At 74.4% G+C, this 56,851-nt stretch carries 48 protein-coding genes and 1 pseudogene; 25 read left to right on the top strand and 24 right to left on the bottom strand.

The window, feature by feature from the left end:
* Positions 1-240: 240 nt before the first annotated feature.
* A complete protein-coding gene (locus ABZ945_RS26125) occupies positions 241-1,293 on the top strand; it encodes a hypothetical protein (protein WP_361274071.1) in 1,053 nt (350 codons plus the stop codon).
* A gap of 330 nt (positions 1,294-1,623) precedes the next feature.
* On the opposite strand, the gene ABZ945_RS26120 is transcribed toward ABZ945_RS26125, so the two are convergent.
* Together ABZ945_RS26120 and ABZ945_RS26115 are read right to left on the bottom strand one after the other, a co-directional pair.
* The gene (locus ABZ945_RS26120) at positions 1,624-2,664 is read right to left on the bottom strand and encodes a PHP domain-containing protein (protein WP_361274068.1); all 1,041 of its coding nucleotides are present in this window, start codon (positions 2,662-2,664) and stop codon (positions 1,624-1,626) included.
* A gap of 80 nt (positions 2,665-2,744) precedes the next feature.
* Positions 2,745-4,817 carry a SpoIIE family protein phosphatase gene (locus tag ABZ945_RS26115; RefSeq protein ID WP_361274065.1) on the bottom strand — a complete coding sequence of 691 codons (2,073 nt, stop codon included), beginning with the start codon at positions 4,815-4,817 and terminating at the stop codon, positions 2,745-2,747.
* Positions 4,818-4,954: 137 nt separating this feature from the next.
* On the opposite strand from ABZ945_RS26115, the gene ABZ945_RS26110 reads away from it, so the two are divergent.
* Together ABZ945_RS26110 and ABZ945_RS26105 are read left to right on the top strand one after the other, a co-directional pair.
* Positions 4,955-7,231 (top strand): SpoIIE family protein phosphatase, encoded by a 2,277-nt coding sequence (locus ABZ945_RS26110; RefSeq protein WP_361274062.1) that lies wholly within the window; start codon positions 4,955-4,957, stop codon positions 7,229-7,231.
* Between the two features lie 58 nt (positions 7,232-7,289).
* Entirely contained in the window at positions 7,290-7,493 is a 204-nt protein-coding gene (locus tag ABZ945_RS26105) for a hypothetical protein (protein WP_361274059.1), read from the top strand.
* 55 nt (positions 7,494-7,548) lie between these two features.
* Here ABZ945_RS26105 and ABZ945_RS26100 read toward each other — a convergent pair whose 3' ends face one another.
* Positions 7,549-8,586, bottom strand: a complete 1,038-nt coding sequence (locus ABZ945_RS26100) for an iron-containing redox enzyme family protein (protein WP_361274057.1) — start codon at positions 8,584-8,586, stop codon at positions 7,549-7,551.
* Positions 8,583-10,250, bottom strand: a complete 1,668-nt coding sequence (locus ABZ945_RS26095; protein ID WP_361274122.1) for an FAD-dependent oxidoreductase — start codon at positions 10,248-10,250, stop codon at positions 8,583-8,585. The genes ABZ945_RS26100 and ABZ945_RS26095 overlap by 4 nt, the downstream gene beginning before the upstream one ends.
* A gap of 139 nt (positions 10,251-10,389) precedes the next feature.
* Between ABZ945_RS26095 and ABZ945_RS26090 the strand changes: the two genes are divergently transcribed.
* From ABZ945_RS26090 to ABZ945_RS26065, 6 genes are all read left to right on the top strand, one after another.
* The gene (locus ABZ945_RS26090) at positions 10,390-11,043 is read left to right on the top strand and encodes a HemK2/MTQ2 family protein methyltransferase (RefSeq protein WP_361274054.1); all 654 of its coding nucleotides are present in this window, start codon (positions 10,390-10,392) and stop codon (positions 11,041-11,043) included.
* A complete protein-coding gene (locus tag ABZ945_RS26085) occupies positions 11,027-11,323 on the top strand; it encodes a CDGSH iron-sulfur domain-containing protein (RefSeq protein WP_361274051.1) in 297 nt (98 codons plus the stop codon). Before ABZ945_RS26090 ends, ABZ945_RS26085 begins: the two co-directional genes overlap by 17 nt.
* A 51-nt stretch (positions 11,324-11,374) precedes the next feature.
* Positions 11,375-11,623 carry a DUF6480 family protein gene (locus ABZ945_RS26080; protein ID WP_361274048.1) on the top strand — a complete coding sequence of 83 codons (249 nt, stop codon included), beginning with the start codon at positions 11,375-11,377 and terminating at the stop codon, positions 11,621-11,623.
* Between the two features lie 44 nt (positions 11,624-11,667).
* The gene (locus ABZ945_RS26075) at positions 11,668-12,084 is read left to right on the top strand and encodes a CBS domain-containing protein (protein WP_361274045.1); all 417 of its coding nucleotides are present in this window, start codon (positions 11,668-11,670) and stop codon (positions 12,082-12,084) included.
* A 119-nt stretch (positions 12,085-12,203) separates the two neighbouring features.
* Positions 12,204-13,082 carry an oxygenase MpaB family protein gene (locus ABZ945_RS26070; protein WP_361274042.1) on the top strand — a complete coding sequence of 293 codons (879 nt, stop codon included), beginning with the start codon at positions 12,204-12,206 and terminating at the stop codon, positions 13,080-13,082.
* 61 nt (positions 13,083-13,143) lie between these two features.
* Positions 13,144-14,814 carry an NAD(P)/FAD-dependent oxidoreductase gene (locus tag ABZ945_RS26065; protein WP_361274039.1) on the top strand — a complete coding sequence of 557 codons (1,671 nt, stop codon included), beginning with the start codon at positions 13,144-13,146 and terminating at the stop codon, positions 14,812-14,814.
* A 114-nt stretch (positions 14,815-14,928) separates the two neighbouring features.
* On the opposite strand, the gene ABZ945_RS26060 is transcribed toward ABZ945_RS26065, so the two are convergent.
* Positions 14,929-17,097 (bottom strand): discoidin domain-containing protein, encoded by a 2,169-nt coding sequence (locus ABZ945_RS26060; protein WP_361274037.1) that lies wholly within the window; start codon positions 17,095-17,097, stop codon positions 14,929-14,931.
* 267 nt (positions 17,098-17,364) lie between these two features.
* Between ABZ945_RS26060 and ABZ945_RS26055 the strand changes: the two genes are divergently transcribed.
* Complete coding sequence (locus ABZ945_RS26055) at positions 17,365-18,435, top strand: LacI family DNA-binding transcriptional regulator (protein WP_361274034.1); 1,071 nt, start codon at positions 17,365-17,367, stop codon at positions 18,433-18,435.
* Between the two features lie 116 nt (positions 18,436-18,551).
* On the opposite strand, the gene ABZ945_RS26050 is transcribed toward ABZ945_RS26055, so the two are convergent.
* The 3 genes from ABZ945_RS26050 to ABZ945_RS26040 form a co-directional block, all read right to left on the bottom strand.
* The gene (locus ABZ945_RS26050; protein WP_361274031.1) at positions 18,552-18,728 is read right to left on the bottom strand and encodes a hypothetical protein; all 177 of its coding nucleotides are present in this window, start codon (positions 18,726-18,728) and stop codon (positions 18,552-18,554) included.
* Positions 18,729-18,888: 160 nt separating this feature from the next.
* Positions 18,889-19,083 carry an antitoxin gene (locus tag ABZ945_RS26045; RefSeq protein WP_248634956.1) on the bottom strand — a complete coding sequence of 65 codons (195 nt, stop codon included), beginning with the start codon at positions 19,081-19,083 and terminating at the stop codon, positions 18,889-18,891.
* Between the two features lie 189 nt (positions 19,084-19,272).
* Entirely contained in the window at positions 19,273-21,084 is a 1,812-nt protein-coding gene (locus ABZ945_RS26040; RefSeq protein WP_361274028.1) for a serine hydrolase, read from the bottom strand.
* A gap of 203 nt (positions 21,085-21,287) precedes the next feature.
* Between ABZ945_RS26040 and ABZ945_RS26035 the strand changes: the two genes are divergently transcribed.
* Positions 21,288-22,502, top strand: a complete 1,215-nt coding sequence (locus ABZ945_RS26035) for an ionic transporter y4hA (RefSeq protein WP_361274026.1) — start codon at positions 21,288-21,290, stop codon at positions 22,500-22,502.
* Positions 22,503-22,635: 133 nt separating this feature from the next.
* On the top strand, positions 22,636-23,484 hold the full coding sequence (locus tag ABZ945_RS26030; RefSeq protein WP_361274024.1) for an alpha/beta hydrolase: 849 nt from the start codon (positions 22,636-22,638) through the stop codon (positions 23,482-23,484).
* 145 nt (positions 23,485-23,629) lie between these two features.
* Here ABZ945_RS26030 and ABZ945_RS26025 read toward each other — a convergent pair whose 3' ends face one another.
* On the bottom strand, positions 23,630-25,996 hold the full coding sequence (locus ABZ945_RS26025; RefSeq protein WP_361274022.1) for a penicillin acylase family protein: 2,367 nt from the start codon (positions 25,994-25,996) through the stop codon (positions 23,630-23,632).
* A gap of 423 nt (positions 25,997-26,419) precedes the next feature.
* Between ABZ945_RS26025 and ABZ945_RS26020 the strand changes: the two genes are divergently transcribed.
* Entirely contained in the window at positions 26,420-27,055 is a 636-nt protein-coding gene (locus ABZ945_RS26020) for a VanZ family protein (RefSeq protein ID WP_361274019.1), read from the top strand.
* A 133-nt stretch (positions 27,056-27,188) separates the two neighbouring features.
* Here ABZ945_RS26020 and ABZ945_RS26015 read toward each other — a convergent pair whose 3' ends face one another.
* Complete coding sequence (locus tag ABZ945_RS26015; protein WP_361274016.1) at positions 27,189-28,280, bottom strand: glutamate--cysteine ligase; 1,092 nt, start codon at positions 28,278-28,280, stop codon at positions 27,189-27,191.
* A gap of 230 nt (positions 28,281-28,510) precedes the next feature.
* Between ABZ945_RS26015 and ABZ945_RS26010 the strand changes: the two genes are divergently transcribed.
* Positions 28,511-29,356, top strand: a complete 846-nt coding sequence (locus ABZ945_RS26010; RefSeq protein WP_361274013.1) for a restriction endonuclease — start codon at positions 28,511-28,513, stop codon at positions 29,354-29,356.
* 104 nt (positions 29,357-29,460) lie between these two features.
* On the opposite strand, the gene paaK is transcribed toward ABZ945_RS26010, so the two are convergent.
* A complete protein-coding gene (gene paaK, locus ABZ945_RS26005; RefSeq protein WP_361274010.1) occupies positions 29,461-30,774 on the bottom strand; it encodes a phenylacetate--CoA ligase PaaK in 1,314 nt (437 codons plus the stop codon).
* 464 nt (positions 30,775-31,238) lie between these two features.
* Here paaK and ABZ945_RS26000 point away from each other — a divergent pair, with 464 nt between their 5' ends.
* The 3 genes from ABZ945_RS26000 to ABZ945_RS25990 all read left to right on the top strand — a co-directional run bounded on the left by ABZ945_RS26000 (position 31,239) and on the right by ABZ945_RS25990 (position 33,318).
* Positions 31,239-32,171: an SGNH/GDSL hydrolase family protein gene (locus tag ABZ945_RS26000; RefSeq protein ID WP_361274007.1), complete on the top strand. Its 933-nt coding sequence runs from the start codon at positions 31,239-31,241 to the stop codon at positions 32,169-32,171.
* A gap of 225 nt (positions 32,172-32,396) precedes the next feature.
* The gene (locus ABZ945_RS25995) at positions 32,397-32,897 is read left to right on the top strand and encodes a hypothetical protein (RefSeq protein ID WP_105871937.1); all 501 of its coding nucleotides are present in this window, start codon (positions 32,397-32,399) and stop codon (positions 32,895-32,897) included.
* 7 nt (positions 32,898-32,904) lie between these two features.
* On the top strand, positions 32,905-33,318 hold the full coding sequence (locus ABZ945_RS25990; protein WP_361274005.1) for an RNA-binding S4 domain-containing protein: 414 nt from the start codon (positions 32,905-32,907) through the stop codon (positions 33,316-33,318).
* Positions 33,319-33,403: 85 nt separating this feature from the next.
* On the opposite strand, the gene ABZ945_RS25985 is transcribed toward ABZ945_RS25990, so the two are convergent.
* Together ABZ945_RS25985 and ABZ945_RS25980 are read right to left on the bottom strand one after the other, a co-directional pair.
* Positions 33,404-35,623: a terpene synthase family protein gene (locus tag ABZ945_RS25985; protein WP_361274002.1), complete on the bottom strand. Its 2,220-nt coding sequence runs from the start codon at positions 35,621-35,623 to the stop codon at positions 33,404-33,406.
* Between the two features lie 312 nt (positions 35,624-35,935).
* Positions 35,936-37,681, bottom strand: a complete 1,746-nt coding sequence (locus ABZ945_RS25980) for a PP2C family protein-serine/threonine phosphatase (RefSeq protein WP_361274000.1) — start codon at positions 37,679-37,681, stop codon at positions 35,936-35,938.
* Positions 37,682-38,036: 355 nt separating this feature from the next.
* Between ABZ945_RS25980 and ABZ945_RS25975 the strand changes: the two genes are divergently transcribed.
* The gene (locus ABZ945_RS25975) at positions 38,037-38,396 is read left to right on the top strand and encodes a hypothetical protein (RefSeq protein WP_361273997.1); all 360 of its coding nucleotides are present in this window, start codon (positions 38,037-38,039) and stop codon (positions 38,394-38,396) included.
* A 42-nt stretch (positions 38,397-38,438) separates the two neighbouring features.
* On the opposite strand, the gene ABZ945_RS25970 is transcribed toward ABZ945_RS25975, so the two are convergent.
* Entirely contained in the window at positions 38,439-39,278 is an 840-nt protein-coding gene (locus ABZ945_RS25970; RefSeq protein WP_361273995.1) for an NAD(P)H-dependent oxidoreductase, read from the bottom strand.
* Between the two features lie 112 nt (positions 39,279-39,390).
* Between ABZ945_RS25970 and ABZ945_RS25965 the strand changes: the two genes are divergently transcribed.
* On the top strand, positions 39,391-40,386 hold the full coding sequence (locus ABZ945_RS25965) for a helix-turn-helix transcriptional regulator (protein ID WP_361273993.1): 996 nt from the start codon (positions 39,391-39,393) through the stop codon (positions 40,384-40,386).
* Between the two features lie 30 nt (positions 40,387-40,416).
* Here ABZ945_RS25965 and ABZ945_RS25960 read toward each other — a convergent pair whose 3' ends face one another.
* On the bottom strand, positions 40,417-41,535 hold the full coding sequence (locus ABZ945_RS25960; protein WP_361273990.1) for an aminoglycoside phosphotransferase family protein: 1,119 nt from the start codon (positions 41,533-41,535) through the stop codon (positions 40,417-40,419).
* Between the two features lie 238 nt (positions 41,536-41,773).
* Here ABZ945_RS25960 and ABZ945_RS25955 point away from each other — a divergent pair, with 238 nt between their 5' ends.
* The gene (locus ABZ945_RS25955) at positions 41,774-43,273 is read left to right on the top strand and encodes a hypothetical protein (RefSeq protein ID WP_361273987.1); all 1,500 of its coding nucleotides are present in this window, start codon (positions 41,774-41,776) and stop codon (positions 43,271-43,273) included.
* A gap of 22 nt (positions 43,274-43,295) precedes the next feature.
* On the opposite strand, the gene ABZ945_RS25950 is transcribed toward ABZ945_RS25955, so the two are convergent.
* Positions 43,296-44,801: a SpoIIE family protein phosphatase gene (locus tag ABZ945_RS25950; RefSeq protein WP_361273985.1), complete on the bottom strand. Its 1,506-nt coding sequence runs from the start codon at positions 44,799-44,801 to the stop codon at positions 43,296-43,298.
* Positions 44,802-45,000: 199 nt separating this feature from the next.
* Positions 45,001-45,795: an SDR family oxidoreductase gene (locus tag ABZ945_RS25945; RefSeq protein ID WP_361273982.1), complete on the bottom strand. Its 795-nt coding sequence runs from the start codon at positions 45,793-45,795 to the stop codon at positions 45,001-45,003.
* Between the two features lie 239 nt (positions 45,796-46,034).
* On the opposite strand from ABZ945_RS25945, the gene ABZ945_RS25940 reads away from it, so the two are divergent.
* Together ABZ945_RS25940 and ABZ945_RS25935 are read left to right on the top strand one after the other, a co-directional pair.
* Positions 46,035-47,060 carry an NAD-dependent epimerase/dehydratase family protein gene (locus ABZ945_RS25940; protein WP_361273979.1) on the top strand — a complete coding sequence of 342 codons (1,026 nt, stop codon included), beginning with the start codon at positions 46,035-46,037 and terminating at the stop codon, positions 47,058-47,060.
* 181 nt (positions 47,061-47,241) lie between these two features.
* Complete coding sequence (locus ABZ945_RS25935; RefSeq protein WP_361273976.1) at positions 47,242-48,171, top strand: hypothetical protein; 930 nt, start codon at positions 47,242-47,244, stop codon at positions 48,169-48,171.
* A gap of 15 nt (positions 48,172-48,186) precedes the next feature.
* Here the strand turns inward: ABZ945_RS25935 and ABZ945_RS25930 are convergent, their stop codons facing one another.
* The 5 genes from ABZ945_RS25930 to ABZ945_RS25910 all read right to left on the bottom strand — a co-directional run bounded on the left by ABZ945_RS25930 (position 48,187) and on the right by ABZ945_RS25910 (position 53,147).
* Positions 48,187-49,455 carry a cation:proton antiporter gene (locus ABZ945_RS25930; RefSeq protein ID WP_361273973.1) on the bottom strand — a complete coding sequence of 423 codons (1,269 nt, stop codon included), beginning with the start codon at positions 49,453-49,455 and terminating at the stop codon, positions 48,187-48,189.
* Positions 49,452-50,258 (bottom strand): VOC family protein, encoded by an 807-nt coding sequence (locus ABZ945_RS25925; protein ID WP_361273970.1) that lies wholly within the window; start codon positions 50,256-50,258, stop codon positions 49,452-49,454. Before ABZ945_RS25925 ends, ABZ945_RS25930 begins: the two co-directional genes overlap by 4 nt.
* Positions 50,259-50,448: 190 nt before the next feature.
* Positions 50,449-51,318, bottom strand: coding sequence for a YhjD/YihY/BrkB family envelope integrity protein (locus ABZ945_RS25920; RefSeq protein WP_361273967.1), 870 nt, complete (start codon positions 51,316-51,318; stop codon positions 50,449-50,451).
* Positions 51,319-51,494: 176 nt separating this feature from the next.
* A complete protein-coding gene (locus tag ABZ945_RS25915; protein WP_361273964.1) occupies positions 51,495-52,154 on the bottom strand; it encodes an HAD family acid phosphatase in 660 nt (219 codons plus the stop codon).
* A gap of 363 nt (positions 52,155-52,517) precedes the next feature.
* A complete protein-coding gene (locus ABZ945_RS25910) occupies positions 52,518-53,147 on the bottom strand; it encodes a TetR family transcriptional regulator (RefSeq protein ID WP_361274120.1) in 630 nt (209 codons plus the stop codon).
* A gap of 277 nt (positions 53,148-53,424) precedes the next feature.
* On the opposite strand from ABZ945_RS25910, the gene ABZ945_RS25905 reads away from it, so the two are divergent.
* Both ABZ945_RS25905 and ABZ945_RS25900 read left to right on the top strand, forming a co-directional pair.
* A complete protein-coding gene (locus ABZ945_RS25905; RefSeq protein ID WP_361273961.1) occupies positions 53,425-54,618 on the top strand; it encodes a cytochrome P450 in 1,194 nt (397 codons plus the stop codon).
* A gap of 5 nt (positions 54,619-54,623) precedes the next feature.
* Positions 54,624-54,839 (top strand): ferredoxin, encoded by a 216-nt coding sequence (locus ABZ945_RS25900; RefSeq protein ID WP_361273959.1) that lies wholly within the window; start codon positions 54,624-54,626, stop codon positions 54,837-54,839.
* Positions 54,840-55,068: 229 nt separating this feature from the next.
* Here ABZ945_RS25900 and ABZ945_RS25895 read toward each other — a convergent pair whose 3' ends face one another.
* Positions 55,069-55,242 (bottom strand): hypothetical protein, encoded by a 174-nt coding sequence (locus ABZ945_RS25895; protein WP_361273956.1) that lies wholly within the window; start codon positions 55,240-55,242, stop codon positions 55,069-55,071.
* Positions 55,243-55,395: 153 nt separating this feature from the next.
* On the bottom strand, positions 55,396-56,163 hold the full coding sequence (locus ABZ945_RS25890; protein WP_361273953.1) for a hypothetical protein: 768 nt from the start codon (positions 56,161-56,163) through the stop codon (positions 55,396-55,398).
* A 231-nt stretch (positions 56,164-56,394) separates the two neighbouring features.
* Between ABZ945_RS25890 and ABZ945_RS25885 the strand changes: the two are divergent.
* A pseudogene (locus ABZ945_RS25885) lies at positions 56,395-56,851 on the top strand (flavin-dependent oxidoreductase); the annotation flags it as partial.

Below are 56,851 nucleotides of genomic sequence, written 5' to 3'. Positions count from 1 at the left end.
CCGCCGGTTCGTCCGCGCCGCCCCAAAGCCGCCTCGCCCCGGGGCACCGGGGGGCGGAAAACCGAACGCACGCAACGGTACGCTGACGGCAGCGCCGCGGGCGATCAAGCACCCCGGGGGTGCGCGTGTACGCACGGCGCAGACACGCAGCGGCGCGCACGGCGCGCACGGCGCGGACACGTACACGGCGGGGCGGCGCCCGCCGGGGCGTCAACGGGGGCGAGGCCAGTGGGTTCAGCGGTGTCCGACGAGTCCGCCCGCCCCACCGGCGGTGGCACCGGCGAGGGACCGCCGGCCGGGCTGTCGCCGGCGGCGCGGGAGCTGTACGCCAGGGTGACGCGCGGGGAGCCCGCGAGCCCCGGGGACGAGCCGGCCCTCGCGGAGCTGGGCTCCTGGCATCTGGTCACCGCCGGCCCGCGGCTGCCCGGCGCCCCGGTGGCCCACGACCCCGCGACCGCGGTCCGGCGCCGTCTGGACGAGGGGCTGCGCGAGCTGTCTGCCCGCGCGGCCGGGCTGGCCGCGCTCTCCGAGGTCGCCGAGGCGCTCGCCCCGCACTTCGCCCGCACCGCCTGGCGCTCCGGCTCGGGCAGCGAGTTCCTCGCCGAGCCCGGGCAGGTCGCCGCCCGGGTGGCCGAGGTGGCGGCCGGGGCCGAGACCGAGCTGCTGACCGCCGCCCCCGCCGGGCCCGGCGACCCCTGGGCGGTGCACGGGCCGGGCACCCGCGCCGCCGAACGGGGCCTGGTGGTACGGGCGCTGTACCGGGACGGCGACCGCGAGGCGCCCGCCACCCGCGGCCACGCGGCCGCGCTCACCGCCCGGGGCGGCCGGGTCCGCACCCTGGCCGCCCCGTTCCAGGGCTGCCTGGTGGTGGACCGGCGGCAGGCGTTCATCCCCGACCTGGTCGGCGCCAGCCCCGCGTGCACGGCCTGGCAGGTCGCCGACCGGGCGCTGGTCGCCTTCATCGCCGAGGGCTTCGAGGACGCCTGGCGGCGCGCGGACGTCTGGGACGGCGACGGGGGGCGTCCGCCCGAGCGCGCGGGCCTGACCCGCCGGCAGCGGGAGATCCTCTCCGACACCGCCGCCGGGGTGGACCAGCGCATCACCGCCCGCCGGCTCGGCATCGGACTGCGCACCCTCACCAAGGAGCTCGGCGTGCTGCGGGCCCGCTGGGGCGTGCCCACCCTGGCCGCCCTGGCCTACCAGTGGGCGCTGTCCGCGGAACGGCGGCCGGACGGGGCGGACGGGGGCGCGCAGGACGAGGTTCCGGCCGCCGAGCGGCCGGAAACCACCTGAACAGCGGCGCTCCGGCCACCCGGGCGGTGCTTTCGGCCCGCCGGATGGCCGAACATTTTCCCTGAAGAAGCGTCAGAAGAAAACACCCGTCGATTGCTGCATGCTGGACGAGTTGATCGGCACTCCGCCCGCCGGGCGCAGCGGGCCGCGCAACCGCCATCGCGGGGGACGTTTTCCACGCCTCATGCCAGAACCGGGCAACGCAGGGCACGGGCAGTGTGCCCTGCCGGGCATCGCGTGGATACCGGAAGGTCGAGCCAGGGCCTTGCGGACCACCCCACCGGACGACCGGTACGTCCCCCGCGATGGGGCAGTCTCCCTCCGTACCGCTCAGCCGCCCGGCGGCCGCCGGGTACGGGTCCACTCCAGCAGCTGATCGGCCGACCAGCCGGTGACCACCCGCTCGGCCGGTACCCCGCACTCCTCGGCCCGGGCGCAGCCCAGGATCTGCCAGTCCAGCTGGCCCGGCGCGTGCGCGTCGGTGTCCACCGCGAAGAGCACCCCCGCCGCCACCGCCCGGCGCAGCAGCCGCCGCGGCGGATCGAGCCGCTCGGGGCGGCTGTTGACCTCCACCGCCGTCCCCGACTCCGCGCACGCCGCGAACACCGCGTCCGCGTCGAACTCCGACTCCGGCCGGCCCCGCCCGGTCACCATCCGCCCGGTGCAGTGGCCCAGCACGTCCACCGCCGGATCGCGCACCGCCCGCACCATCCGCCGGGTCATCGCCGGCCCGTCCATCCGCAGCTTGGAGTGGACCGAGGCCACCACCACGTCCACCCGCTCCAGCAGCTCCGGCTCCTGGTCCAGCGAACCGTCGGGCAGGATGTCCACCTCGATGCCGGTCAGCATCCGGAACGGCGCCCAGCGCCCGTTCAGCTCCGCCACCACCTCCAGCTGCTCGCGCAGCCGCGCCGCCGACAGCCCGTTCGCCACGGTCAGCCGCGGCGAGTGGTCGCTGAGCACCATCCACTCATGGCCCAGCGCGGCGGCGGTGCGGCCCATCTCCTCGATCGGGCTGCCGCCGTCGGACCAGTCCGAGTGGGTGTGGCAGTCACCGCGCAGCGCGGCCCGCAGCTGCGCGCCCGGCCCCGCGGCGCGCCGGCGCCACTCCTCGGCCTCCCCGTCCTCCTCCAGCCGCCGCAGATATCCGGGCACCTGGCCGGCCAGCGCCTCCCGCACCACCTGCGCCGTCTTCGGCCCGATGCCCCGGACCCCCTCCAGCGTCCCGTCCGAGGCCCGGCGGGCCGCCTCGGCGCCGCCCAGCTCACGCAGCGCCGCCGCGGCGCCCCGGAAGGCCCGCACCCGGTAGGTCGGGGCCTGCGCCCGCTCCAGCAGGAACGCGATACTCTCCAGCGCCTCGACGGGTTCCACGCGCTGCCTCCGGTCTCTCGGTACTTGGTCCCACGCTTCCCGGCCCCGCGCCCCTCAGTCCCACGCCTCCCGCCGCGCGGCTATCCGTCCCGTACCGCCTGGCCGGCCGGCGGCGGGCCGATCTCGCACCACACCGCCTTGCCCTCGCCCCGCGGTTCCACTCCCCAGCGCAGCGCCAGCGCGTCCAGGAGCAGCAGCCCCCGGCCCGAGGTGGCCGCCTCCCCGGGCGTACGGCGGCGGGGGAAGGCGCTGGAACGGTCCTGCACCGACAGCCGCACCCGGCGCTCCGGCTCCGGCAGCACCTCCAGGGTCAGCACCGCGCCGCCCTCGGTGTGCAGCAGGACGTTGCCCAGCAGCTCACCGGTGAGCAGCTCGGCGTCGTCCTCGTAGAGCCGCAGCCCCCAGTCCCGCAGCGCCCGGCGGACCACCGCCCGCGCCTCCGACAGGCCTTGCGGATCGGCCTGGTGGATGTACTGGTGCACCCGCGGTGCCCGGGGCGTGCCCGGATCGGGGCTGCGCCGCAGCACCAGCAGCGCCACGTCGTCCTCCGCGCCCCACCGCTCCCAGAACCGCTCCGAGAGGTGGTCGGCCAGCGCCTCCGCGCCCGGCGGGCCGCTGCTCACCGCCGCCTCCAGCGCCGCCAGCCCCTCCCCGATGTCCCGGCCCGGCTGCTCCACCAGCCCGTCGGTGCACATCACCAGCGTCTCGCCCGGCACCAGGTCCAACCGGGTCTCCGGATACTCCTCGTCCCCGAAGACCGAGGCCACCCCCAGCGGCAGCCCGCCCGCCACCTTCGGCACGCCCACCCGGCCGTCGGTGTGCCGGATCAGCGGCGCCAGATGCCCCGCCCGCACCACCGAGACCGTGCCGGTCGCCAGATCGGCCTGGGCGTAGGTGCAGGTGGCGAACCGCTCGGTGTCCAGCTCCGCCAGGAACCGCGAGGCCCGTGCGAGCACCGTGGACGGGGCGTGGCCCTCGCCCGCGTACGCCCGCAGCGCGATCCGCAGCTGCCCCATGATCGCCGCGGCGTGGGTGTCGTGCCCCTGCACGTCCCCCACGACCACGCCCACCCGGCCCCGGGGCAGCGGGATCACGTCGTACCAGTCGCCGCCCACCTCCCGGCCGCGCCAGGCCGAGTGGTAGCGCACCGCGACCTCCCCGCCCTCCACCTCCGGGATCCGGCGGGGCAGCATCGCCGCCTGCAACCCGGTCGCCAGATCCCGCTCCTCGTCGAAGAGGATGGCCCGCTGGAGCGACTGGGCGACGATCGCCGCCAGGCCCAGCGTCAGGTTCCGCTCGTCCGCGCTGAACGCCGTCCGCCGCCGGTAGTACAGCGCCATCCCGCCCAGGTTGCGGGCCTGCGCCACCAGCGGCAGATAGGCCGCCGCCCGGAAATGCAGCCGGTCCGCGTACGGGGCGAGGACCGGATAGCTCCGGATCAGCTCCGTGAAGGAGGAGGTGAACAGCGGGCGGCCGCTGAGCACCGTCTCCGCCAGCGGCCGGCCCGGCTCCAGCCGCTGGTCGCGCATATGGTCCAGCACCTCCAGGGACTCCCCGCTCAGCGCGATCACCCGCAGGGTGCCGTTCTCCACCAGGCCGAGCGCGAACCCGTCCGCGCCCAGCCGGGTCAGCCCGCCCGGGCCGGTCAGCGCGGAGGTCACGTCCTCCACCGTCACCGCCCGCGACAGCGCCCGGGTGGTCCGCTCCACCATGTCGGTCTGCCGCTCCCGCTGCTTGCGCAGCTCCAGCAGGAACGCGGAGTGGGCCAGCTCCGGTGTCGCGTCCCGCACCACCCCGACGATCCGGTGCGCGTGCCCCGACCCGTCCCGCAGGATCCGGGCCTGCACATGGGTCCACTGCGCATCGCCGTCCTCCTGCGGGATCGGGAACCGCGCCTCGTACGAGGAGCGCCCGCTGCGCAGCGCGTCCTTGATCACCGCCTCCAGCCGGGCCCGCTCACCGGGCTCCAGCCGCTGCACCAGGGACCCGGGACGCCCGTCGAAGGCCTCCGGCCGCACCCCGAAGACCAGCAGCCCGGCCTCGTCCACGTCGATGGTGACGGTGTCGAGGTCCCAGTCGAAGCTGCCGGTACGGTTCATGGCGAGCCGTTCCTCGGGCCCGAACTCGCCGCTGTGCCCCTGTCTGTCGGTCATCACCCTCATTGTCGGACATGCCCGCCTCCGCAGTCGCGCCGAACCCGGAGGCGCCCCTGCCCGACGGCGGCCCGGGGCGGCCTGTCCGCGCACCCCGCCGACCTGCGCCGCCCCACCCGCCGGGGCAAGCTTGAAGCGTGGACCATCCGTGGGAGGCGGGCTCCGGCCTGCGGCCGCTCGGCGCCGCCCTGGACGAGCTGATGCGCCGTACCGGCGCCTCGGTCGGCATGCTCTACCTCCCCGCGCCGGACGACGAGAGCGTGGACCCCCCGGCCACGGCCGCCCCCTCGCACGAGCAGGCGAGCGGGCTCCCCGGCGGCGCACCCGCCGCCCCCGGCGCCGCCACCCTGCCGCCCCGGCCCCCGGCACGCGCGAGGGTGCTGCACCTCGCCGTCCTCGGCGGGGTCTCCCGCGAGTTCGCCGTGCCCTGGTACCGCGTCGCACCGGACGACCCGGTACCGCTGGCCGACGCCGTCGCCCAGCGCCGGCTGGTGTGGGTCGGGGACCAGGAGGAGATGGCCCGCCGCTACCCCCGGCCCGGACTGATCCTGCCGTACCGCTTCGCCCTCGCCGCCACCCCGGTGAACGACCCCGGGACCGACTGGGGCGGCCTGGTGCTGCTCTGGCCCGGCGACCACCCGCCCCGGCTGACCACCGCCCAGCGCGACGGCATCGCCGCCGGCTGTGCCCGGCTGGCCGGGATGTGCCGGCGGGCCGCCGGGAACGGCCGGCCGCTGCGGCCCGGACCGCAGCCCCGGCTCGTACGGCCCCACCGCCGCACCCCCGGACCGATCGCGGCCACCGCCGCCGTCGAGTTCATCGAGCGGCTGCCCGGCGGCAGCGTCGCCCTCGACCTCAGCGGCGTCATCACCTACGCCACCGAGGAGGCCGCCGACCTGCTCGGCACCGAGGTGGAGGACCTGCTCGGCAGCCTGCCCTGGGAGGCCCTGCCCTGGATGGACGACCCGGCCGTGGAGGACCGCTACCGGGCCGCCGCCATCAGCCACCAGACCACCTCGCTGACCGCCGTCCGGCCCCCGGGGGTACGGCTCTGCTTCGAACTGCACCCCGGCCCCACCGGTATCAGCGTCCGCATCACCCCCGCCCCCGCCGAGGACGCCGCCGTACCGAGCGAGGACCCCGAGCACTCGGCGCACTCCCCGCTGCCCAGCCGGGCCACCGCGCTCTACCAGCTGATGCACCTGGCGGCCACCCTCACCGAGGCGGCCGGCGTCCAGGACGTCGTCGACCAGGCCGCCGACCAGCTCGTCCCCGCCCTCGGCGCCCAGGCCCTCGCCCTGCTCACCGCCGAGGAGGACCGGCTGCGGGTCATCGCCTACCGCGGCGCCCCCTACCGCGCCGACGTCCGCGACGAGTCCGCGCCGCTCACCTCCGACATCCCCGCCGCCAAGGTCCTGCTCACCGGCACCCCGCTGTTCTTCACCACCCGCGCCGAACTGGCCCTCGCCCACCCCCGCGCCGCCGTGCTGAAGGGCCAGGGCGAGGCCTGGGCCTATCTGCCGCTGATCGCCTCCGGCCGCCCGGTCGGCTCCCTGGTCCTCACCTACGACCGCTCCCGGCCGTTCCACCCCGGCGAGCGCGCCATCCTCACCGCGCTCGCCGGACTGACCGCCCAGGCCCTGGACCGGGCCCGGCTCTACGACAGCAAGCAGGAACTCGCCCACCGCCTCCAGGCCGGACTGCTCCCGCACAGCCTGCCCCGCGTCCCCGGACTGGAGATCGCCGCCCGCTACCTGCCCGCCGGCCGGGGCGTCGGCATCGGCGGCGACTTCTACGACGTCATCCGGCTCACCGGCACCACCGCCGCCGCCACCATCGGCGACGTCCAGGGCCACAACGTGGAGGCCGCCGCCCTGATGGGCCAGGTCCGCACCGCCGTCCACGCCTCCGCCGGCGCACCGCCCGGCGAGGTCCTCGCCCGCACCAACCGGCTGCTCACCGACCTCGACCCCGGGCTCTTCACCAGCTGCCTGTACGCCCATATCGACCTGGCCCACCACCGGGCACTGCTCGCCACCGCCGGGCACCCACCGCCCCTGGTGCGCCACCCCGACGGCCGGACCGAACCCCTGGACCTGCCACCCGGCCTGCTCCTCGGCATCGACCCGGCCGCCCGCTACGCCGCCGGCGGGCTCACCCTGCCCCCCGGCACGCTGCTCGCCCTCTACACCGACGGCCTGGTCGAGCAGCGCGGTCTGGGCCTGGACGAGGCCACCGCCGACCTCGCCGAGGAGCTCTCCCGCGGCGACCCCGGCGACCTGGACGCCCTCGCCGACACCCTGGTCGGCCACGCCCGCGCCGCCGCGCCCCGCCACGACGACATGGCACTGCTGCTGATCCGGGTGACCGGCTCATCCGAGCGACCGGGCGTCGAGCCGGGACGGCCGGTGTAGCGGATGCGATCCGGGTACCCGCAGACGACAATGACTCCCACACGAGCAAGGAGGCGGCATGAACGCTGAGCCCGACAAGAACTCCGCGGGGGAGCGCTGCACGCCCGACCGGCTGCTGCACAGCGGAGCAGAGAGCGGCCAGGTCAGCGCGGAGGACCTGGTCCTGGCATCCGGCCGCGACATCAACCCCAGGAACCTGGCCTGGGCCGAGCGCAAACTCGCGGAGAAGGGCCCGGCGGCCCTCGACGAACTGCTTCCCTGACGACCGGCCCCCGGCGCCATGCGCCCCGTCCCCGCTGGGGCGGGGCGCTACCGGGTCAGGAACGACCGCGCCGGGAGGGGCCGTTCAGCGGCGCGCGCAGCGAGGAGCGATTCTCGTCCCAGGCCGCCAGCACCCCGGCCGCCCAGCGGTCGTCCAGCCACACCGTGGCCCGGATCCCGAACGCCACATCCGCGGCCAACTCCGGCTCACGCGCCAGCAGATCGCCCAGCACATCGCGGCGCATCACCTGCTCGTGCACCGCGTCCGCCTCGATGTGCTCGGTGAAGAAGCGCAGGCACCGCTCCTCGGCGCCCAGTCGCTCCAGGGCCTTCGCCATCCTCCGGGCACCCGGCGGCGAGGTGATCTCCAGCACCGCGAAGTTCCCCGCCGCCGCGCCCCGCAGGGCGCGGTGCAGCCCGAACAGCGACATCACGTTCACCGTAGCCAGGGTGGCCGCCGGGGCGAGCTCCAGATACCGCCCGTAGGAGGAGTCCAGCCCGGCGCCCTCCATCAGCTCGGCGAACAGCCGGGCGTGCACCCGCTCGCCCCGCCCGCCGCCGAACTCGTCGAACGCCACCGCCACCAGCGACGCCTTCGCCTGCCCCTCCAGCCGGGGGATCAGCCACGCCTGCGGATCGGACTCCTTCAGCTGGTACAGCGAGCGGTGCGCCAGATACTCGCGCATCCGCCCCCAGTCCCCGTCCGCCATCAACCGGTGCGAGACGCCCTCGCCGTCCACCGGCTCCACCAGCAGCGGCTCCAGCGCCTCCGCCACCCCGCCGCCACCGGCCCCGGTACCACCGTCCCCCGGTCCCTCCGGGTCCGGCACCGCCGCCCGCAGCGCCGCCAGGAAGGCCCGCTCCATCGGGCGCCGCAGCCCGAGCAGCGCCGGGTCCCACTCCCGCTCGTCGGCCACCCCCTCCAGCGCCCGGTAGTGCGGCTCGTAGGCGAGATAGAGCGCCAGTTGCAGATCCTCGCCCAGCGGGTCGGCCCCGGCCACCTCCACCTCCGGCGCCGCCTCCCCGCGCAGTACGTCGAGCACGGCCGCCGACAGCGGCCCGCGCGCCCCGGGCAGCGGCGCCCCGGCCCTCACCGCGCACCCCCGCCGGTACCGCCCCCGCCGGCACCGGGCCCGGAACCGGAATCCGAACCGGAACCACCGTCTCCGCCCGTACCGCCTTGACCAGACAGAGAACCGGAATCCGAACCGGAACCGGCACCACCGTTCCCGACCGGGACCTCCGGCCCCGCCGGGCTCTCGTCCCGGGTCTCCGCCCGCTCCAGCGGCCGCACCGCCGGGCCCTGGAGCACGCAGCCGTCCACGCCGAACCGCGAGCCGTGGCACGGGCACTCCCAGGCCCGCTCCTCGTCGTTGAACCGGACCAGGCACCCCAGATGCGTGCAGCGGGCCGACACCGCGTGCAGGGCGCCCGCCTCGTCCCGGTGCACCGCCAGCCGCCGCCCCCCGACCCGTACCACCGCACCGCCGCCCGGCGGGATCCGGTCGACCGCGTCCGCGTGCCCCGAGGCGAGCCGGTCCCCGACGAAGTGCTTCGCCACCTTCGCCTGCAACCGCAGCATCGCCGGCGCCTCCTTCACCGGATGCAGCCGCACCGGGTCGTACAGGCTCGACCAGGCCGGCTCCCGGCCCCGGATCCGGTCGGCCAGCAGCGCCCCCGCCATCACCCCGCCGCTCATGCCCCAACCGGCGAACCCGGTCGCCACATACGCGTGCCGGGAGGCGGCGTGCAGCCGCCCCACGTAGGGCACCGAGTCGGTCGTCCAGTTGTCCTGCGTCGCCCAGCGGTGGGTGATCGGCACTTCGCCGAACCGCTCCCGCGCCCAGTCCGCGAGCCGCTCGAACCGCTCGGCGACCTCGCCCGCGCCGACCGCGCCCGGGGTGAACTTCTCACCGGTGACGATCAGCAGCCGCCGCCCGGGGTCCAGCGGCGCCGTCCGCACCGACCGGGTCCCGCCCTCCGGGGTAAGGAACGCGCCGCCCGGGTCCACCGCCGCGGGCACCGGCCCGGCGACCACCAGCTCACGGTGCACCTCCAGCCGGCTGAACAGCAGCGCCCGGTCGAACACCGGGTAGTGGGTGGCCACCACCACGTCCCGGGCCCGCACCCGGTGCCCCTCGGCGGTCTCCACCACGCAGGGGGAGCCCTCCTTCAGCCCGGTCACCCGGGTCCGCTCGAAGATCCTCCCGCCCAGCACCTCCAGGTCCGCGGCCAGCCCCAGCAGGTACTTGCGCGGATGGAACTGCGCCTGGTCCTCCACCCGGACCGCCGCCACCACCGGGAACGGCAGCGGGGTCTCGGTGGTGAAGGAGGCGGCCAGCCCCGCGGCCCGGGCCGCGTCCGCCTCGTCGCGGAAGTCCTCCAGCCGCTCCGGGTCCTCGGTCCAGGTGTACGCCGGGACACGCTCCAGATCGCAGTCGATGCCCAGCTCCTCGCTCACCGCGGCCACCCGCTCCACCGCCAGCTGCTGCGAGCGCCCGTACAGCCGCGCGCCCCGGGCCCCGTGCACCTCCCGGATCCGCGAGTACACCGCGCCGTGCAGCGCGGAGACCTTCGCCGAGGTGAAGCCGGTCACCCCCGCCGCGATGCGGTCCGCCTCCAGCAGCACCACCGACCGCCCGGCCCGGGCCAGCTCCCAGGCGGTGCACAGCCCCGCCACGCCGCCGCCGACCACGGCCACGTCCGCCTCCACCGGCCCGGCCGGCGGCGGGCGGTCGGGCCCCGGGGCGTACTCCATCCACAGCGAACCGAGATCCCCCGGCGGATCCCCCGGCGAACCGGAACCGGAACCGGAAGCGGACTCCAGGCCCATCGCGTACTCCTCCCACACCGGATCACCGGCGTTTCGCCGGAGAGGTCCGAGGTACCCAGTGCGCATGCGTCTACTCAGACCGCGCGGTGTCTACGCGCCCCAGGAGGACACCGAACTGCTGGCCCGGGCCGCCCGCGCGGAACTGCGCGTCCTCGACCGGCTGGGCGCGGACGTCCTCGACGTGGGCACCGGCACCGGCGCGCTGGCCCTGCTGGCCGCCGAGTCCGGCACCGCCCGGGTCACCGCCGTGGACATCTCCTGGCGCGCCGTACTCGCCGCCCGCTACAACGCCCGCCGCCGCGGCCTGCGGGTCGCCGTCCGCCGGGGCGACCTGGTCGCACCGGTCGCCGGCCGGCGCTTCGACCTCATCCTCGCCAACCCGCCCTACGTCCTGGCGCCCGGTCGGGCCGGCGCCGCCTCCCGCACCTGGCACGCCGGCCCCGACGGGCGGACCGTGCTCGACCGGCTCTGCGCCGACGCCCCGGCGCTGCTGCGCGACTCCGGGGTGCTGCTGCTGGTGCAGTCCGCGCTCTGCGGGGTGGAGCAGACGGTACGGCGGCTGGCGGACACCGGTCTGGAGAGCCGCGTGGAGCTGCGCACCTTCGTCCCGTTCGGCCCCGTCATGGCCCGCCACGCCGCCTGGCTGGAGGAACGCGGCCTGATCGAACCCGGCATCCGCAAGGAGGAACTGGTGGTCATCCGTGCCCAGCGCCCCTGAGTCCGCAGTCCCCGACAGCCCCGACAGCCCCGACAGCCCCGACAGCCCCGGCGGTTCCGGGCACCGGCGTGGCGCCGTCCGGGTCGTGGTCGACCCCGAGGGCCCGCTGCTGCTGGAGGGCCCGGTGGAGATCGAGCTGCCGGACGGCTCCACCGCCTCCTCCGACCGCTTCATGGTGGCCGTCTGCACCTGCCGCCGCAGCCGCCGCTACCCCTGGTGTGACACCAGCCACCGCCGCCGCACCCGCCCCGGCACGGCGCCCGGCGACCGTACGGCATGACGGGGACGGCCGGACGGGCATGAAAGGCGCCGCGGTGCGTACCCGTACGCCATGACCCACCCCAGTTCAGCCGCCGGCCGCCCCGATCCCGACCCCGGCGACACCCCCGGCCTGGAGCCGGGCGGCGGCGTCCCACCGGGCGAGACCCCGCCGGCCGAGTCCAGCATGCCCGGGGCCGGGCCCCGGGAGACACACCACCCCACCAGCGGCTGGGCCAAGGCGCCCCTGGCCCTGATCCTGCTGCTCGCCCTCCTGGTCGCCGGGCTGTTCGCCGCCATGGCACTGATCATCGCCCGCTGAAACCCGGCCCCCACCAACCCCCGTTCGACGAGAGGAACAGCGCCATGCCCAACGCACGCCAGCTGATGACCGAGGGCGCCGACTGCGTCGCCGAGGGGGACACCGTCCTGGAGGCGGCCCGCAGGATGCGGCAGCTCGGCGTCGGCGCCCTGCCCATCTGCGGCGCCGACGACCGCCTCAAGGGCATGCTGACCGACCGCGACATCGTGGTGAAGGCGCTCGGCGCGGACCGCGACCCGGCGACCACCACCGCCGGCGACCTCGCCCAGGGCGAGGTGGTCTACGTGGACGTCGACGACGACGCCCGGTTCGTGCTGCGCCGGATGACCGAGCACCAGGTGCGCCGACTGCCGGTGATCGAGGACCACCGCCTGGTCGGCATGGTCTCCCAGGCCGACGTGGCCCGTGCCCTGCCCGAACCGGAGGTCGGCGACCTCCTGGAGGCCCTCTCCACCGACTGACCGACTGACCGGCCGACTGACCGGCCGACTGACCGGCCGACTGACCGGCCGACTGACCGGCCGGCGGGTCCGCCGCGCGGGGGCTGCCCCCGCCACCCGAACGGCGGTACCGTCATGTCATGGGTGCAACCACGGGTAACCCCCAGCCGGATCCCGGCCTCTACGGCCCCTCCACCGTCACCTGGCACCTGCACAGCGACCCGATGATGTGGGTCGCCGGGGTCCGGGCGCTGTACCTCCAGGCGCTGCACCCCCGCGCGGTCCGCGGAGTGCTGATCAACAGCACCTTCATGGACGACGCCTGGGGACGGCTGATGCGCACCGCCGACTTCGTCGCCACCCTCACCTACGACTCCACCGAGGCCGCCGAACGCGCCGGCGCCCGGGTCCGCCGCATCCACCGGCTGCTCGGCGTGGACGACCCCGAGCTGCTGCTGTGGGTGCACTGCGCCGAGACCGACTCCTACCTGGACGTGGTCCGCCGCTCCGGCGTGGCCCTCACCGACGCCCAGGCCGACCGCTATGTGGACGAGCACCGGGTGAGTGCCCGCCAGGTCGGCCTGGATCCCGCCGACGTGCCCGCCTCCCGAGCGGAGCTGGCCGCCTACTTCACCCGTGTCCGGTCCGAGCTGAGCGCCGGCGAGGACGCCCGCACGGTGGACGCCTTTCTGCGCCGCCCCCCGGTCCGGCCCGTCCTGGTCCCGGCCCGCGCCCTGCTGTGGCGGAACGTCTCGGCGCTGGCCTACCACGCCCTGCCCACCTGGGCGCACGCCCTGTACGGGCGGTCCGCCCCCGCCCCGTACACGGTCGACCGGCAGCTGCGCGCCACGGGCAACCTGCTGCGCTGCATCCCCGCCGACGTCCGCTGGCAGCTGCCGCCCCAGCACATCCACCGCGCCATCGACCGCCTCGGCCGCCACACCCGCCCCGCGCCCTACAAACTCCGCCTCTCCACCGGCGCCACCACCATGCCACCCGGCGACGAGCGGGCCGCCTGACCGCCCTTCGGCGGCCTCCTGGTCCTGGCCCGACCGGCAGCACCCGTGCTAACCAGAGGCCATGACCGCCGCACCGCGCGCCCATGACCCCGTCCCGGCCCGCGCCGCCCACCCGGACAGCCATCCCGCCCCCGCCCGGCAGCCCGCCCCGGGCACCCCCCGCTATGACGCCGTCGTCATCGGCGGCGGGCACAACGGGCTGGTCGCCGCCGCCTACCTGGCCCGGGCCGGCCGCTCCGTCCTCGTCCTGGAGCGCCTGCCCGCCACCGGGGGCGCCGCCGTCTCCACCCGCCCCTTCCCCGGGGTGGACGCCCGGCTCTCCCGCTACTCCTACCTGGTCTCCCTCCTCCCCTCCACCATCGTCCGCGACCTCGGCCTGCGCTTCGCCACCCGCAAGCGGACGGTGTCCTCCTACACCCCGGTCCGGCACCCCGGGGCCGCCCCCACCGGCCTGCTCATCGGTGCCGGCCGCACCCGCGCCTCCCTCGCCGCGCTCACCGGATCCGACCGGGAGTACGAGGCCTGGCAGCGGTTCCACGGCATGACCGCGCGGGTCGCCGCCCAGGTCTTCCCCACCCTCACCGAACCGCTGCCCACCCGCGCCGCGCTCCGTGCCCGGATCGCCGACGACACCGCCTGGCGGGCCCTGTTCGAAGAACCCCTCGGCGTCACCCTCGAAGCGCACTTCGCCGACGACCTGGTACGCGGGGTAGTGCTCACCGACGGGCTCATCGGCACCTTCGCCGACGCCCACGACCCCTCCCTCGTCCAGAACCGCTGCTTCCTCTACCACGTCATCGGCGGCGGCACCGGCGACTGGGACGTGCCGGTCGGCGGCATGGGCGCCCTCACCGCCGCCCTGGAGCACTCCGCCCGCGCCGCCGGCGCCCGCATCGCCACCGGCCACGAGGCGGTGCGGATCCACCCCGGCCAGGGCGAGAGCGAGGTCGTCTACCGCACCTCCGACGGCGAAGGCACCGTCGCCGCCTCCCACATCCTGGTCGGCACCTCCCCGCACACCCTCGCCGCCCTGCTCGGCGACCCGCCCCCGCCGCCCGCCGAGGGCTCCCAGCTGAAGGTCAACATGCTGCTGACCCGGCTGCCCGAGCTGCGCGACCCCGCCGTCGACCCGGCGACCGCCTTCGGCGGCACCTTCCATGTCGCCGAGGGATACGGCCAACTGGCCCGCGCCTACCGCGAGGCCGCCGCCGGTCGGGCGCCCACCGCCCCGCCCGCCGAGCTGTACTGCCACTCCCTCACCGACCCGGGGATCCTCGCGCCCGACCTCGCCGCGAGCGGTCACCACACCCTCACCCTCTTCGGCCTGCACACCCCCGCCCGGCTGTTCACCGGCGACCATGACGCCACCCGCGCCGCCCTGCTGGACGCGGTCCTCGCCGAACTCGACGCCCACCTCGCCGAACCCCTCACCGACTGCCTCGCCCGCGACGCGGACGGCCGCCCCTGCATCGAGGCCAAGACCCCCCTCGACCTGGAACGCGAACTCGGCCTGCCCGGCGGCCACATCTTCCACGGCGACCTGTCCTTCCCCCACGCCCCGGACACCGCCGACCCGGCCGGGACGGAGGACCCCGCCGCCCGGTGGGGCGTGGCCACCGGACACCCCGGCATCCTGCTCTGCGGCGCCGGCGCCCTGCGCGGCGGCGGCGTCAGCGGCATCCCCGGCCACAACGCCGCCATGGCCGTCCTGCGCCCCACCCCCGACCGCTGAACCACCCCGACCGCTGAACCACCCGGCGTCCCCCCACCCCAGGACCGAATGACCCCGACCGGCCCCGCCCCTCCCGTGAGGAGGGCGGAGCCGGCCGTCGGAGCGTTCCCGGACTCACGGGAAGTGGGTCACCGTCGAGGGGATGGTGGAGGTGCCCGAGGTCGGGCCTCCCCGGTCGTTGATCACATGCTCGAACTGGCCGTTGCCGCCCAGCGAGACCACCGACAGGCTGTGGAACCGCACCCCCGGCTTCACCGGCGCCTTGAAACCGTGGTCCTGCCGGATCGTCGGATCGACGTTGTAGTAGCAGTAACTGCCCAGCCCCCAGCCCTCATGGGTGTCCACCGAGTCGTCCACCCGGTAGGCGGCGTACCCCTTGGTCGCGCCGTTCTGGATGGCGGCCTGGTCGGGCGCGTCATAGGCCTTCTCGTTCTGGAAGAAGATCGTCCGGCCGCGCTCCCCGTACCACTCCACGTCGTACTTGTTGAAGTGCTCCACGAACAGCCCGGTCGCCAGCACGTCGTCGCCGTTGACCCGCACCCCGTAGTCGGCCCGGTTGGTCTCCCAGCCCCAGCCCTCGCCGTGGTCGGCGCGCCACACCCAGGTGTGGTCGATGATCGTGTCATCGCTGTTGACCACCATGCTGGTGGTCGCCTTGCCCGGGCCGGCGCCGCCGATCCGGATGAACACGTCCTGCACCGTGGTCGGATTGGCCGCATGGTCCGCGGACGCGCCCTCCGGGCCGATCTCCACCAGCGTACGGGAGTTGACCGGGCCCGCGTCGATCAGCAGACCCGCCAGCCGCACCCCGTCCACATCGGCGACCTTCAGCGCGGTCACCCCGTTGTCCGGGATGATCGTGGCGTAGCCGAGCCCCAGCACCACGGTGTCCGCCCGGTTCACCTCGATGGGCCGGTCCACGTGGTAGACGCCGGGGGTGAACAGCAGGTGCAGCCCCTGCGCCAGCGCCTGGTTGACGGTGGCCGCGGTGGCGCCCGGCTTGACCACGTAGAAGCGGCTCAGCGGCAGCGAGGTGCCCTGCGGCGCCCCGTTCCCCCACGAAGTGCCGCGCGCGCCCGTCCGCTTGGCCGGCACGAACACCTTGTACTCGGTGCCGTCCAGATACAGGAACGGCTTCTCCCGCGAGACCGGGGTGGTGTCCAGGGTGGTGTACGGCGGGTTGGGGAAGCCCGTCGCCGGCGCGCCCTGCACCCCCGAGAAGACCATGTTCCACACGCCGTTGGTCCAGCCGCCCACCGAGCTGTCCCGGGTGTACCACTGCTGCTGGGAGTACGGGCCCACGGTGCCGTCGATCCTGCTGTCCGCGATGTAGCCGCCGCTCGCCCAACCGTAGCCGTCCGGGGCCAGGTTGAGCCCGCCCTTCACGTGCATCCGGCGGAACGGGGCCGCCTGCGACACCGCCCACCGGTTGGTGCCGCTCACCGGGTTCAGCGCCAGGTTCTCCGCCGAACGCCAGAAGTTCTGGGTGGCGTTGCCGTTGAACCAGCCCGCGTCGACCGTCACATCACCGTTGAAGGTGGTGTCGTCGGGGGAGAGGCCCAGGCCCGAGATCGAGGTGTAGAACCCGATCTGCGCGTTGATGTCGCTGTACGTACCCGGCTTGAACAGCAGCTGGTAGCGGCCGCTGCCGAACTGCGCCGACTCCTGCCGCCGGAACACCTCGTCCAGCCGGCCCTGGATGTTCGGCGTCGAGGGGTCGAAGACCAGGACGTTCGGGCCGAGGTCGCCGCCGCCCGGCAGCTGCGGACCGCTTGTGGTGGTGCCGTACACCTGGAACTCCCAGAGCGAGTAGCCCCACTGGGTGGCGCGGGCGGTGCCCAGCATCCGCACGAAGCGGGCGGTGCCGCTGACGGCCGCGGTCTGGGTGCCGCCGGTGGAGGTGGTGGTCGTGTAGGCATCGGTCCAGTCGGTCCCGTTGCCGGACAGCTGGATCCGGTACGCCCTGGCGTACGCGGCCTCCCAGCGCAGCACCACCCGCTCCACGGAGGCCTGCGCGCCCAGGTCGACCTGGAGCCACTGGGGATCGGACGCCGTACTGGACCAGCGGGTGCCCGGGTCGCCGTCGACCGCCGCGCCGGCCGTGGACCAGGTGTGCTCCTGACTGGAGGCGGTGGCCGGCCTGCCCTGGGAGAGCAGGACCGGCTCGGCGTGCGCGGGGCGCGCCGGGACGAGGGCGAGCAGGGTGGCGAACAGCGCGGCCACGAGGAGCGCGGCAGTGCCGCGGGCCCGTGGTGGACCACTGCTCCGCGGTGCGAAGGACATGGGGGTCTCCTGACTGGCGGATCGGCGGATCGGCGGATCGGCGGGTGCGGCGGACTCGGCGGCGCGGACGCGCCGCGAGGGGAGGAAGCAAGGGGATCGGAGAGTGGGAGAGCGCTCTCCGGTCCATCGGATGTTTCAGCCGGGTGACACCCCGCGTCAAGAGGCGTGCACCGATGCAACGACCAGCGATCCGGCACCCGTTGGCCGACCTGCGCACTTCGGTGGAGCGCTCTCCCGTGGAGTCGGCGGAGTGCTATAAAGACGCCCATGAGCGCCGCCATGAGCAGAGGCTTCGGACGGTCCGCGGGTGCCCCCACCCTGGAGGACGTGGCCCGTGCCGCCGGCGTCTCCCGCGCCACCGTCTCCCGGGTGGTCAACGGCGTCCGCAACGTCGACCCGGTCATCCAGGACGCGGTACGCCGGGCGGTCGCCGCCACCGGCTACGCGCCCAACCGGGCCGCCCGCTCACTGGTGACCCGCCGGGCCGAGACCATCGCGCTGGTCGTCTCCGGAGCGGACGACGACTCGCCCTCCGCGTCCACCGCGTTCGCCGGACGGACCGTCACCGACCCCTTCTTCGGCCGGGTCGTCACCGGAGTGGTCCAGTTCCTCCGGCCCCGCTCCATGCACCCGGTGCTGATGTTCGCCGAGTCCCCGGCCGACCGCGACCATGTGGTGTCCTATCTCCGCCAGGGCAGCGCCGACGGCGCCCTGGTCGTCTCCAACCACGCCGACGACCCGCTGCCCGCCCAACTCGCCGCCGCCGGCCTGCCGGCCGTGGTGTTCGCCCGCCCCGCCCTCCCGGTACCGCTCAGCTGCGTCGACCTCGACCACCGGGACGGCGCCCGGCTGGCCGCCGAGCACCTCCTCGCCCTCGGCCGTGCCCGCCCGGTCACCATCACCGGCCCCACCGCCCTGCCCGCCGTCCAGGAGCGCCTCGGCGGCTTCCGCGACGCCATGGCCCGCCACGGCGTCCACACCGTGCCCGTCGCCGAGGGCGAGTTCAGCCAGGAGTCGGGCGAGGCCGCGATGGCCCGGCTGCTGGCCCGCCACCCCGACCTCGACGCGGTGTTCGCCGCCAACGACGTGATGGCCCAGGGCGCCTGCCACGTCCTGCGGGACCGGGGGCGCCGGATCCCCGAGGACGTCGCCGTCATCGGCTTCGACGACGGCCCGGTGGCCGCCTCCTGCCGCCCGGCGCTCACCACGGTCCGCCAGCCCGTCGAGGCCATGGCCGCCGAGATGGCCCGGCTGCTCCAGGGCCACATCGAGCACCCCGACCGCCCGGCCACCACCGTCGTCTTCACCCCGGAACTGGTCCTGCGCGAGTCCGCCTGACCCACCCGCCCCCGGGCCACCGTCCCTCATGTCTCCGGACATGCCACCGGCCGCCCCCGAGGGGACGGCCGATGCGGGGCCCGGGCGCCGGTCACACCGGCACCCGGAGCGCCACGTCAGTCGATCTCGAACTCGCCACCGCGGACGTACTCCACCCGGACGTCACCGGCCTGCGCCCGAGTGGCGTCGAACCAGGCGCCCTCGACGTCGGAGGTGTGGGCGGCGGCGGGACCGGCGGCGGCGAGACCGACGGCCATCAGGCCGGCCAGAACGAAAGCGATACGCCGAAGCATGGGTTTCTCCTTCGAGTGGGGACTTCCGTGACGACTGTTCACCACCCCGCGCGCGCCCGCACCCCGAGCGGTCCGCCCGGGTGGCGCCGCGCACGGCCGCGCCCCCGCCGCCGCGCTCGGGGCGCGGGGACGGGGGCGCGGGTGAGAAGGAGCGCGGGGCTCAGGTGCGGGTCGGCGGGTCCTGGTTCGGGTCCCTGCCGAACTCGTCCTTCATCCTGTCCTGGGCGGAGTCGACCTGGCCGCTGTACTTGCCCCCGGTCCGCTTGTCGACATAGTCACCGCCCTTCTCGACACCTTTGTCGACCTGGGACTCGTGGCCTTTCAGCTTCGCCTTGATCTTGTCCATCATGGACATGGGTCATCCTCCTCGCCGAGCGATCCCCCGCCCCTCAGTCTCACGCGGCGGTCCGGGCTTCGCATCCGCGCGCGGCCGCCCCCGTTTCCCCATCGGCGAAACCGCACGTCAGAAGGGGTTTCCCGGCGCCGCGGGTCAAGAAGTGGCCCCCACCCCGGCCGGTCAGTCCGCCGAGACCGTCCCCGCCAGTCAGTCCGCTGAGACCGTCCAGCCGTCCGCCTCGATCCGCGCGGCGTCCGCGGGCCGGGTCTCGTCGAAGAGGGTCCGGGCCCCGTCCAGGACCCGCAGCCCGTCCACGTACACCCCCCGGCCCACATACCGCGGGTCCGTGGTGTACCGCCAGCGCAGCCGCACCTCGGTGCCCCGCCAGCCGGACAGATCCGCCTCCACCCGGTGCCACACCCGCCCGGACCAGCCGGTGACCGTCCCCCGCGGACGGGGCTCGGCGGCCGCGCCGGGGCGCGCGGTGGTGAACGGCACCGGCCGCCAGCTCGCCCCGCCGTCCCCCGACGCCTCCAGGAACACCGCGTCGGTACGGGGCTCGGTGTCCCACCACAGGGAGCAGCGCAACCGGGGGCGGGGCGAGCGGGGGGTGAGGGCGGGCAGAGCCAGCACCGCCGTCCTGCCGGAGGCCATTCCGCCGAACCAGGCGGTACGCCCGTGCGCGGGGCGTACGGCGACGGCACGGGCCATCCGGTCGGCGGTGGCGACCCGGGGCGCCGAGCCCGAACGCCAGGAGCGCACCGGGTGCACCGAGTTGCCGAGCACCACCAGGAAGGAGTCGGTGGTGGGGTCGATCACCAGACTGGTCCCGGTGAAGCCGGTGTGACCGGCGGTCAGCGGGGTGGCCATCGCCCCCATGTACCAGTGCTGGTTCAGCTCGAAGCCGAGCCCGTGCTCGTCGCCCGGGAAGTCCGTGTTGAAGTCGGTGAACATCAGCGTGACCGAGGACGGCTCCAGGATGCGGGCCCGCCCGTACACCCCGCCGTTGAGCAGGGTGCGGGCCAGCACGGCCAGGTCCCAGGCACAGGAGAACACCCCGGCGTGCCCCGCCACCCCGCCCATCGCGTGGGCGTTCTCGTCGTGCACCTCGCCCCACACCAGGCCCCGGTCCAGACCGGACCACGGCGGGCGGGCGTCCTCGGTGGCGGCGATCTTGGGCCGCCAGGAGGCGGGCGGGTTGTAGCGGGTGCGGTGCATGCCCAGCGGGCCGGTGATCTCGTTGCGCAGCAGCCCGTCCAGCGCCTGCCCGGTGATCTCCTCCAGGATCAGCTGGAGCGTGATCAGATTGAGGTCGGAGTAGCGGTAGACCGAACCGGGCGGGTCGGCCGGGGCCTCGTTCCACAGCAGCCGCAGCTGCCCCTCCCTGGTCGGCTCCTGGAACAGCGGGATCCAGGCCCGCAGCCCCGAGGTGTGCGTCAGCAGCTGCCGTACGGTGATGTCCTGCTTCCCGCCGCCGCCGAACTCCGGCAGATAGGCCGCGGCCCTCTCCTCCAGCTCCAGCCGGCCGCGCTCGATCTGCCGCACCGCCAGCACGGAGGTGAACAGCTTGGACACCGAGGCCAGGTCGAACACGGTGTCCTCGGCCATCGGCACCCGCCGCTCGGGCGGCAGCTCCACCCCGGTGTCCGTCTTCTCGTCATAGCCCGCGTACCGCACCGCGTGGCCGATCGCCCGGTGCAGGGCGACCGTCCCGCCGCGCCCGGCGAGCAGCACCGCCCCGGCGTACCACGGGTGGGCGGGGGAGGGGCCGAGGAAGCGCTCGGCCTCCGCCACCAGGTCGTCCAGCGCGGCCGGCAGCAGCCCGGCCCGCTCGGCGGAGCCCAGACGCAGGGTGGGGCGGCTCTCCGGCCGCGGATGCCCCGCGGGCCGGGCCTCGGCCGCCGCCGCCCCCGGAACCGCACCGATCACCAGGGCACCTCCCAGTGCCAGCATCCCGCCACCCAGCCGGCGGCGGCTGATCTCCGGGTGCCTGCCACCATGCTCCGCCCCCTCGGCCATCGCCGCCCTCTCCACTCGCCGCGGGCGGCACGGACCGGCCGCTCGCTGAAAGAATCCTTCGGACCCCCGCGCAGTAGGTGAAACTTTCTTACCGCCGCCGGTGCCGCGTCAAGAACCCGGTACCCGCGCCGTGCCCGGGGCCGCAGGGCCCCATCGGCCCACCCGGTTTGGCGGATCACCTGACGAGATGACAGCGTGAGGCCATGGGCAGCGGCACGGAGGGCAGGGACGGGGCGGCGGGCGAGCGGTCCACGGCGCGGCGCGGCGGTGAACCGGGGGAGGGGAGCACCGGGTCGGGTCACGCCCCCGACGGGTTCCCGGCGCGCCAGTGGACCACCTGGGTACCGGTCGCCGCCGTGGTGGTCCTCGCCCTTGGCTGGGGCCGTGACCTGCCCGGTCCGGCGCTCGCCCTGGTCGGCGCCGTACTGATCGGCTCGGTGCTGTCCGCCGTCCACCACGCCGAGGTGGTCGCCCACCGGGTCGGCGAGCCCTTCGGCTCCCTGGTCCTCGCGGTCGCCGTCACGGTGATCGAGGTCGGGCTGATCGTGATGCTGATGGCCGGCGGGGGGCCGGAGGCCGCGACCTACGCCCGGGACACCGTGTTCGCCGCCGTGATGATCACCTGCAACGGCATCGTCGGCCTGTCACTGCTCGTCGCGGCCGTGCGCGAACGCGTCGCCGTGTTCAACGCCGAGGGCTCCGGCGGCGCGCTCGCCACCGTCACCATGCTGGCCACCATGACCCTGGTCCTGCCGTCGTTCACGACCAGCCACGCCGGTGCCGAGTTCTCCGGCGCGCAACTCGTCTTCGCCGCCGTGGCCTCGCTCTGCCTCTACGGCAACTTCGTGGCCGTGCAGACCGTCCGGCACCGCGACTACTTCCTCCCCGTCGCCCGCCACCCCGAAGGCGGCGGCACGCCCGCGACCCCCGAGGACCCCGAGGAGCACGCCCCGCCGCCCAGCGCCCGCACCATGTGGTGGAGCGTCACCCTGCTGCTGGTGGCCCTGGTGGCGGTCGTCGGCAACGCCAAACTGGTCTCACCGGCGATCGAGGACGGTGTCGAGTCGGCCGGACTGCCCAAGGCGGTGGTCGGTGTGGTCATCGCCCTGGTGGTGCTGGCACCGGAGACCCTCGCCGCCGTGCGCGCCGCCCGCCGCGACCGGATGCAGACCAGCCTCAACCTCGCCTACGGCTCCGCCATCGCCAGCATCGGACTGACCGTGCCGGCCATCGCGCTGGCGTCCATCTGGCTGAGCGGGCCCCTGGTCCTCGGCCTCGGCGCGGTGCACCTGGTGCTGCTGGCCCTCACCGCGGTGGTGAGCGCCCTGACCGTGGTGCCGGGCCGGGCCACCTCCCTCCAGGGCGGACTGCACCTGGTGCTGTTCGCCGCCTTCGTGTTCCTCTCCATCAGCCCCTGACGACCGCCCCGCCCCTCCGGCAGCCTTCCGCCGACCCGCCGCCCCACCGCCCACCGGCGCGCGTAGGGTGACGGGCAGGCGGCCGGACGGCGCCGTGCACGGGGAAGCACCACCAGCCGAGGAGTGCGTGCGCATGGCCAGGATCGACCTGTCCGCGGGACCGATCGACTACCAGGACACCGGCGGGGACGGCCCGGTGCTGGTGTTCTGCCATGGCGTCCCGATGAACGAGACCCAGTGGCGCAAGGTGGTGCCGCTGATGACCGGCTACCGCTGCGTCCTGCCCACCCTGCCGCTGGGCGGCCACCGCACCCCGATGCGCCCGGACGCCGACCTGACGCAGCGCGGAGTGGCCCTGCTGCTCGGCGAGTTCATCGAACGGCTCGGGCTGGACGAGGTGACGCTCGTCCTCAACGACTGGGGCGGCGGCCAGTTCCTGCTCTCCGAAGGCCGGGGCGAGCGCATCGGGCGGCTGGTGCTGGTCGCCTGCGAGGCGTTCGACAACTTCCCGCCCGGACCGGGCAAGGCCCTGGAGGCGATCGCCCGTGTCCCCGGCGGCATCAGACTGCTGCTGAACCTGCTGCGCATCCCGGCGGTGCGCCACGCCAAGGGCGGCTACGGCGGGATGAGCCTGCGCGGCGTACCGGACGAGATCATGGACGACTGGTTCGCCCCGGCCCTCCGAAACCGCTCCATCCGCCGGGACTTCGCCCGGTTCGCCGCCTCGGCACCCGATCGCGCCACCCTCCTCGACTGGAGCGAACGGCTGCGCTCCTTCGACCGCCCCGTCCTGGTCATCTGGGCGGCCGAGGACCGGCTGATGCCCCGGGAGCACGGCCCCCGGCTCGCCGAGCTCTACCCCCGGGGACGGCTGGTCGAGATCGCCGACTCCGCCACCCTCGTCCCCGAGGACCAGCCTGAACGCCTCGCCGCCGAACTCCGCTCCTTCCTCACCGAAACCGCCCCACCACCGCCCCGCTGACCGCGCGCCGGCCATCCCCGTGCCGGCACCGGACCGGCACCGGACCGGCGAGGCTCCCGACCAGTGCTCCCCGCGCCCCGTCCTGGCGCCCGGCCCCACCACGCCGGGAGTCACCGGCGCGGCGGGGCCACCGGGGGCCGGCCCCTCACTGGCGCACCCGCACCACCCTCAGCTTCGGGTCCGCCAGGATGTCCCGCTCGCAGAACCGGGCCGTCACCCACCGCTCACCGGAGAGCAGCCTCGTCTGGTCCGCGAAGTACGGCGAGAGCGGGTTGGACGACTGCGAGTACGTCAGCAGCGTCCGGGCCACCGGGCAGCGGCCACCGTCCCAGCCGACCGCCTGCACATGGCTGGTCCCGTGCACCACCTCCGTGTAGGCGCCTTTCGCGGGGTCCCACTGCCCCACGATCATGTTCCACACCCCCAGCTGGCCGGTGCCGCCGGGCACCGGGAACCGCTCCCCGCCGCGCACCACGTACTGGTGCGCACCGAGCGGCGCGTCCAGCGCGGTGCCGGAGGACCGCAGCTCGGCCACCGCCTGCCGCAGCGCCGTCGCGAACCCGGGTCGGGAGGTGTCCAGGGTGTTCGGGGTGCCTATCGGGCCGGCTGCCGAGAACGGCACCTTCCACAACTGCCCCGAGGGCACCGAGGCGCTCAGCTTCCGCCAGAACCGGTCGAACAGCAGGGCACCCCGGCTGCCGGTGTCCATCGTCCGGTCCCAGCGGGCCAGTACCGCGCACGCCTCCGGCTCGTCCGGGAGCGCCGCCGGGCAGGCCTTCACCACGTCGGCGACGGCCAGGTCCGCGGCGGGCACCCGGTTGGCGAACTGCTGCCGCTGGAGGTCGGCCACCTTCAGCCCGCCCCTGGCCGCCATCGCGGACACGTCCTCGGTGCCGCCCCGGGTACGCAGCGACCGCTCGGTCGCCACGGTGCCGAACACCCGCTCGTAGCCGGTCAGCGGCCGGTCGGCGTTGGCCAGCCAGGCGCTGTCGTTGGAGTTCACCGCGTACGGCGCGTCCTGGAGGACCGGCATCCGCGCCGGCCCGAAGATCCCCGGCTGGGCCGCGTCCCGGTCACTGCCCAGTGCGCAGTCCCCGCGCGAGCCGTCCAGCACGGCCAGCCCCGCGGCCGGGTAGACCACCCTGCCCAGCGGCGTCGAGCAGCGCTCCGCCAGCTCGTCGGTGATCCTCGGCAGCACCTGCGCCTGAGTGAACAGGGTGCCCCCGGAGGAGTCCGCCGCGATGGTGTTCACCCAGGGCAGCCCCTGCGCCCGGTCCAGCGCCTGGCGCGCCCCTCGCACCGAGCGCGCCTTGGCCAGGCCCAGCGCGGCGTCCGTCATCCGCAGATTGGCCGCGTTGGGATCGTGGAGCGCGTACGCGGTCGTCGCCGACCAGGGCAACGGCAGCTCGGCGTCCAGCGAGGTGACCACCGGCCCGAACCGGGTCCAGTACTGGCTGCGGCGCACGCTGGAGCCGTCCTTCAGCGGCACCGCCACCGTCCGCCGGGTCATCCGCTCCCGCGCCCCGTCCACCAGGTAGACCGTCGGGTCCGCCGGGTCCAGGGTGAGCTGGTGCAGGTTGAGCGGCACCCCGGTCGACACCGTGTGGCTCCACGCCACCTTGTCGGTGAAGCCGATGCTGACGGCGGGCGAGCCGAGCAGGGAGCCGCCCGACACGTTCAGTTCACCGGGAATGGTCTGCTGCGACTGCCAGAACCGCCGCCCGCCGTGCCAGGGGTAGTGCGGGTTGCCGAGCAGCAGCCCCCGGCCGTTCGCCGTGGTACTGCCCCGGAAGGCCACCGCGTTGGAGCCCATGTCGGCCTTGTCGGCCGCGAACAGCTCCCGGGCCGCCCGGGCCGAACGCGCCGGATCGGCCGCCGCCCCGGCCGTGGCCTTGCCTGCCGTCGGCGGCCGTGCGTCCGTGATGCCGTCGACCGCCCCTCCCTCGCCACCGAGTACGGCGAGCGCGTACATCCGGCGGGCCACGTCCAGCTCGCTCACCGGCCGCACCCAGTCCGCGGTCCGGCAGGCCGGATCGGTGATCCGGTTCTGCCGCAGCCAGGCGTTGTAGCCGGCCGCCCAGCCCCGGACCAGCTCCTTGGACTGCCGGCTGGGGCCCTGCGGCGACGGCCGGTCGAGCAGCCGCTCCACGGTCCGCGCGTCCCGCACCCCGCGGAAGTACAGGTCGCTGCCCAGGTTGGTGGAGGCGGAGGAGAGCGAGCCGTCACTCTCACCCTCGGGACCGAAGTACCGCGACCGCTCACCGCGTACGGTCGTGAAGCCGTCGGCCAGCAGGCAGACCTGGTCGGCCGCCTGCGCCCAGCCGGTACCGAAGCCCAACTGCGCGTAGTCGCGGGCGAGGATGTGCGGTATACCGTGCTCGGTGTAGCGGATCGTCGCGGACAGCCGCCCGTCCGAGGGGCGGTGCCGTTCGGGCCCGTCCGCCGCGGGCCCCGGCGGGCCGGCGGCGGACGGCGTGGTGCCGGCGATCAGCGCCGCCAAAGCGGCCACCACCGGAACCAGGATTCTCCTGCGGGTGCGTGGGGCGAGCAACGTGCCTCCCAGCGGAAGTCGGCAGAACGCGGCGAACGCACCGGGCGACCGCTTCCGCCGTCACCGGGCGTTCGGCTCATGCACCCATCCCGCCCCGCACACTGTCAACCGCCCCACGGGGGTCCGAGCACGACTTCCGGGACCGCTCAGGGACACCGGCCCCAGGAACTACGGGCAAGATCGGGGCTCGCCCCTGACAACCCATCAGGCCGACCCTGACAGGCCATCAGGCCTACCGGGCGCCCATCAGCGAGGCCGGGCGTGCCGCCGCGATCGCCGCCGCCGACCCTTCTCCCGCCGCGTCCCGCGGCACCGGCATGCCGCCAACGGCCCCGGGTAACCGGGCGAGGACTGCCAGAACCGAACACCGCCTCGGGAGCCCCCATGCTGCGATCAGCCAGGCGCGGGTCCATCGCGACGCGCACCGCCACCGTCCGCGACGGTACCGCCGACCCCGCTCCGCCGCCCACCAAGGACGGCCCGCCCGCGCCCGAGCCCGCGGAGTCCTCCACGTCCCGGCGTGGGGGGCCGTCCCCGGTGGTCCGCGCCCTGGCGGTGGTCCTCGCCTTCGCCGCCATGGTGGGCTTCGCCGTGATCCTCGCCAAGCTGACCCTCCAGCCCTCCATCGCCTCCGAATCCCTCACCCACACCAACCTGCGCCCCGGCGACTCGATCCGCTCCTATCTCGACCAGCCCGCCTTCCGGGACACCGTCAAGCAACTGGGCGGCAACATCGTGCTCGGGGTGCCGTTCGGACTGCTGCTGCCGGTGCTCTTCCCGCGCGCCCGCGGCCTGGTGCGGGTGGTGCTGCTCACCGCGCTGGTGATGATCCTGGTCGAGCTGGTCCAGGGCGCCATGGTCACCGGCCGGGCCTTCGACGTGGACGACGTCCTGCTCAACTGCACCGGCGCGCTCCTCGGTTATCTGCTGCTGGGCCGCCGGCTCGGCCGCGCCGTCCACCCGCGCCGCCGCCACTGGTGGCACCGCTTCTCCCGGTCGCGTCAGGCGGTGGGGGAGTAGCGGTCCCCGCCCCGGGACCCGCTCCACACGGCGGTGAACGGGAGTGGGGCCGGCCCAGAAGGACCGGCCCCACTCCCGTAGCGTTGCCCGTTGCCCGTTGCCCGTTGCCCGTTGCCCGTTGCCCGTTGCCCGGTCAGCCGCGCGTCCGGGCCACACACTCCGCGACGACCTTCTGGAGGCTCCCGGTGCGACGCAGCAGCTCGCGCTGCACCCGCGCCCCGTTGCCCTCCTTCAGCAGCTCCGCCAGCGCCTCCTGCGCGGGCCGCACGTCCCCGCTTTCCTCCAGGGCGTCCCGCACATGGTCGAACAGCGCCCGCACCACCGCTTCGGCCGGTGCCGGACGCATGGTCGCGGGGTGGATCAGCTCGCCCTCCAGCCCCGACCGGGCGGACCGCCAGCTCGCCAGCCGGAGCAGCGACACACCGTGCCGGGCGGGCGGCTCCCCGTCCCGCCAGCGCCGGGCCGCGGTCTCCACCAGCCCGCGCACCAGGGTGGCGAGCAGCACGGTGGTGGACGCGTCCAGGCAGACATCGGCCACCCGGATCTCCACCGTCGGGTAGTTCTGTGCGAGCCGGGCGTCGAAGTAGATCATCCCCGTGTCGCGCAGCACCCCGCTGGCCACCATGTCGGCGACCTGCTCGTGGTACCGGTCGGCGGACCCGAACACCTCGACCGGACCGGCCTGGGGCCAGCGCCCCCACACCCGGCTGCGGTAGCTGGCGTAGGCGCTGTCCTCCCCTTGCCAGTAAGGGGAGTTGGCGCTGATCGCCAGCAGCACCGGGAGCCACGGGCGGATCCGGTCCAGTACCGCCACACCCTCCTCGTCCGACTCCACCGAGACATGGACATGGCACCCGCTGGTGAGCTGCTCCTGGGCGGTCAGCCCGAAGTGCTCCTTCAGCCACTGGTAGCGCTCACCGCTGCCGATGGTGGGGGACACCTCCAACGGCGAGGTCGCGAGCGCCGCGACCGAGGCGCCGAGGCTCTCGGCGTGGCGCCCCGCCTCCCCGCGCCACCGCAGGATCTCCTCCCGCAGCTCACCCATGTCGGTCTGCGGCCGGGTGGCGAACTCCAGCTGCTGCCGCTGGAGTTCGCTCTCGAATACGTCCTCGTTGCCCTGCGGGTCCCGGGACGCCGCCGCCAGCACCGCGGTCGACAGCGCGCACGGCTGCCCCGTACCGCTGTCCACGAGGAGGAGCTCCTCCTCCACACCCACACTGCGCACGTCCGCCACCCTCTCTCGGCAACCCATCGGGACGCGGGACGGATGCCCCCGATCGGGTGAGCCACGCCTGGCGTGGGAACCGCTCTGAACGGGGCATACGGCCCCACACAAGATCGTCCGTACGGCCGTACGGAGCACGTCCCTACGTACGGGAAACCGTTCCGTCCACCCAGCCCCACCCGTCCCGGACCCGATCCCGCCCGTTCCCGTCCGACCGAAGGAGACCGTCCATGGCGATACCCGTCCGCAGGCCGCGCCGCCCCCGACCGGGCCGCCCGGAAGGAACCCGCACCGGGGCGACCCTGCGCGACACGGTCCTCGCCGTCGGCCTGGTCGCCATCGTGCTGTGCGGTACCGGTATGACGGCCCGCGCGGCCATCGGGGACGCCGCCGACGTTCCCGCCGTGATCCTGGCGCTGCTGGTCGCCGGGGCGACGGTCGCCGTCCTCGCCCGAGCCGGCCGCCGCCGGCGCGCCGCTCCGGGCACCGCCCTCCTGGCCGCCGCACCCGCCGCCCCGGTGGCGGCGCCTCCCGCCCTGGCGCCCCCGCCCGCACTCGTCCCGCCGGCGCAGCCCCAAGAGCCGACCGAGCCGGCCGAGCCGACCGGATCGACCGCGCTGCCGCCCGAGGTACGGGAGGTGCAGGAGGTCCCGGAGGAGTACGCGGGCATCGACTACGCCGCCCTGGACCCGTACTCCTTCGAGCAGACCGTCGCCGACCTCTGCGTACGTGACGGCTGCGGGGACGTCGAGGTCGTCGGCGGCGCGGGCGACCTGGGCGCCGACGTCCTGGCCACCACCCCCGACGGGCGGCGGGTCGTGCTGCAGTGCAAGGCCTACGGCACCGGCAACAAGGTCGGCTCACAGGACCTCCAGCGCTTCGGCGGCACCTGCTTCGCCGTGCACGACGCCCAGGTCGCCGCCGTGGTCACCACCAGCGAGTTCACCGCGCCCGCCGGCGAGTACGCCGCCCGCTGCGGCATCCTCTGCATGGACCGTACGGGCCTGGACGCCTGGGCCGAGGGCATCGGCCCGGCCCCCTGGCTGCTGCCCCCGCCCGCCGCGCCGGAGGAGTGAGCGCCCTCCGGGACGGCTCGCTCAACGCCCCTTCCGGCGTGTTCCGGAGCCGAGCCGGCGGACGCCGGGACGGCACGACCTCCGCCGACGCCCGCCGGTGTCCGTCAGTCCCGGTCGCGCAGGTCCACGATCCGCCGGATCTTCCCGACCGACCGCTCCAGCGTCTCCGGGTCCACCACCTCCACCGCCACGGACACCCCGATGCCGTCCTTCACGGCCGCCGCCACCACCCGCGCCGCCTCCTCGCGGTCCACGGGGGTGGCGTCCGCCCGGGCCTCCGCGCGCACGGTGAGCACATCGAGCCGCCCCTCCCGCTCCAGCCGCAGCTGGAAGTGCGGGGCGAGCGCCGGCACTCGGAGCACGATCTCCTCGATCTGGGTGGGAAACAGGTTGACCCCCCGCAGGATCACCATGTCGTCACTGCGCCCGGTCACCTTCTCCATCCGCCGGAAGGGCCGCGCCCCCTCGGCCGGCAGCAGCCTGGTCAGATCCCGGGTGCGGTAGCGCACCACCGGCATGGCCTCCTTGGTGAGCGAGGTGAACACCAGCTCCCCGTGCTCCCCGTCCGGCAGCACCTCGCCGGTGAGCGGATCGACCACCTCAGGCAGGAAGTGATCCTCCCAGACCGTCAGTGACCCCTTGCTCTCCAGGCACTCCTGCGCCACCCCGGGCCCGATCACCTCGGACAGCCCGTAGATGTCCACCGCGTCGATCGCGAACCGCTCCTCGATCTCCCGCCGCATCTCCTCGGTCCACGGCTCGGCACCGAAGATCCCCACCCGCAGCGAGGTCGCCCGGGGATCCACACCCTGCCGCTCGAACTCGTCGAGCAGCGTCAGCATGTACGAGGGCGTCACCATGATCACCTCGGGGCGGAAGTCCTGGATCAGCCGCACCTGGCGCGCCGTCATCCCGCCGGAGGCCGGCACCACCGTGCAGCCCAGCCGCTCCGCCCCGTAGTGCGCGCCGAGGCCACCGGTGAACAGCCCGTAGCCGTACGCCACATGCACGGTGTCGCCCGCCCGGCCGCCGGCCGCGCGGATCGACCGGGCGACCACCTCCGCCCAGACTTCCAGGTCGCCGTCGGTGTAGCCGACGACCGTGGGCAGCCCGGTGGTCCCGCTGGACGCGTGCAGCCGCCGCACCCGGGAGCGCTCGACCGCGAACATCCCGAACGGGTACTGCGCGCGCAGATCGCTCTTGGCGGTGAACGGGAAACGCGCCAGATCGGCGAGTGAGCGCAGGTCCCCCGGGCGGACCCCGGCCCGGTCGAACGCCTCCCGGTAGAACGGCACCCGGCGGTACGCGTGCTCCAGCGTCGACCGCAGCCGCTCCAGCTGCAGGGCGGCCAGCCCGCCGCGATCCAGCTTCTCCCCGGCGTCGAGTGCGGCCGTCGCCGCCGTGCCCCTGTCCGTCATGACCGCCACCACACTCCCGTCCCCGGCACTGTCACCGGCCGTCGACCGATCATTCGGTCGCCACGTCCGCGATCAGTAAGTCAACCGGTCCCGCGCCAGGTCAAGGGGGTGTCGGACAGTTTCTGCGATCGCCCGCACAGCACCTCCCGACGCTCCGGGCCGCGACTCCCCGATCCCCCCGACGGACCGTGTGCCACCCCGGCCGGCGGCCGGCCCCGTGAACGTCACCCCTCACCGGAGGCGATCAGGCGCTGAACAAGCGTTGCCGCACTCCTTGACGCCCCCTCAGGGCGCCCGCATATTACGAGCCAGTACAACCAGCCGGTAACCGCGCGCGGCGCCTTCTCCCCACCTCGCCGGTGGGCGGAACGGACGGGGACCCGTCCCGCCCACCGGCGCCGCCCTGCCCGCTTCGGCGCGCCCCGGCGCCGACGGGCGGCTCCCCCCTCACGAGAGGCACCGTCATGCGCCCAGCCACGCCGAGCCGCCGTCTGCGCACCGCACTCGCCCTCACCACCGCGACCGCGGCCCTCGCCGCCACCGCCGCCCTCGGCGCACCCCCGGCCGCGGCCACCCCCACCGCCGCGACCGCGTCCACCCTCGTGGCGCCCGGCCCGGGCACGGCCGCCCTGGGCACCTATGTCGCCCTCGGCGACTCCTACGCCTCCGGCGCCGGGGTACCCGAGCAGACCGACACCGGCTGCGCCAGGTCCAGCCGCAACTACCCCGCCCTGCTCAACGCCGAACTCACCCCCGCCGCCCACCGGGACGTCACCTGCGGCGGCGCCACCACCGTCCATCTGACCTCGGCCCAGAGCCCCACCGCCCCACCGCAGTTCGACGCCCTGAGCGCCGACACCGACCTGGTCACCCTCACCATCGGCGGCAACGACATCGGCTTCGCGGACATCATCGTCCGCTGCGTCACCCTCGGCCTGCTCGACATCAACGGCCGTCCCTGCCGCACCAGCTACACCTGGACCGGTCAGGACCAGCTGGCCTCCACCATCCGCGACACCGCCCCCAGGATCGCCGCCGCGATCGACGGCATCCGCGCCCGAGCGCCGCAGGCCCGCGTCCTGGTCACCGGCTACCCCGCGATCGTCCCCGACGACGGCCGCAACTGCCCGTTCACCGTCTCCATCGCCAAGGGCGACGCCCCCTGGCTGCGGGACACCCACCAGCGCCTCAACACCATGATCGCCCAGACCGCCGCCGCCCGGGGCGCCGACTATGTGGACACCTACACCCCCTCCATCGGCCATGACGCCTGCAAGCCCGCCGGCACCCGCTGGATGGAGCCCCTGTTCACCAGCGCCGCCGCCCCCTTCCACCCCAACGCGGCCGGCGAACGCGCCATGGCCGACGCCGTCCACCAGGTCCTCGCCACCCCCTGAGCCCACCCGGCACCCGGCACCGACCGGCACTCGCCGTCAACCCGTCGGCACCCGCGCTCACCCACCGGCACACTCAGCCCGCCACACCCTCCCCGACGCCCCGCACCCGCACCGTCCCGTCGCCCATGACCCCGTCCCGGCCCGCCGCTCACCGCCCCTTCCCGCAGGGGCGGCGGGCGTCCGCCCGGGCGCCGCACCGGCCCCCCGGGCACGTACCATGGCGGCATGTCCTTCCTCCGCCGCCGCAGCGCCGCCACACCCGCGGGTCCGGACTTCGATGTCCTGGCCATGGACCCGGGGGACTGGCCCGGCAACCTCGGCGCCGGTCTGCTCCCCGCCCCCGACGGCAGCTGCCAGGGCGTCTTCCTCCGGTACGACCTGTTCGGCGGCCGCGGCCCCGCGATGATCATCGGCAACCTCCCCGAGGGCTCCCCGGCCCGGGAGGTCGCCGAGGGCCAGATCCCCTTCGAGGTCGCCCAGCTGCTCGCCGCCCTGGAGAACGACGAGCCGGTCGAGGTCGTGGAGACCGAGGACGTCCCCGTCATGCAGGGCGACAACCTGCTCATCGTGCGCCGGCTGAAGCTCTCCGAGAGCCGGATCTCCTGCGTCCAGTTCGACCGCAGCGACAACGTCCTGGTGACCATCGCCAGCTGGGACCGCCCGATCACCGACGACCTGTACGCCCTGCTCAAGCCGCTGCCCGCGGAACTCTTCCAGCAGGGCTGACCCCGACATGGCGACGGCAGGCGGCGGCGACGGCACCGACGGCGGCGGCAGGGGCAGCGTCCGGGTGGACAGCTGGATCTGGGCGGTCCGCCTCACCAAGACCCGCTCCCAGGCGGCCACCGCCTGCCGGGCCGGGCATGTGAAGGTCAACGGCGAGCGCGCCAAGCCCGCCCAGCACATCGGCCCCGGCGACGAGGTGCGGCTCTTCCACGCCGGCCGGGAGCGGATCGTCGAGGTCAAGGCCGTGCTGGCCAAGCGCGTCGGAGCGCCCGCCGCCGCCGAGGCGTACACCGACAACAGCCCGCCCCCGCCGCCCCGCGAACACACCGCTCTCGCCGGCGTCCGCGACCGCGGTACCGGCCGCCCCACCAAGCGCGAGCGCCGCGAACTCGACCAGCTCCGCGGCCTCCGCGCCCCCTGACCACCCGCGCACCGGGCAGGGCGCCGCGGCCCGCGCACGGCCCCGGCGCCCGTACCCCCGTCCCCTCGCACGGGCAGTCCCGGGCCTACCGCCCGAACAGCTCCACCACCCTCGCCGCCGCCGTCCCGGCCCCGGTGGGACCGGCCAGGCCACCCGCGGCGCCCGGCGCACCCGCCACCGCCCGCAGCCTCGGCGTACCCGTACCGGCCCGCACGTCCTCGGCGCCGTAACGCCGCGCGCCCCGGTGCCAGTTGAGGATCCCGGCGAGCCAGTCCTCCAACTCCCGCAGATACGCCGCCAGCGCCGCCCTGCCGTCCGCGTCCAGCCCGAACTCCTCCGCCAGCAGCGGGATCTCCTGCGCCTTGAGGTGCTCGAACTGGCGCAGCCGCCCGCGCATCAGATCGTCCACGATCCGCACCCCGGTCGGATAGTCGCAGCCGAAGAACGACTGCACCACCAGCACCCCGTTGTGCACCTCGCCCTCGACCTCGATCTCCTTCTGGTAGGAGAACAGGTCGTTGAGCAGGGTGGCGTAGTCGGAGACCGCGTTCTCCACCGCCCGCATCACCCCGGTCGCGAAGAACGCGGCCGGCAGGCCCTGCTCATGCCGCAGCCGGGCCAGGCTCATGGTCAGCTCCGAACCGAAGGTCCGGCGGCGCATCTCGATGTAGTCCACCGGATCGGGCACCCGGTGCTGCGCCTGGTTGTGCAGCTCCCACAGCCAGCTGTCCAGCATGTGGTCCAGAGCCGTCCGCAGCGAGGCCCGCGCTTCGGGGCCCATCGGCGCGGCCGTGCGCTCCCACAGATCGGCCAGCGACCGCTCCAGGTGCCCGACCGCACCCGCCGCCCCGGCCGCCGGGTCCTCCAGCGGCATACACCCCTTCAACCGCTCGGTGACCGCCTTCGCACCGGCCAGATCACGCGACCGCCCGAACACCAGCGGGTAGTAGTCGTCGCCGTAGGTGCCCCAGGTCAGCCACTGGGAGCTCAGCTCCAGCTCCTCCTGCGTGGCGTCCGGATCCAGTCCCGCCGCGCACAGCGGCAGGTCGAACCCGGCCATCAGCTCCCGGTCCCAGATGTCCTCCAGCAGCCCCATCCGCTCCGCCCAGTCCAGGCACGACACCCGCACCGCGTCCAGATGCGGGCTGAGCGACAGCGGATACGGCAGATCGAACGCGGGCAGCAGCGAGGGGCCCACCACCTGGTGCGGCACATGCGTCAGCGACCGCAGCCGCCCCCGGGCCGGCCGCCCGAACAGCGCGGCCACATCCATCGCCGCCGTCCCCAGCACCCCGCCGGGCGACGAGGTCCGGGCCCCCTCGTTCATATAGCGGCTGGACCGCAGATGCCACTCATGGCCGCCGGACTGCCAGTCCTGCAACCCCTTGGTGTACGCCGCCACCGCCGCGCACTCGGCCGGGGACAGCCCCTTCTCCAGGCAGAGCCCCGGCACCTCGGTCAGCGCCGTGTTCTCGAACTGCTGGAGCCGCGAGGTCAGCAGGTCGTTCACCGCCTCCGCGGCCTCCTGCGTGGTGCAGCCGAGGAAGGTCTCCAGCACCAGCACACCGTTGCTGTTCTCCCCCTCGTCCTCCACCTCCCGCTGATAGGAGAACAGGTCGTTGCGCAGATGTACCGCGTCCGAGAAGCTGTCCCGCAGCACCAGCAGCGGCCGCTCGTGCGCCACCGGCTCCGGCACCTCCGCGCCCGCCGCGAACTCCACCAGCCCCGCCGACCACGGCGCGCCGCCCACCTTGCGGCGCATCTCCACGTACTCCACCGGATTGGCGATCCGGCCCTCGTTGATGTTGGCCAGCTCCCACAGCGACTCGTTGAGCAGATGCTCGGTGGACTCGGCGAACCGCGCCCGCCACGCCGGCGACATCGCGGGCACCGTCCGCGCCCACAGGTCCGCCAGCCCCGCCTCCACCGGATTGACCGCCTCCGGCACCGCCTGGCCCACCTCCAGCGGCATGAACGCCGGCAGCCGGTCCAGATACGCCTTGCCGCCGGCCAGGTCCTGGGTGCGCTTGAACACCTCCAGGAAGTGGTCGTCGAAGAAGAACACCCACACATACCAGTCGGTCACCAGCGACAGGATGTCCGCGTCGCAGTCCGGATGGGTGTACGCGCACAGCAGCGCGTAGTCGTGCGCCAGGAGGTCCCGCTCCTCCCACACCCCGGAGCCCTCCAGCATCCCCATCCGGCGCGCCCACCCCACGGTATGCGCCCGGGCCGCGTCCAGATGGGGGTTGAGACGTGCCGGATACGGCACATAGAAGTCCGGCAGGACGAAGGGCTGAGCCATGCGCGCGAGGCCTTTCGGTGAGGGAAACCGTTTCCCGTCGGGGGAAACCGCCGGGCAACGCCCTACCCCTCACACATTCGGCCCACGCCCGCCCCGAAATAGTCATACCGGCTAAGGCGCCCTCCACCACCGCCCCGCGGCTCGCGGCCCGCCCCCCCGGCCCGCAGTCCGCCCCCCCGGCCCGCAGTCCGCCCCCGCGGCCCGCGCCCGGCCCGGCGGTTCGCAGCCCGCCCCGCCCTGCCCCCTCCCCGCGGCTCGCGGCCCATCCCGTCCCGGCGGACCACCCGCCCCCTTCGGATCCCGATCCCGCGGTCAGTCCACCCGCACCGCCAGCAGACACGCGTCGTCGTCATGCTCCGCCCGCACGTACTCCGCCGCCAACCGGTCGATGATCCCCTGCGGCTCCAGCCCCGCACACCCGGTCAACGACCCCACCAACCGCGCCACCCCCTCGGTGATGTCCCGACCGCGCCGCTCCACCACCCCGTCCGTGTACAGCAGCAGCACATCACCACCCACCAGCGGGAACTCCGCCGTCCGGTACGGATGGCCCGGCAGCACCCCCAGCAGCGGCCCCCGATGCTCCACCGGCAGGGTGAACGCCCGCTCCCCGCGCAGCAGCAGCGGCGCCGGATGCCCCGCACACGCCCAGCGCAGCACCCGGTCCCCGCCGATGTGCCCCACCGCCACCGTCGCCGTGTTCGCCGCCGGATCCGCGCACACCAGATCGTTCAGCCAGGTGACCACCGACCCGGCACTCGCACCCGTCTGCGCCAGCCCCGCCACCCCGTGCCGCTGCTGCGCCATCCGCGCGACCGCCTCCAGCCCGTGCCCGCTGGCGTCCCCGATCGCGATCAGCGACCGCTCCCCGTCCGCCAACGGGCGGCACTTGTACCAGTCACCACCCACCGCGGCCTCCGGCTCCGCCGGCAGATACGCCGCGGCCGCCGTCAACCCCAGATCCGCCAGCCCCTCCGAATACGTCGGCAGCAGCGCCTCCCGCAGCGCCGAGGCCACCTGCCGCTCCGCCGCCGCCTGCTGCCGCAACTGCTCCGTCTCCCGCTGCTTCTCCACCAGACGCCGACGGCTGCGCATCTGCGGCGTCAGATCCCGCGCCACCAGCTGCAACGCCCACGGCCGCCCGTCCGTCCCCGCCACCGGGCGGCCCAGCAGATCCACCGTGCGCACCTCACCCAGCACCGTGAAACGGATCCGCGTCCACGCCGGCTCCTCACCCGCCAGCACCGAGGCGATGAACTCCCCGAACGGCCCGACATCCGCCTCCACCAGCGCGTCGCACAACTCCGGCAGCGACCACGGCAGCGCCGGATCGGTACGGAAGATCCGCTGCAACCCCTCCGACCACGACACCGACCCGGAGAGCAGATCCCACCGCCCCCAGCCCATCGACGCCAGATGCTGCGCGTCGATCGTCAGCAGCTCCGCCTGACTGCGCACCGGACGCCAGGTCGTCAGCACCTGGTCACCGCAGGACGCCGCGTAGTGCACCAGCTGTACGCGGCGCAGCCGCCCGTACCGCTCCTCGGTGTAGTCCACCACCATGCCGCCCAGCGCCCGGCCCGTCGCCAGCACCTGCCGCAGCGCCGACAGCAGCCCGCTGGCTCGCGCCCCCGGCCGGGCCTCGGCGAAGAACGGCCGCCCCACCTGCTGATCGGGCGGCATCAGCCAGTCCGCCGACCGGACATGGTTGCCGGCCCGGATCACGAAGTCGACGATCTCCCCGGACCCGTCCCGCACCGGCGCCAGCAGCGCCGCGGACATGGGAACCGCCGGCAGCGCCGCACACAGGCAGTGCCAGGGATCATGCCCCTCGCCGGCGTCCGCACAGCCATGGCCGGCGCCCGCGCCCTGACCGCACGGGCAGAGCGGCGCCCGACCGGTGTCCGCCGACGAGGCCCCGGCGGCGAGCAGCGCCGGCCCGGCCGTCTCGCCGCCGGCCGCCTCCCTGGCCCGCCGCACCTCCGCCCGCAGGGTGGCGACCTCCCGCTCGATGTACGACTTGAGCGCGGCCAGATCGTCCGTCCGCGGCCGGGTCACGAGGAGGCCACCGCTCCGGTGGACGGCAGCGAGCGGGGTCCGTACGGGTGGCTCATGGCGCAGGGGCCTTCCTCACGACGGTGACCTCGACAGCGGGCGTGCGGACGCGCCTGGTCACGATGATGCCGCCCCGGCCACCACCCGGCATCACCGCGCGGCCCGCACGGAGCCGATCGGGCCCCGGGTCCCACCCGCGACCCGCCTCCGTCCCCCTCGGCCCGGGTCCGAGGTCCCGCCCCGGACGGGCCGAACGGCGGGATTGCGCCCCCGGCGCCACGGCAACACCGAGGGCAGACCCCCGGAGCACCCCCGGCACCCTCCCTCCGCCCACCGAGAACCGCGAGGAGACGACACCATGCACTGGATGGCGCGGACCAAGGCGCGACTGTGCGACCTCACCCGCCCACCCGCCCCGCCACCGGACCTCTGCCTGAGCAGCCCCGCCGCCGGGACCCACTGGCACTGCGTGGAGCGCCACCGGGTGAGCTGGAACTGCGCCGACACCCTCTGGCACCCCTGCGACGTGCTCCTCGAACGGCGCACGGAGCAAGGCTGGGCACCCGCGGCCCTGCTGGCGACCCGAGTCGACCCCCGTACGCTCGGTGCCTCGGTCCTGGTGCCCGAACTGCCCGCGGGGCCCTACCGGGTCCGGGTCACTTCACCCGAACTGGCCACCGCCGTATGCAGCGCGCCCGTCGTCATCAGCCACTCATGAACCGACAGCCGCTCCTGACCCGGCGGCGCCCCGCCGCACCCTTCAGCCCGCGAGCCGGTCCGCCGCGGACGAGGCCGGCCGCGCGGTGTGCAGGGCCATCCCCGAGGTGCCCGGCTCCTCCCGCCCGGGCAGCAGCCGCATCCCGTGGTCGTAGTCGCCCCCGGCCAGCGAGCGGAACGGAACCGGCTCGTCCGTGAACAGCCCGTCCAGCCGCCGCCCGTACGTCTCCAGCGCCTCCGCGTACCGCTCCTCGGACAACCCGTTGGCGTCGAACACCGCGAACGGCTCCATCGGCTGGATGCCCGTCAGCCACAGCAGCCCGTGCTGGACGGGGTAGAGCACATCGGCCAGCGGCCCGTTGATACCCCGGTCCGAGAAGGCCGGCTCCCGGGCGCCCGCCGTCACGGCCAGCAGGGCGCGACGGCCGCCGAGCCCACCGCCGCCGAACGGCGTGAACTCCGGACCGTGGGAGAACCCGAAGGTGAACACGCGGTCCATCCAGCCCTTGAGGATCGCCGGCACCGAGAACCACCACAGCGGGAACTGCAGCACCACCGCGTCCGCCCAGACCAGCTTCTCCTGCTCCGCCGCGACGTCCGGGGAGAGCCGCCCCGCGAGCGTGGCCTCACCGGCGGCCGCCAGCACACCCCCGCTGTCCCGCGGCGGATGGTCCGGGAAGTCGTCCGCGTCCACCACCGCCTTCCACTTCATCGCGTACAGGTCCGACACCCGCACCTCGTGCCCGGCGCCACGCAGCCGCTGCACCGCGAAATCGGCGAGCGAGGCGGTCAGCGAGTCCGCCTCGGGATGGGCCGAGACCACCAGCACCTTCCGGGGCCGTGTCGTCGGGGTGGTCGATATGAGCGGTGCGTTCGTCGTCATGACACCACCGTCTCCCGGTCCGAACCCGGCAGCCAGCACCCCGCTCGACCGGTGGACCCGCGTTCCTGGTACCACCAGGACCACCCTCGAAGGCGCCGGGGATACTGGAGCCATGGACCGCGTGGACCTCGACCAGCACACAACGGCACCCCCGGCCCCTCCCACCCTGGCCGACAGCCCGAACGCACCCTGCGACCACCGCCCCGACGGAGTCGGCGACACCCGCCGCGCGCTCGGGGCGTTCCTGCGCACCCGCCGCGAGCGGGTCGCCCCCGAGCAGATCGGGCTCGCGGGCGGCGGCCGGCGCCGGGTCCGCGGGCTGCGCCGCGAGGAGCTGGCCCAGCACGCCGGCATCAGCGTGGACTACTACATACGCCTGGAACAGGGCCGGGCCACCCAGCCCTCACCCGAGGTCCTCGGCGCGCTCGCCGACGCCCTCGGGCTCGACGCGGCGGAGCGCCGCCACCTGGCCACCCTCGCCGACACCCGGCGCACCCGGCCGCCCCTGCCGCGCACCGCGGCCGGCCCCTCACTGCGGCGCGTCCTGGACGCCCTCGGCGCCCTGCCCGCCTACGTCACCGACCACCGCCTGGACATCGTCGCCTGCAACCCCCTGGGCGCCGCACTGCTCGGCGGACCGGTCCCGCCCGCGCCGTACGACCCCGCCCGGCCCCACCCCCGTACCGAAGCGCCACGGGACCCCAACCAGGCCCGCTTCCTCTTCCTCGACCCGGCCGCCCGCCAGGTCTTCCCCGACTGGCAGGCCCTGGCCACCGAGACCGCCGGCCAACTCCGGGTCTCCGCCGGACGGTTCCCCGACGACCGCGAACTGACCTGGCTCATCGGCGAACTGTCCGCACACAGCGAGGAGTTCCGCCGCATCTGGGCCACCGGAGAGGTGGTGATGTGCGACAGCGGACGCCGGCGGCTGCACCACCCGGCCACCGGCACCCTCCACCTCGACTACGACACCCTGCACATCCCCGCCGCCCCCGGCGAGACCGGACTGGTCATGCACGTCCTCAGCGCCGAGCACGGCACCCCCGAGGAGGCCGCCCTCACCCGGCTCGCCGCCCAGCACCCCCCACAGGCCGCGCCCGGCTCCTGAACGGCCCCGAACACGTCCAGGCAGCCCGGCTCAGCGGGTGCCGACCGCCGCCCGCACCGCCCTGCGCGCCATCGCGCAGTCGTCGTGCAACCGGCGCAGCAGCAGCCGCTGCTCCTCACCGGGCGCCACCGTGCCCGCGGGCACCGGTACCGAACCAGCCGGCGGAGCCTCCCGTATCGTCCGCTGCACCGCCGTCTCGTAACGGCGGATCTCCCGCATCAGCACCAGCATCAGATTCACCAGGAACGCGTCCCGCGCCGCCGGCCCCCGCGCCTGGGCCAGCTGGCTGATCTGACGGCGCGTCGCCGGCGCGTCCCCCACCACCGTCCACAGCGTGGCCAGGTCGTAACCGGGCAGGTACCAGCCCGCGTGCTCCCAGTCCACCAGCACCGGCCCCGTCGGCGACAGCAGCATGTTGGACAGCAGCGCATCCCCATGGCAGAACTGCCGCGGCGGCTGGCCCCCACCCGCCTGCACCAGCCCCCGCAGCAGGATGTGCACATCGTCCCGGTCCCGGTCCGTGAACAGCCCCAACTCGTGGTACCGGGAGATCCGCGACACATAGTCCAGCGGCTGATCGAACGTTCCGTCAGGCGGCTGCCAGGAGTTGACCCGCATCACCGCGCTCAGCGCCGCCCGCACATCGGCCCGCGACGGAACCTCCACCGGATGCCGCTGCAACGCCGCCGCCCGACCCGGCATCCGCTCGATCACCAGGGCGCAGCTCTCCGGATCCGCCGCGATCAACCGCGGCGCCCGCACCGGCGGCCGGTGCCGGACGAACACCCGGTAGGCGGCGATCTCGTGCCGGAACCTTTCCGCCCAGGCGGGGGAGGGGTCCAGTAAACACTTCGCCACCACCGCGGTACGCCCGGTCGTACCCACCAGCAGCACCGACCGCCCGCTGCGCCGCAGCACCTGCACCGGCTGGAACTCCGGGCAGATCCGGTGCACGGAGGCGATCGCCCTCCGCAGCTGCGCGCCCTGGGGGCCGGACAAGTCGATCCTTCCGCTGAGCGGACCGGGCACCGTCCCCGCCCAGCGCCGCACCCGGCCCGCCGGGGCCACGACCGGGTACGGTCCACCACCGGCCGCCAGGGTGCGCTGCGGCCGGGGCGGGGCGGACACGGAGGACGATGCTGTGTACATGGGGAAGACAGATCCCTTCGTGTGCCGACACGTCACCTGCACGCTGCCCCGACCCGGCCCCGCACCGGCACCCTGGGGAGTGCGGGCCGGTCACCGGGATCGGGGTGGCGCATTCCTACCTGACACCCGGGCGCGGGTGGCACACCATCTGGCGGACCCTGGCGAACCCTGGCGAATAGTCGCCAGGCCCATGCCGCCGGGCTAGTGTCCAACTCAGCCGAGAACCTGGGGGCTTGACGTGACCGGAGAACCCAACACCCGCCTGTCGGACCTGTTCGGCCTGGCCGGCTGGTCCAAGGGCGAACTCGCCAGACGCGTGAACCGGCAGGCGGCGGCCATGGGCCACCCGCAGCTGGCGACCGACACCTCGCGAGTACGCCGCTGGATCGACAAGGGCGAAAGCCCGCGCGATCCGGTACCGCGGGTGCTGGCGGCCCTGTTCACCGAGCGGCTCGGCCGTGTCGTGACCATCGAGGACCTCGGGTTCGTACGCCAGCGCGACCGCCGGCGGGACGTCGGAACCACCGACAACCCCGACGGACTGCCATGGGAGCCGGAACGTACGGCCGCGGTCCTCACCGAATTCACGGGAATGGACCTCATGCTCAACCGACGCGGCTTGGTGGGCGCGGGCGTCGCGCTCACCGCAGGCTCCGTACTCACCAGCGCCATGCACGACTGGCTCCACACCGACCCCGCGCTCGCCGCCGACGCACCCCGCCGGCCCGACTCCCTGCCCCACGCCGAACCGGCCGGCTTCGACCGCTACGAAGCCGCCCCCGTCGGATCGCAGGAGATCGAGGCACTGGAGCACTCCGTCGAGATCTTCCGCGCCTGGGACGCCGCACGCGGCGGCGGACTCCAGCGCAAAGCAGTGGTCGGCCAGCTCAACGAGGTGGGCGGCATGCTCGCCTTCCGCCACCCCGACCACCTCCAGCGCCGCCTGTGGGGCGTGGCGGCCGACCTCGCCGTCCTGGCCGGCTGGATGTCCCACGACGTCGGCCTCGAACCCGTCGCCCAGAAGTACTTCCTCATCGCCGCGCACGCCGCCAAGGAAGGCGGCGACCGGCCCCGCGCCGGCGAGGCCCTGTCCCGCGCCGCCCGCCAGATGGTCCACCTCGGCCGCCCCGACGACGCCCTGGACCTGATGAGGATGGCCCGCGCCGGCTCCGGCGACCAGGTCCTGCCCCGCACCCAGGCCATGCTGTACACCATCGAAGCCTGGGCACAGGCCGCCATGGGCCACGGCCAGGCGATGCGCCGCACCCTCGGCAAGGCGGAGGAACTCTTCGTCTCCGACAAGGACGACACCCCCATGCCCGGCTGGATGGCGACCTTCCGCAACGAGGACATGTACGGCATGCAGGCCCTGTCCTTCCGCACCCTCGCCGAACACGAGCCCTCCGCCGCCAAACCGGCCCAGAACTACGCCCAGAAGGCCCTCGCCCTGCGCAACGACGGCCGCCAGCGCTCCCAGATCTTCGACCACCTCTCCATGGCCTCCGCCAGCTTCATCGCCGGCGACCCCGAACAGGCCGAGCGCTACGCCCGCGAGGCACTGAAGTCCATGAACAGCAACTCCTCACACCGCACCTGGGACCGGCTCGACGAGATGTACCGGCTCAGCGGACGGTACGCCGGACAGGCCGCCATCGCCGAACTCCGCGCCGAGATCGACCAGGCCAGGCCCAAGAAGCCCGGCCGCCGCCCCAAGCCCGGCGGCCCCACCCCGGCCTGACCCCCCGGATCGAGGCGACGGCTCACACCTCCGCCGCCGCCCCCACCCGCACCACCAGCAGACAGGCGTCGCCCTCCCGGGGCGCCGTCCCGCATGCCTCCACCACGATCCGCGCACACTCCTGCGCGTCGGCGGCCCGCTCCAACCGGCCCGCCAGCCCCAGCAGCCGACCGGTGCCGTCCGCCTCCCCGGCGGCGGACGCACCCCGATCCCCCAGCAGCCCCTCGGTCCCCAGCACCAGCACATCACCCGGCAGCAACCGCACCCGCGCCTGCTCGTACACCGCGCCACTCACCGCACCGAGCAGCGCACCCTCCGGCCGAGGCAGCGCCCACCCCGTCCCACCGCGGAACAGCAGCGGGGCGGGGTGACCCGCCTGCGCCCAGTGCAGCACCCCGGCCCGCGGGTCATAACGGCAGCACACCGCACCGGCCAACGCCGGCTGCGCCGAGCACTCCAGCACCTCACCCAGATGCCCGAGCAGCGCCCCGGGCCGGATACCGGCCACCGCCAACCCGCGCAGCGCGCCCAGCACCATCGCCATCGCCGAAGCCGCCGACAGACCGTGCCCGGTCAGACCGCCGGCCGTCAGCAGCACCTCGCCGTCCGGCAGCCGCAGCGCGTCATACCAGTCGCCCCCGATCGCCGTCGGCGCGTCCGACGGCAGATACCGGCCGGCCAGTTCCAGCCCCGCCGCACCGTCCGGCAACCCGCCGTCACCGCGCCACGGCGGAAGCACCGCCTCCTGCAACTCCACCGCGATCCGGTGCTCGGCCCGTGCCATCTCCCGGGTGCGCTCCAGCGAGTCCAGTGACGCGCGCACCGCCCGCTCACTGCGCCGCAGCTCGCTCACATCCCGCAGCACCGCCCACATCGAGGCGGTCGTCCCCTCACCGTCCAGGACCGGCTCGCCCGCCATGTGCACGGTCCGCACCTGCCCGTCCCCCCGGACGACCCGGAACTCCCCCTCCATGGCCTTCCCGTCGACCAGGCACCCCGTCACCATCGCGGTCAGCAGCGCCTGGTCCTCCACGAACACCACGGAGGGCAGCTCGTCCAGGGTGAGCGGCCGCGAGCCCGCCGGCCGCCCGAGAATCGTGAACAGCTCCGCCGACCAGTGCACGGCATCGGTGAGCAGATCCCACTCCGCACTCCCCACCCGCCCGACCAGAGACCCGGCGGGAACCCCCCCCGCCACCGCCCCGGCCGGCGCCGCACCCGTCCCCGACGCTCCAGCTGCCTCCGCCGGAGCACCCCCCACCCCGTCCGCCACCCCGTCCATCGCCACATCCGCCGGAAGCCCGTCCTTCAACTGCCCCAACTGGGCCCGGACATCATCCAGCTGATGCACCGCGAGATCACACAGCGCCCGCTGCCACCGGCCCCGCGGATCGTCCTCGTCCACCTCCGCGTCCCGCCGGACGGCGTCGACCCCGCCGCGCAAACGGCGGGTCTGCGAGATCAGGGCGTCCACGGAACGCTCGGGCGGCGGGGACGCGGGACGGTCCGCGAACAGATGGGACGGCATGTCGGAACTCCGATGCGGCGCGGCGGCCAGGTCTGGCGAGGCAACAACAACCGCCTACGACTTTCGCACAGCCCAGGGGGGCCCGTAAGGGCTTTGGCAACACTCGACACGGTGGTGCCGAAGGCATATGCCAACGGCCCGCAATTGCGCGCCGCCCCCACGCCGGGGCGCACGCCACCCCCCACCCACCCCACCCCGCTCAGGGCAGGATCGCGTCCACGTACCCGCCGTCCACCCGCACCGCGCCGCCCGTGGTGGCCGAGGCCTGGGGCGAACTGAGGTACACCACCATGTGGGCGATCTCCTCCGGCTCGATCAGCCGCTGCAGCAGCGACTGCGGCCGGTGCTCGCGCATGAACGCCCGCTGCGCCTCGTCCCAGGGCAGCTCCCGGTCGACCAACTCGTAGACGAAGTCCTCCACCCCGCCCGTGTGGGTGGGGCCGGCGATCACCGAGTTGACGGTGACCCCGCTTCCGGCGGCCTCCTTGGCGAAGCCGCGGCTCACCGCCAGCAGAGCCGTCTTGGACATCCCGTAGTGGATCATCTCGGCCGGGATCGCCACCGCCGAGTCGCTGGCGATGTACTGCACCCGGCCCCAGCCGCGTTCCTTCATCCCGGGCAGATACGCCCGGGTCAACCGCACCGCCGCCAGTACGTTGACCTCGAAGAACCGGCGCCACTCCTCGTCGCTGATCTCCAGCGCGGGCCGTGACTCGAAGATCCCCAGGTTGTTCACGAGGATATCCACCTCCGGGAGCAGCTCCACCGCCCGCGCCGCGCCCTCGTCACTCGACAGATCGGCCGCCACCGGCACCACCTCGGCGTCCGGGACCTCCTCGCGCAGCCGCTGCACCGCCGCGGCCACGCTCTGCTCCGACCGCCCGTTCACCGCCACCGTCGCCCCGGCGCGGGCCAGCGCCACAGCGATCGCAGCGCCGATCCCCTGCGTCGAACCCGTCACCAGCGCCGTCCTGCCCGTCAGTTCCACCCGCATCCGTCGCGCTCCTTCACATCGCTTCCGCCGACTTCTTCCACCCGCCCCCGCTTCCCGTCCCCCCTGCTCCCTTCCCCGCCGCCGGCCTTCTTCCCCAGAACCGGGGCGTTGGGCCGATCACGCGGGGGAGCGAGGACCGAGCAGCCGGCGAACACGCCGGGGCTAGCGCGGCCGCCCGTGGGTACCCGGACCGTCCCGGCACCCGCCGGGCCGCGCACAGCCGACGGAAGGCGGACGCCGTGACCAGCAGCGCCGGCAAGAAGGTCGTCGTCACCGGAGCCACCGGGAACGTGGGCACCAGTGTGGTGGCCGCGCTCGCCGCCGACCCGGGCGTCGCCTCCATCCGGGGGATCGCCCGCCGGATGCCCGGCTGGTCCCCGCCCAAGACCGAGTGGACGGCCGTCGACCTCCGCCAGGAGATCGACCTGGTCCCCCACTTCAAGGGCGCCGACGCGGTGATCCATCTGGCCTGGGCGTTCCAGCCGACCCACGACCCCTCCGCCACCTGGCGGACCAACGTCCTCGGCTCTCTCCAGGTCTTCCGGGACGCGGCCGCGGCCGGCGTGCCCGCGCTGATCCACGCCTCCTCCGTCGGCACCTACTCACCGGGCCGCGACGCGGGCGCGGTCGATGAGAGCTGGCCCACCCATGGGGCCTCCGAGGCGGCCTACTGCCGGGAGAAGGCCTATCTCGAACGGGTTCTGGACACCCACGAGCTGCGCAACCCCGGTATGCGGGTGGTGCGCATGAGGCCCGCCTTCCTCTTCAAGGAGGAGTCCGGGCCCGAGCAGCGGCGCATCTTCGGCGGCCGCTTCCTGCCCGGCCCGCTCGCCTCACCCCGTACCGTCCCCGTCGTCCCGGACATCCCCGGGCTGCGCTTCCAGGCCCTGCACACCGACGACGCGGCCCGGGCCTATGTGCTCGCGGTCCACCGGGAGGTCTCCGGCGCCTTCAACCTGGCCGCCGAGTCACCCCTCGATGCCCGCGACCTGGCCGCGCTGCTGGACGCCAGGACCGTACGGCTGCCCCGGGCGGCCGCCCGCGCCGCCCTGGTCACCGGCTACGCGCTGCATCTGCTCCCGGCCTCCCCGCAGCTGTTCGACGCGGTCCTGCGGTTGCCCCTGCTGGACTGCACCCGTGCTCGCGACCAGCTCGGCTGGCAGCCGGAGCACACCGCCCAGGAGGCCGTCGGCGAGATGCTGAAGGGGATGCGCACCGGCACCGGCATGGACACCGCACCCCTGGCCGGCCGCAAGGCGAGCTGACCGGCCGCAAGGCGAACGTGACCGGCGGGCGGCCGGGCCGCCGGAGACGGCGCAACTCCCTCCACCCCCGCAACACGCCCGGGAACCCGTTCGGGTGACGGCGGTGCTCCTCGCGGGAACAACCCGTACGGAGGGACGCCACGGCGTCCGGTGGCGCGGTGCGGGCGTGAAGGGGGCAGCGATGCCGGACAGACGGGCCCGCGGCTACCAGCCGGACTGGCAGCCCCGCCCCGCCACCCTGGAACTGCTCACCGCCGTCGAACTCATACTGGGCCGCTACGCCGCTCAACTGCCGCTCACCATCCGGCAGATCTGGTACGCGGCACTCGCCGACGGCGTCCTGGGCACCGCGGGTGTCCTCAGCCGGGAGCGCGGGCAGGAAGCCGCAGGGGCACGGGGGCAGGAGCGGACCTACCGCCGGCTGGTGGAGCTGATCGGGATGGCCCGCCGCTCCGGGCGCATCTCCTGGCTCGCCGTCCAGGACGACAGTGACATCGCCGTACTGCCGACCGCCTACGACGGCCCGGCCGGCTTCCACCGGGCCCGTGCCGAAGCGGCCCTCGCCTACCGACTGGACCGCCAGTCGGGCCAGGAGGCCAGGCTGGAACTGTGGTGCGACACCCCCGGACTGGTGCCCCAACTCGCCGGCGTCACCGACCCGTGGGGCGTACCGGTGTACGCCGCCCCGCGCGGTCTGCACGGGCGGCGGGCGGCCGCCCAGCGCGCGGCCGCCTGCGGGCACGGGGCGCTCCGGGTCCTCGTCGTCGGCGACCGCGACCCGATGGCGCTCCAGTTGTACGGAGCCGTGGCCGAGGACGTCACCGCGTTCGCCGCGACCGACGCCCCGGACGTCCGCGTGCTCTTCGAACGCCTGGCCGTAACCGAGGAGCAGATCGAGACCTACGCCTTGCCCGCCGCCCCCGCCAGGGCGGGCGACCGCAGGACGCCGGCCGGCGCGCCGGCCACCCAGGCCGAGGCGCTGCCGCCGGACGCTCTGGCCCGGCTGGTCCGCGAGGCGGTCAGCCGCGGCTACGACACCACCGTCCTCGCCGAGGTACTGGCCCGCGAGGAGGCCGACCGCCGGACCCTGCTCGACTGGCCCCGCCCCTGACCGGCCCGCGGTGGCTCAGGGCCGCACCTCCGGCGGGGTGCGGTCCCGCAGCCGGTCCAGCCGGGTGATCACCGGTGTCGCGCTGATCCCGTGCAGCACCACCGACGCCATCACGGTGAACGCCACCGCCGCCCACAACTGCCGCTCCAGCGCGCCGAAGTGATGCTCGCCGAGCGCGTACGCCAGATAGAACAGCGAGCCGATGCCGCGCAGCCCGAACACCGCCACCACGGTCCGCTCCCGCGGCCCGGCGGCGAAGCCCAACTGCCCCAGCCACCCCGTCAGCGGACGGACCACCAGCAACAGCAGCAGCCCGACCAGTGCCGCGGGCCAGGTCAGCTCGCCCAGCCCGCCCCCGACGGCGAAGGCGCCGAGCAGGAACAGCAGCACCCCCGTCAGCAGCCGCTCGATCTGCTCGGTGAACTCGTGCAGCACGTTGTGGTAGCCGTGGCTGCGCTCCGCCGACCGCAGCGCGCACGCCGCGACGAACACCGCGAGGAAGCCGTAGCCGCTCAGCAGCTCGGTGACCCCGTACGCCAGGAAGGTGGCGCCCAGCGCGACGAACCCCTCCATGTGCTCCGACAGCCGCAGCGCCGGGGTACGCGCCCGGAAGAACATCCACCCCAGCAGCCGGCCCAGCACCAGGCCCGCCACCACCCCGATCGCCGCCTTCGCCAGCAGGTCCACCGCGGCCCAGTGCCCGATCCACCCCCACGACCAGCCGTCCCCCGCGGCCGCGGCGAGTGCGACCGCCGCCATCACGAACGGGAAGGCCAGCCCGTCGTTGAGTCCGGCCTCGCTGGTGAGGGTGAACCGCACCTCGTCCTCGTCGTCCTCGGCATCGGTGGGTTCGCCCACCCGCACTTCCGCGGCGAGCACCGGGTCGGTGGGGGAGAGGACCGCGCCCAGCAGCAGCGCGGCGGCCGGCGGCCAGCCCAGCAGCCACCAGGCCAGGAAGGCGACGGCGGCCACGGTCAGCGGCAGGGTGATCCCCAGCAGCCGCCAGGTCCCCGCCCAGGCGCGGAAGCGCATCGGCCGGTTGATCGCCAGCCCGGCGCCCATCAGTGACACCACCACACACGCCTCGGTGACGTGCTCCACCCACAGCCGGTCCGCCACCGGGTCCACCACCGGCAGCCCCCACGCGGGTATCGCCACCAGCGCGCCCGCCGCGAGGAACACCATCGGCAGCGAGAACGGGCGCCGGAACACCACCCTCGGCAGCACGGCAGCCGCCAGCGCGCCCACGCCTAGTCCGGCGTAGACCAGATCCGACAGTGTCATACGGCGGCGGCCCGCCTGGTCACCGTGAACAGACCCCCGTCGGGGTCACGCAGCGTCGCCACCCGCCCCGGCGTGTGGTCGGTGACCGCCCCGCCGTCGCGCACCGCCGCCTGGACGCAGGCGTCCACATCGCGCACCGGGAAGTGGACCTGCCAGCGGGGCCGGATCGCCGGGTCGGGTGCCGCCTCCAGCGCCCCCGAGTTGAGCCGCGCCACCACATGGCCGGCGCTGCGCAGCACGACCTCCTCCTGCGCGTACTCCACATCGACGCAGCCGGGCCGCCCGCAGGCCCAGTCGAACACCTCGCCGTAGAAGATCGCCGCCTCGAAGGCGTCCCTCGTCACCAGGCGGAGCCAGGCCGGATTGGCCGCCCGCCAGACCTCCCAGCCCGACATCAGCCGGCCCTCCCAGATCCCGAACACCGCCCCCTCCCGGTCGGCGGCCAGCGCACCGCGGCCGATCGACAGCGCCACCGGCCCGACCGCCACCGTGCCGCTGCGCTCGCGGATGCGGGACGCCGTCTGGTCGGCGTTCTCCACGGCGAAGTACGGGGTCCAGGCGACCGCCACCTGCAGCGGGCCGGCCAGCGCGCCCAGCCCGGCCACCGGGCGACCCTCCGACAGGGCGACGCTGAACTCGTCCCCGAGTCGGGCCGGCCGGAAGGTCCAGCCGAGCACCGAGGCGTAGAAGTCCTGCGAGGCGCCGAGATCGCGGGTCATCAGGCTGACCCAGCAGGGGGCGCCGAAGACGGAGCCGCTGGACATCACGGCGGGCCCGGTGGCCGCGGATGAGTTCGTGTTCATGTGGAAAAGCCGTCCCGGTGTCACCAGTGGTGCGGAAGTGCCGCTTGGGTTTCGTCGCTTCTTCCCTGCCCGCTGTCCATGGTCGCACTCTTCCCCCGGCCGGGCCCGTCACCTGCGCCGACGGACCGGTACGGGGCGGGCCCCGAGCACCCGCCCGGCCCACCGGCCTGATCCTCACCAGGGCGCCGGCTCACCGGCGCCGTACCCGCCGCACCGCCCGCCCCGCCAGCCCGGTCAGATACCACCGCTCCTCGTACAGCACCCGCCCCACCAGCGCTCCGCCGAACACCACGAAACCGACCCCGACCAGCCAGGACTGCACCACCAGCATGGTGCCCACCGGGCCGTAGGCGACCGCGTTGGAGGCGATCAGCGGCGAGAAGACCAGATGGGAGAAGCCGCGCAGCCCAGCCAGTCCGATCACCGTCGCCACCGCGCCGGGCAGCAGCGCGCCCCAGGGCAGCCGGCCGCCCAGCAGCAGCCACTGCGACCACCAGAAGAACAGCACCCCGCTCACCACCGCCACACCGGCCCGCCAGACGAGGTCGCCGACGCTCACCGGGGTGGCGGCGATATGCGCCGACATCAGGATGTAGCCGATGAGGAAGGCCAGCCACACCGCGTGCCGCCACATGGTGTGCCAGCGGGCCGCTGGCACCTCCCAGATCCGCTCGTAGCCGTTCTGCACCACCCCGCCGAAGGTCATGCCGAAGACCGCGACCGCTGCGATACCAAAGCCGGTGGTGGACTCCAGCGCCTGGTTCGGAGGAGCAAACAGCCGTTCCACCTGCAATTCCGAGGCAGCCTCCACCCCCAGGCCATCGGTGAGCCACTCGGCGAAGCCCCGCCCGTTACCCGGGTCGGCCGCCGCCACCACGATCAGCAGCGGCACCAGGGTCAGCAGCCCGAGCGCGGCGAAGCCCATCGCCCGGTGCATCAGCTCCAGCTCGTTGCCGCGGCGCAGGCCGCGCCCGGCGGCCGACACGAGGAAGGCGCCGTACAGCCGCCCGAACCACCACCGCCGGGCGCCGTCCGGCGCCCCAGGAGACTTGTCGGACATGCACCTCGCATACCCGGCCCCGGCCCCGGCGGTACGGGAGTGGGCGGGCAAGACCCCGAATGGCCGCCCGCGCCATCCGCCTCCGGCCCCTGCCCCCACCGTTCCCGCTTCCCCGCGAGCCCCGGTCCGCCGCGTACCGCCACCCGCGCCGGACCGGCGCACTCAGCGCGTCCGCGTCAGGACAGCTTGCCGTCGTAGTCCGGCAGCTTCCAGGTGCGCTCCGCATGGCCGCCGACCAGGTCGGTGGGCCGGTTGCCGATGTTGGCGATCACCGTGTAGCCCTTGGCCTCGATCTCCGCCCGCTTCTCCGTCTTGTACGCGCTGACCTCCTCGAACAGGTCCGGCAGGTCCCGCACGTACAGCCCGTCCACGGGGTAGCCCGCCGTCGCCAGGTTGATCGCGGTGGGCGCGTAGAGGATGCCGGGGCGGGCGGTGACGAAGAAGACGCCCACCCCGCGCGAGTCGGCGTAGCGGACCAGCTCCCGCACCGGCTTGACGGCCGGGGTCGGCCACTCCCAGAAGGGATGGAAGTCGGTCTCCAGCGAGGTGTTGTCGATGTCGAGGACGATCGCCAGGCGCTTGCCCTCCGCCCGGGCGGTGCGCTGCTCGATGTAGGCCCGCGCGCCGTCCAGCGCGGCCGCCACATCCCGCTGCCACACCGCGTAGTCCACTCCGCCGAGCGCCGCGACGCTCTGCGCCGACGCGGAGGAGGGGGCGGGGGAGGGGCCCGGGCGGTCGGCCGGCGCGGCCGTGGCCGCGGTCGCCGAGGTGGCGGTGGCCAGCGCGGCGAGAGCGGTGAGGGCGGCGCCGCGGGCGCTCCATCGGGCTGCAAGCATGGGCAGTTCACTCCTTCGGTGGTGACCGACCAGGGGGAGGCCGCCCGGTGATCACCAGGGCGGCCTTGGCATGCTCGCGCTCAATGATGGACGGAATGAGGCGTTCTCTCTACTGCTCGGTAGCTTTTTGTTCGACGCCGAGGGGGCGGTGCCCCGCATCGCGCGGTGACCCTGCGCATTCCCCCGCCGCGGCCTCCCGCCGCCACCGGCCGGGCGGTACCCTCCGCCGCCCCGCACCCCGCCACCGACCCGCCGATCACACCGCTTCCGCCGGCCCCCTCCCGGACCTTCACACCCATCCCGTCATCCCGCCGACTGTCAGTCCGCCAGCCGCCATCCTGCCAGGCGCCACCCCACCGGCCGTCAGTCCGTCGGTTCCGGCAGCGCCTCCAGTGGATCCGGCGGCCCCTCCAGCAGACGGTCCAGCGCGCCCACCACCAGCCGGCAGACCTCGTCCGGGTCGGCCTCCGCGAGCGGGCGCTTTCCCACCACCACCCGCATCAGCCCGATGCCCAGCAGCCAGGACAGCGCCAGGTCCGCGCGCAGCTCCCCGTCCTCCGCCGTGCTCAGGGTCGCCAGCACCCTGGCGTACTCGTCCCCCAGCGCGGTGACCGCCGCCGACACCTCGTCCCCGCCACCCACCGACCGGAGCATGGCCTTCAGCGACCGGCTCATCCCCGGCGAACCTCCCGCCGCGGTCGGCGACGGGCCGTCCGCCGGCGGCGGCAGCAGACTGCGCAACGCCACCTCCACCAACCGCTCCGGCGGAGTGCCGCGCAACTGCTCCTGGCCGCTCTGCGCGACGACCTCCCCGAAGAGCGCCTGCTTGGAGCCGAAGTGGCGGAACAGCAGCGCCTGATTCACTCCGGCGCGCGCGGCGATGTCCCGCACCGTCGCCCGGTCGTAACCGCGCTCGGCGAAGAGCGCCGATGCCGCGGCCAGCAACCGGGCGCGGGTGGCCCCGCCCGCCGCGGACCGACCCGCCCCGTCCACCGGTTCCGGGCCCCGTACGGCCGCCGTCCCGATCGTCCCCGCACCCTGCCCACCCTCCTGGCCGGTCGTGTTCGCATCCTCCGCCGCAGCCGTCACCCGCGCCGCCTCCGCCACCTTCACCACTCCCCACGCCTCCGCCGCTTCGGCACTCCGCGCACGCTCCGCGAGTCCGGGCCTTCTGTCGGACCGTCACTCGAACGGCGTAACGGCGCCATTGACCGCCCCTGCCGACCACCCTAGGTTCTGTAAGCACGTGCTTACACAACGGAGGCGCCCCATGACCGCAACGGCGGATCAGACTCCCCTCGCGTACCCGTTCAACGAACCTGACGGCCTCGACCTCGCCGAGGCCTATGCCGAGGCGCTTCAGCGGCCCGGCCTGTTACGGGTGGCGATGGCCTACGGCGAGCCCGCCTGGCTGGCCACCCGCTACGCCGACGCCCGACTGGTCCTCGGCGACCGCCGCTTCAGCCGCGCGGAGGCGCTGAAACACGACGAACCGCGCCAGTCGGAGGGGCAGCGGGACGCGGGCATCCTCAGCATGGACCCGCCCGGCCACACCCGGCTGCGCACCCTGGTCGCCAAGGCGTTCACCGTCCACCAGGTCGAGAAGCTCCGCCCGCAGGTGCGCGCACTGGCGCACGGCTTCCTCGACACGATGGAGGCGGCCGGACCGCCCGCCGACCTGGTGGAGTGCTACGCCCTGCCGCTCCCGGTCGCGGTGATCTGCCGGATGCTCGGCGTGCCCGAGGAGGACCGGCCGAAGTTCCGGGTGTGGAGCGACGCGGCCCTCTCCACCAGCTCGCTGACCGCCGAGGAGTTCCTCCGCAGCCGCGAGGAGCTGCGCGCCTATATGGCCGCGCTGATCGAGGATCACCGGGTCCACCCCCGGCCCGACCTCATGACCGGGCTCATCGACGCCCGGGACACCGGCGACCGGCTCAGCGAACTGGAACTGATCGACCTCTGCGTGGGCATCCTGGTCGCCGGCCATGAGACCACCGCCAGCCAGATCCCCAACTTCGTCCACGCACTGCTGGACCACCCCGACCAGCTCGCCCTGCTGCGCGAGCGGCCCGAGCTGATCAAGGGGGCCGTCGAGGAACTCCTGCGGTACGTGCCGCTCGGCAGCGCCGCCGCCTTCCCCCGGTACGCGACCGAGGACGTCGAGGTCGGCGGCACCCTGGTACGGGCCGGCGAGCCGGTGCTCGTGGCGATCGGCGCGGCCAACCGCGACGCGCTGAAGTTCACCGGGCCCGGACGCCTTGACGTCACCCGGTCGGGTGTTCAGCACCTCGGCTTCGGCCACGGCGTCCACCACTGCCTGGGCGCGCCCCTGGCCCGGCTCGAACTCCAGGAGGCCGTACTCGCGCTGATCACCCGCTTCCCGCAGCTCCATGTGGCGGGGGACGTGCGCTGGAAGAACCAGATGCTGGTACGCGGTCCACGCGAGATGCCGGTGGGGTGGTGACCGCGATGACCTGGACCACCGAGGTCGACCGCGAGCAGTGCATGGGCTCAGGGATGTGCGCCGGGCTCGCCCCGGACCTCTACCGGCTGGAGGGAGCCACCGCGACACCGGTCCACCACGACATCGCCGAGGACGAACGGGCCCTGGACGCCGCCGACTCCTGCCCGGCCCTCGCCATCGTCGTACGCGACGGCCCGCGTACGGTCGGCCCCCGCCCCTGACCCTCCGGGGCCCTCCGTGTCCCTATACGCACGATACGCACGCGACGGCGGGCTCCATGTCACCGACATGGAGCCCGCCGCCGTCATCCGATCGGCCGATCAGGCCAGAGCTCACGGGCAGTGGCCCAGACCCCGCCCGAACCACCCGCCACAGCCTCGGGGCGGCCGGCCCTCGGCCCTCAAGCAGTCAATCCACCGCCAGCCACCGACCGCCGACCCTCCGGGGCCTTCAGCCCCTGAGTCCGCCCTTGCCCTTCTCCTTGGCGTCGCGCGCCTTGCCCCGAGTCTCCAGCGCGGCACCCTTGGCCGCGGTGGTCTCGTTGCCCAGCGCGTGGGCCGCCTTCCGCACGGCCTTGCCGACAACCTGCTCGGCCTTGGCCTTGGCCTTCTCTCCGGCGCTCATGTCGGTCCCTTCCGTAGACGCTCACCGTTCGCCTGCCCTCGGCCGCGCCACGGAAACAGCTCCGGCTCCCGGTCGGACGCCGCTCGGCGGGAGGGCGACCACGCGGCCGCCCTCCCGCCGAGCCGGATGCCCTGCCCTGTCCAGGCGTGCCGATCAGCCGAGAGGCGCGGCCAGGCGGGGCCGCGGGCCGACCCGCGAGGGCTCGGGCCGCCGGGAGTTGACCCGCAGTGCCTCGTACGCCGCCGCCAGCGCCACCGCGCGTACCGGCCGGTCCTTCACCACGGCCGTCAGATCCCCGGGGCACTGCACCTCCCAGCGGGGAAAGCGTCGGCGCGCCGCCGCCACCCGCGCTCCGGGCGCGAAGTAGACCATGGTGGTGTTCTCGTGCGGGTTGTGCGCCGAACCCTCGTACACCAGCTCGCCGTCCACCTCCAACCGGTCGGCGAGGTAACGCAGCGAATCGCCCCGCGCCCGGCCCATGAACAGCCCGACGTGATTCTCGAAACCGTGGATCCGCTCCTCCTCCGCGATGTCCTCCGCATAACGCGGACACGATTTGGGGAAGAGGAACACCTCCACCTCGGGGCCGGTCGTCGCGCGGACCCGCGTCACCAGAATTCTGGTGTCGCCCGGCAGCCCGTACCGTTCCGTCAGCCGGCGTTTCACCAGCACGCTGGGAATGGGTGCGGACGCCTTCCAGCCGTTGCGCCGGAAATGCGCGAGAGCAGCCTCCTCGGTCGGCGGGAAAAGAAGGGTCCCGCAGTGCGAGACAGTGCACTCGGACCGGATCGCCCGCTTCAGATCCCCGGGTATCCACGGAGGCAGCAGAACGTCCAGGGAGGTTATCGACGCGTGGTGCGCGTAGTTCACGGCGTGCCGCAGGCGCTGCAAGTCGCACGCGTCGAAGTCGGCGTGATTCATGACGTGGCCTTCCTCTCGCCGTCACCCCAGTAAACGCACGGCCGCCGCTCCGGGGCACCCGTCGGTGCGCTGATCGGGTGAAGGGCGGGAAAGCGAGCAGGCAGGACTACGGCCGGTCACGGGACCGGTTGTGCCGAGCGCTCGCGTGCCGCACTTTTGACCGACGAACGGCTTCCTCCGAAGGGTGAGAAAGTGGCTCGCAGCACGGACCGGAACTCCCCCCGAATAATCGTGGCAGGCGCCGGGATAGGCGGGCTCGCCACCGCCCTCAGTCTCTTCTCGGCAGGCCTGCGCGACATACGCCTGGTGGAGTCGTGCGCGCGGCTGAGACCGGTGGGCGCCGGTATCAACCTCCAGCCCGCCGCCGTACGGGAGCTGTCCGAACTCGGCCTGGAGCCGAGGCTCGCCGCGCACGCCGTCGCCACCGGCCGGCTCGCCTACCACCACCGCTACGGCGGCGTCATCTGGTCCGAGCCCCGCGGGCGGGCCGCCGGCTACCACTGGCCGCAGTTCTCCGTGCACCGCGGCCACCTCCAGCGGCTGCTACTGGAGGAGGTCGTCCGTCGTCTCGGCCCGGGTGCGGTGGTCACCGGTTGGCGGATGGACGGGTATGAGCACACCGAAGGTCCGCACGGTCCTGGGATCCGGGTGTACGGCACCCACGGACGCGCCCCCCTTGAGGCCGACC

The organism is Streptomyces sp. NPDC046887 (assembly GCF_040644755.1).
Classification (GTDB): Bacteria; Actinomycetota; Actinomycetes; order Streptomycetales; family Streptomycetaceae; genus Streptomyces; species Streptomyces lichenis.
This window is presented reverse-complemented; position numbering and strand designations above follow the sequence as displayed.

Excerpts from the sequence above, each read along its gene's own strand:
- ABZ945_RS26115 (WP_361274065.1), bottom strand. The coding sequence starts at position 4,817 with ATGACCGACAGACAGGGGCACAGCGGCGAGTTCGGGCCCGAGGAACGG.
- ABZ945_RS26105 (WP_361274059.1), top strand. The coding sequence starts at position 7,290 with ATGAACGCTGAGCCCGACAAGAACTCCGCGGGGGAGCGCTGCACGCCC.
- ABZ945_RS26095 (WP_361274122.1), bottom strand. The coding sequence starts at position 10,250 with ATGGAGTACGCCCCGGGGCCCGACCGCCCGCCGCCGGCCGGGCCGGTG.
- ABZ945_RS26090 (WP_361274054.1), top strand. The coding sequence starts at position 10,390 with ATGCGTCTACTCAGACCGCGCGGTGTCTACGCGCCCCAGGAGGACACC.
- ABZ945_RS26080 (WP_361274048.1), top strand. The coding sequence starts at position 11,375 with ATGACCCACCCCAGTTCAGCCGCCGGCCGCCCCGATCCCGACCCCGGC.
- ABZ945_RS26075 (WP_361274045.1), top strand. The coding sequence starts at position 11,668 with ATGCCCAACGCACGCCAGCTGATGACCGAGGGCGCCGACTGCGTCGCC.
- ABZ945_RS26070 (WP_361274042.1), top strand. The coding sequence starts at position 12,204 with ATGGGTGCAACCACGGGTAACCCCCAGCCGGATCCCGGCCTCTACGGC.
- ABZ945_RS26065 (WP_361274039.1), top strand. The coding sequence starts at position 13,144 with ATGACCGCCGCACCGCGCGCCCATGACCCCGTCCCGGCCCGCGCCGCC.
- ABZ945_RS26060 (WP_361274037.1), bottom strand. The coding sequence starts at position 17,097 with ATGTCCTTCGCACCGCGGAGCAGTGGTCCACCACGGGCCCGCGGCACT.
- ABZ945_RS26055 (WP_361274034.1), top strand. The coding sequence starts at position 17,365 with ATGAGCGCCGCCATGAGCAGAGGCTTCGGACGGTCCGCGGGTGCCCCC.
- ABZ945_RS26050 (WP_361274031.1), bottom strand. The coding sequence starts at position 18,728 with ATGCTTCGGCGTATCGCTTTCGTTCTGGCCGGCCTGATGGCCGTCGGT.
- ABZ945_RS26045 (WP_248634956.1), bottom strand. The coding sequence starts at position 19,083 with ATGTCCATGATGGACAAGATCAAGGCGAAGCTGAAAGGCCACGAGTCC.
- ABZ945_RS26040 (WP_361274028.1), bottom strand. The coding sequence starts at position 21,084 with ATGGCCGAGGGGGCGGAGCATGGTGGCAGGCACCCGGAGATCAGCCGC.
- ABZ945_RS26035 (WP_361274026.1), top strand. The coding sequence starts at position 21,288 with ATGGGCAGCGGCACGGAGGGCAGGGACGGGGCGGCGGGCGAGCGGTCC.
- ABZ945_RS26030 (WP_361274024.1), top strand. The coding sequence starts at position 22,636 with ATGGCCAGGATCGACCTGTCCGCGGGACCGATCGACTACCAGGACACC.
- ABZ945_RS26020 (WP_361274019.1), top strand. The coding sequence starts at position 26,420 with ATGCTGCGATCAGCCAGGCGCGGGTCCATCGCGACGCGCACCGCCACC.
- ABZ945_RS26010 (WP_361274013.1), top strand. The coding sequence starts at position 28,511 with ATGGCGATACCCGTCCGCAGGCCGCGCCGCCCCCGACCGGGCCGCCCG.
- paaK (WP_361274010.1), bottom strand. The coding sequence starts at position 30,774 with ATGACGGACAGGGGCACGGCGGCGACGGCCGCACTCGACGCCGGGGAG.
- ABZ945_RS26000 (WP_361274007.1), top strand. The coding sequence starts at position 31,239 with ATGCGCCCAGCCACGCCGAGCCGCCGTCTGCGCACCGCACTCGCCCTC.
- ABZ945_RS25995 (WP_105871937.1), top strand. The coding sequence starts at position 32,397 with ATGTCCTTCCTCCGCCGCCGCAGCGCCGCCACACCCGCGGGTCCGGAC.
- ABZ945_RS25990 (WP_361274005.1), top strand. The coding sequence starts at position 32,905 with ATGGCGACGGCAGGCGGCGGCGACGGCACCGACGGCGGCGGCAGGGGC.
- ABZ945_RS25985 (WP_361274002.1), bottom strand. The coding sequence starts at position 35,623 with ATGGCTCAGCCCTTCGTCCTGCCGGACTTCTATGTGCCGTATCCGGCA.
- ABZ945_RS25975 (WP_361273997.1), top strand. The coding sequence starts at position 38,037 with ATGCACTGGATGGCGCGGACCAAGGCGCGACTGTGCGACCTCACCCGC.
- ABZ945_RS25970 (WP_361273995.1), bottom strand. The coding sequence starts at position 39,278 with ATGACGACGAACGCACCGCTCATATCGACCACCCCGACGACACGGCCC.
- ABZ945_RS25965 (WP_361273993.1), top strand. The coding sequence starts at position 39,391 with ATGGACCGCGTGGACCTCGACCAGCACACAACGGCACCCCCGGCCCCT.
- ABZ945_RS25960 (WP_361273990.1), bottom strand. The coding sequence starts at position 41,535 with ATGTACACAGCATCGTCCTCCGTGTCCGCCCCGCCCCGGCCGCAGCGC.
- ABZ945_RS25950 (WP_361273985.1), bottom strand. The coding sequence starts at position 44,801 with ATGCCGTCCCATCTGTTCGCGGACCGTCCCGCGTCCCCGCCGCCCGAG.
- ABZ945_RS25945 (WP_361273982.1), bottom strand. The coding sequence starts at position 45,795 with ATGCGGGTGGAACTGACGGGCAGGACGGCGCTGGTGACGGGTTCGACG.
- ABZ945_RS25935 (WP_361273976.1), top strand. The coding sequence starts at position 47,242 with ATGCCGGACAGACGGGCCCGCGGCTACCAGCCGGACTGGCAGCCCCGC.
- ABZ945_RS25930 (WP_361273973.1), bottom strand. The coding sequence starts at position 49,455 with ATGACACTGTCGGATCTGGTCTACGCCGGACTAGGCGTGGGCGCGCTG.
- ABZ945_RS25925 (WP_361273970.1), bottom strand. The coding sequence starts at position 50,258 with ATGAACACGAACTCATCCGCGGCCACCGGGCCCGCCGTGATGTCCAGC.
- ABZ945_RS25920 (WP_361273967.1), bottom strand. The coding sequence starts at position 51,318 with ATGTCCGACAAGTCTCCTGGGGCGCCGGACGGCGCCCGGCGGTGGTGG.
- ABZ945_RS25915 (WP_361273964.1), bottom strand. The coding sequence starts at position 52,154 with ATGCTTGCAGCCCGATGGAGCGCCCGCGGCGCCGCCCTCACCGCTCTC.
- ABZ945_RS25905 (WP_361273961.1), top strand. The coding sequence starts at position 53,425 with ATGACCGCAACGGCGGATCAGACTCCCCTCGCGTACCCGTTCAACGAA.
- ABZ945_RS25900 (WP_361273959.1), top strand. The coding sequence starts at position 54,624 with ATGACCTGGACCACCGAGGTCGACCGCGAGCAGTGCATGGGCTCAGGG.
- ABZ945_RS25895 (WP_361273956.1), bottom strand. The coding sequence starts at position 55,242 with ATGAGCGCCGGAGAGAAGGCCAAGGCCAAGGCCGAGCAGGTTGTCGGC.
- ABZ945_RS25890 (WP_361273953.1), bottom strand. The coding sequence starts at position 56,163 with ATGAATCACGCCGACTTCGACGCGTGCGACTTGCAGCGCCTGCGGCAC.